Raw genomic sequence first — 56,721 nt, forward strand, 5'->3', positions numbered from 1 at the left:
CTGATGTGACAAAACCTGAGTCCTTGGTCGTTAAAGTGTTTGTTCGCACTTATATTTTAACTATTCGGACTCAGGTTTTTTTATTTAAAGTAAACTATGGGACAGCAGTGACCTTTGGGTGCGTTTTTTATGGGCTTTAAAACCTTTTCTATATATAGAACTGTGAACAAAACATAGGATAAGCTTTTAACTCAGATTCGATTAAGCAAGCCCCTACAATTCAGTACATTATATTCCTTAATCACAAAACTGGAATGTAACGCCACCACATGCTCAATTTTGCCAATCCGCTTTAAAAGAATTTCACTATAGTTTTCCATATCTTTTGCAACGACTTCAACAATAAAGTCAGCAGATTGGCCGGTCACCAAAAAGGCATTAATCACTTCAGGAATACTTTCCAGTTCTTCTAAAAACTTGGCGAACGTATCCGTGTCATGTTTATTTAAAGAAACCTGCAAAAGTACATGCAAGCTGAAACCCAACTTGGCATAGTTAATATCACGCTTTAAATGGGTCATGATATTGGCTTCAATCAGATGCTTGATCCGTCGATGCACTGAGCTCACAGAAAGGTTTATACGTTCCGAAAGTTCATTTAAGTTGACATCTTCATGACTCAATATTTCCAGAATCTGTTTATCGAAACGATCCAGTTCCATTTTATACTCTTTTCAATAATCTATAGATGCGTAAAATATTACGCTCTCTCTGTTATACAACAATTATTTATTTTTCACAAAATTTTAATATCCTGAAAATATTTTCCAAAAGCTGGTGAACACATAAGAGAAATTTTGCTGTCTACCTAGATTACCGCTGGTCATTTAAGTACAAAAAACGACCAATTGTAATTTTAATTATATATCGAATTTAACACTCATCTACTCAAGTGTCCTGCTCCGGATCACTGCTTATCTTTTATATCTACCTAGAAATTGATTAAAAATTAAATGCTCGAACAAAACAAAAGAATACAGTCATTTGATTTGCAATAAGATGCGCTATAGAGCACCTATCTTTAGATGTTCCTTTTAAACACCGCGCCAATCCACCCGTGCATTACGTTCGGTTTGATAGATGCGCAGCACATATTGTCCCAATGGTAATGTCATTAGATGCTCTTTATATTGACGAAATTCTTCAGATAAGGTTTCACCCTGCTCTTTTTCCCAGGGTGTACCCGGAATTTCCAGAATGGGGGCAAGCATTGAACAGACAGCAATATCAGCAAGACCTAGGCGTTCACCGACAAAATAACGTCCATGATTTTCAATCAATCTTTCATTTAAATTTTGGATGATACTGTCCATGTGAAGTCTAGATTCGGCCACCTTGTCTGCATTCAGTTGATAACCTTTAGAAAGCAAGGCTCTGATAATCGGTTTGGAATATTTTTCAAACTGGCGTAAATAGCCCTTTTCACCAATCAGAATATCTAAAGATTCTTCATTTTCTGTCAAAGTATGGGCCAGCCCCCAACGACGCACGTGTCTGCCCAGTTCGGTGGCAAGCCCATTGATTTCCAAAGCCAGTTGGCGCTGCTGGGGATCAGCACGCAATAAAGAATGTTCCGGATATACGTCATCCAGATATAAGGCAATTTCAGTCGAGTCGGCAATCCAAAAATCTTGATCACGTAAAATAGGTAAACGGTTTTGTCCAGTTTTTAATTGGGCAAATGCACGATGCACTCCTGGAATCAGATTATGCGCCACATAATCCAACTCTTTATGATCGAGCAACCAGCGCGCTTTTTCACAAAAATGAGATAAAGGAAACTGGTATAAAATTCGCATAAAAACTCCGCGTTTATTTTTTTAGTTCTGCCAAGCCAAAACCATCTAATTCAGTCGGATACTTTAGTCACCCTACCCCGGAATTACAATGCGCTTTTTATTCAAAATATTATCTTGATCCTGTCAGTCATACACTTTTTATTTTTATACATTTTTTTGTCTTGATTATCTTTAAAGTAGATATCTCCCCATCAAAATCCTCCAACAAATTTCTTAAAAAATAAAATCATGTTGTTTTTTAAACATTTAATATATCCAAAATAAATAAAAATCTAGCAGTTTTTATTTTAAACAGGATTTTTCATAAGCTTTGCAAAAGCAATTGCTTAATTTTGAATTCGATTACTTGTAGCGTTTTGATATCGATTTAAGGTGTCATTATGTCTCGTTTAATTTCTGAAAATGTTCATGTGATTGAAAACGATCTTGAAGCTATTCATGCTGCTTATCATGTCGCAGATTTTGCTTTGGAAGGTCGCAATGAACGTGATCAACAGCGCTTGTTGCCTTTTGCTGAAATTGATCTGTTCAGCCAGAAAGGCTTAGGTGGAATTCGTATCCCAAAACAGTTTGGGGGTGCATTCGTTTCCAATAAAACGCTTGCCCATGTATTCCGTATTTTGAATAAAGCCGATTCCAGTGTGGGACAAATTCCACAAAACCAGATTGCGCTGTTGAACATGATCCAGATTATGGGTACGGAGCAGCAAAAACAGTTTATTTATCAAGAAATTTTACAAGGTAAACGCCTGGCCAATGGTGGCCCGGAACGCCATACCAAAGATACCAAAACCCTGGCGACTACGCTCACGATTGAAAATGGCCGCTATTTTGCCGATGGCGAAAAATTCTATTCGACTGGCAGCAGTTTTGCCCACTGGCTCGCGATTAAAGCCATCCATCCGGAAGGTCATGTGGTACTGACCCTCGTCAATGCTCAGGCTGAAGGCGTGAATGTGATTGATAACTGGAACGGTTTTGGACAGCGTACCACTTCAAGTGGCACGGTTAGACTCGACCATGTGGAAGTTGATCCGCTGCTGATTTTTGATGAACGCCTGCTTTCCAGCCAGCCCAATTACCGCGGTGCGTATTCACAGTTATTACAGGTGGCCATTGATGTCGGCATTGCTGAAGCCGCCTTTGCCGATACACTAACGGCAGTACATAAAGCTCGTCCGGTTGTGGATGCACAAGTCGAAAAAGCCAGTTTTGAACATTACACCTTACAGGAAGTCGGCAAATCTTCAGTATTACTCGATGCAGCCATTTTACTGCTTGATGAAGCGGCTGAATATCTGGATGAACTGGATCGGCTGGAGTCGGTCACTGATGAACAGGCGGCAAAAGCCTCTATTTTGGTCGCTGAAGCGAAAATTTATGCCAATGATGCAGCCCTGCACATTTCAGAAAAACTACTGGAACTTGGCGGTAGCCGTTCCAGCCTGAGTCAGCACAACCTGGATCAGCACTGGCGCAATGCCCGTGTACATACCCTGCATGATCCGGTGCGATGGAAATTGCATGCGCTTGGGGATTATTACCTGAATCATAAACTCCCTGCCCGCCACGCCTGGATTTAAGGACACTGCTCATGACTTCATATCAAAATATTATTTCATTTAATTCCGAGCAACTGGCGCATGCACACATCATTCAGTCTGATGCAGAAGCGCTGGAAATTGCACATAATTTAGCAGAACAGTTCAAAGCTGGAGCCGTGCAGCGCGATGCCGAGCGTATTCTTCCATTTGAAGAAATCGAAGCCTATAGCCAGTCTGGACTTTGGGCCATTACCGTCCCAAAACAGTATGGCGGTGCAGAAGTATCCAGTTATACCGTCGCGCAAGTCATTGTACTAATGAGTGGTGTAGATGGTTCCATTGGACAGATTCCGCAAAACCATTTTTATGGACTGGAGATCCTGCGTAACAACGGCACCGAACAGCAAAAACAGAAACTCTATGCTGAAGTGTTAAAAGGCGCCCGCTTGGGCAATGCCCTGGCCGAGTTTAAAACCAAAACCGCTGCACAACGCCAGACCGCAATACGTAAAACCGATCAGGGCTATGTGATTAATGGCGAAAAGTTTTATTGCACCGGCAGTTTATTCGCGCATCGCATTCCAACACTGGTGGTCGATGAGCAGGATCAGCAGTTTCTGGCTTTTGTTCCGCGTAATAGCGAAGGTCTGACTTTAATCGATGACTGGAGTGGTTTTGGACAACGTACCACAGGTAGCGGCACAGTGAAATTCAACAATGTGCGGGTGCTGGCTGAAGATGTGGTGCCATTTGATATTGCCTATTCAGAACCCACCCTCTCGGGTCCGTTTGCACAATTGCTGCATGCCTCGATTGAAACCGGGATTGCCCGTGCCGCATTTGAAGAAACCTTAAAACGTGTGCGTCAGGCCCGTCCGTGGATTGACTCAGGTGTAGATCAAGCCACCGATGACCCACTGACCAAATTCGAACTGGGCCGAATTGTCGCCGATGTGCGCGCCTCTGAAGTGTTATTGAAACAGGCCGCCCGTTCAATTGATGCCGCCAGACCTGCACCAACCGCAGAAAATGTCGCCAAAGCATCCTTAGATGTGGCCAAGGTTCGGGCACACAGTACCGAAACAGCCTTAAAGGCATCCTCCAAACTGATTGAACTGGCCGGTAGCCGCGGCAGCCAACGTGAAGATGGCCTGGATCGCTTCTGGCGCAATGCCCGCGTACACACCCTGCATGATGCGTCACGCTGGAAATATTATTTCATTGCCAATTATTTATTGAATGGCATTCTGCCTCCACGTCGGGGGACATTGTAATGACAAAGAAGATAAATACTGCGAAAGCGAAAAAGATCTTACTGAATGCTTTTGACATGAACTGTGTCGGTCATATCAATCATGGCTTATGGACCCACCCGCGTGATGAGTCACACCGTTTCAATGAACTCGGTTACTGGACCAACTTGGCTCAAACCCTGGAAAAGGGACTGTTTGATGGCCTGTTTATTGCCGACATTACCGGGGTATATGATGTCTATCAAAACAATATCGACTTGACGTTAAAAGAATCGATTCAGTTGCCGAGTCATGACCCCAGTACCTTGGTTTCTGCCATGGCAGCAGTGACGCAAAACCTGGGATTTGGGGTGACGGTGAATTTAAGCTATGAATCGCCTTATCAGTTTGCGCGTCGTTTTGCCAGTCTGGATCATCTGACCAATGGCCGTATTGGCTGGAATATTGTCACCGGTTATCTGGACAGCGCACAGCGATTAATTGGTGAAAAAGGCCTTAAAGACCACGACCTGCGCTATGAACAGGCCGAAGAGTTTTTACAGCTTTGCTACAAGTTCTGGGAAGGCTCCTGGGAAAATGATGCAGTACTCAAAGATAAACAAAACCGTATCTTTACCGATCCGGCCAAAGTACATCAGGTCAATCATCAGGGCCAATTTTACCAAAGCCAGGGCGTGTTTCAGGTTTCCCCTTCGATCCAGCGTACGCCAGTACTGTTCCAGGCCGGTGCTTCACCGCGTGGAATGGCCTTTGCCACCCGGCATGCGGAAGGCATGTTTATTGGTGGAGATCAACCGGAAAAAATCAAAAAGCAGGTCGATCAGATTCGTCAGCAAGCCATCAATCAAGGACGCAATCCTGAAGATATTAAAATCTTTGTCGGCATTACAGTCGTTACCGCAGAAACGGATGAACTGGCGCAGCAAAAACTGGATGAATATCAAGCTTATGCCAGCCCTGAAGCCGGTCTGGCGCATTTTTCCAGTTCGGTCGGCATAGACCTGTCCAGATTTGCCGATGATGAGCCTATTCCTTACCAGCAAACCAACAGCATTGCTTCAGTTAACAACAAGTTTAAAGAACAGCGCATCAGCAAAAACGACTTAAAAGCCCAGCATGTATTAGGCGGCCGTTATCCGCTGATTGTCGGGAGTGGCGCCACTGTGGCGGAAAAACTGATTCAGCTGATTGATGAAACCGGCATTGATGGCTTCAACCTGACCCGTACCGTTGCGCCTGAATCGCACCATGATTTTATCCGTCTTGTGATTCCTGAATTGCAGCAGCGTGGTCGCTATAAGACTGAATATGAACCAGGCAGTTTAAGACACAAACTGTTTAATCAGGGAGACCAGCTTGCAGATTCGCATCCGGCACAACAATTTCGATGTCCAAGCTCCGCCTCAACTTCGAATTCCAACTTAAAGCAAAAACAATCCGCATAAATTTTGAGGTGCAACATGGCACAAACAGCAAAAACCAAACTGACCATTCTTGGGGTCATTATTGCCGCCGTCATTATTGGACTGGCGGTCTGGAACCAACAAAAGAAATCCGCTTCGGATGAACTGGTGATTGGCATCAGCCCATCCTTTGCCACGCCTTTACAGGTGGCAGCAGTCGAGGCCAAACAGCAAGGCCTGAACGTGAAACTGGTGGAATTTTCCGACTGGAACACGCCCAATATTACCCTGAATCACGGCGATATTGATGCCAATTTCTTTCAGCATCAACCTTTTTTGGATAATGCCAAAAAAGAAACTGACTTTAAGATCAAAGCCTTTGCCAAAGGTGCAGCCACGCATGTGGGTTTATATTCCAAGAAAATCAAAAGCTTTGATGAGTTAAAAGATGGCGCCAAAGTTGTGGTTCCAAACGACCCTGTCAACCAAGGTCGTGCTCTACTGTTATTGCAACAAGCCAAACTGATTACCCTGAAGAATCCTGAAAATCATTTATCGAACCTAAAAGACATCGCAAGCAATCCGAAAAAATTGCAGTTTGTTGAAGTGGAAGGCCCTCAAACCGCACGTGCCATTGATGACGTCGATCTGGCTTTTGGCTATCCGCATTACTTACGTTTAGCCAAAACAGCTGATCCTGAACAGGCGCTGTTATTTGACTCTAACAAGGACAATCGTTATGCCATCCTGTTTGCCGTGCGTGAGGATTACCAAGATAAAAACGACAAGCTGAAAAAATTTGTCGAGATCTATCAAAACTCGCCAAAAGTGAAACAGGCTCTGGATGCAGATTTCGGTGCCAAACTCTGGTTCCCGGGCTGGAAATAAGGGGTTAAATCATGTCTCAAGTTTCCAAACTGAACCTTAAAAAACTGCTGATAGGTCTCACTGTCCTTGTCATCATTGCAGGATTAATAACCTATCGTTATGTGCAAAACCCGCAACAGGATAATGTCCTGACGATTGGTATTAGTCCGCCTTATGCAGAACTATTACAGACAGTTGTAAAAGAAGTAGAGAAAGACGGCATTCATGTCAAACTGGTGGAGTTTTCAGACTGGCAGGCTCCCAATGTTGCGGTACAAAATGGCGATATTGATGCCAACTTTTTCCAGCAAAGCGTGTTTTTAAAGAATGCGATTCAACAGACCCGTTATGACCTGCATGCTTTCGGCATCGGCAGTGGCAGCCATGTCGGTTTGTATTCCAAGCAATATAAATCCTTAGAGGCCTTGCCACAAAATGCACGTGTGGTGATTCCCAGTGATCCTGTGAACTCGGCTCGTGCATTGATTTTGCTGCATCGTGCAGGCCTGATTCAAATCAGAGATATCCATAATGAGCTATCAACCCTGCAAGATATTGTGGCCAATCCAAAACAGCTTAAATTTTTAGAAGTGGAAGGTCCGCAAACGGCTCTGGCCTATGACGATGCCGATTTGATTTTTGGTTTTCCGCATTATTTAAATATGGCGAAAAAAGCCGATCCTCACAGTGCCCTGTTTTTAGACCCGGTGGACAAGAAATACGCCATTCTTTTTGTGACCCGAAAAGATTATGTCGATCACGATAAAAAGCTCGAAACCTTTGTCAAAGCTTTCCAGAACTCTGCAAAAGTAAAAACAATTTTAGACCGGGATTTTGGTACAGGCATGTGGTTTGAAGGCTGGAAATAAGGTGAATACTATGGTGAGTTTTGGTTCTCAGGTGGACTTTTCCGTCCCGCATATCAAGATCAGAAACCTGAACAAATATTATGAAGTACAGGGTAAATCGGTACATGCCTTGAAAAACATCAACCTGGATATTCCGGAAGGAAAAATCTTCGGGATTATCGGCAAAAGTGGTGCAGGCAAATCTTCCTTGCTGCGCACCTTAAATGGTCTGGAACAGATCAGTGAAGGACATATCCACATTCACCAGCAAGATCTGGCAGAACTGAAACATGCTGAACTGATCCGGCTGCGTCAGCGCATTGGCATGATCTTCCAGCATTTTAACTTGATGTCTGCGAAAACCGTCTGGGAAAATGTTGCCCTGCCGCTGAAAGTTGCAAACTATCCAAAACATGAAATTGAAACGCGGGTCAATGAAGTGTTGCAATTGGTCGGGTTGGGCAATAAAGCGCAGAATTATCCTTCGCAGTTGTCTGGCGGGCAGAAACAGCGCGTCGGCATTGCCCGCGCACTGGTGCATCATCCGGAAATTTTACTCTGTGACGAAGCCACCTCTGCCCTCGACCCGGAAAGTACTTCTGTGGTGCTGTCCCTGCTCAAGGAAATCAATCAAAAGCTCGGCATTACCATTGTGCTGATCACGCATGAAATGCAGGTCATTCGTGAAATTTGCGATCAGGTGGTGGTGATTGAACACGGTGAAATTGTCGAAGCAGGTGAAGTGTGGTCGGTCTTTTCTAATCCGCAGCAGCAGATTACTCAGGAATTGCTGAATCTGGAACAACTGGAATTGCCTTTTGCGCTAACGCCAGAGATTATTGCTGACAGCTCACATAGCATTTTAAAACTGCGCTATGCCTCCAGTGTTCAGCACGCCCCGGATTTAAAAGTGATTTTCGAGCAGTTCGATTATCCGGTTCATCTCTATCAGAGTCATATCGACAGCATCCAGAACCATCTGGTCGGCAGTTTTATTGTCGCTATCCCTGATCTGCATATAGATACCAAACTGCTCCAGCAGAAATTAAAACAGTACATCGCACAGATTGAGGTGATTGGCTATGCACGACCAGCTTATTGATTTATTACTGACTGGCACAATCGACACGCTATTGATGGTCGGCGTATCCGCCATTGTGGCTTTTCTGATTGGCTTGCCTATCGCGATCATTTTGGTCAGCACCTCCGAACATGGCATCTATCCATCCAAGCCTATTAATCAGGCTTTGGGCTGGGTGGTCAACATTACCCGTTCGGTACCGTTTTTAATTTTAATGGTGGCGCTCATTCCACTCACCCGCTGGATTGTTGGCACCAGTTATGGGGTCTGGGCCGCGGTGGTACCTTTAACCCTGGCAGCCACACCGTTCTTTGCCCGTATTGCAGAAGTCAGCTTACGCGAGGTCGATCAAGGTCTGATTGAAGCCGCCCAGGCGATTGGCTGTAACCGCAAGCAGATCATCTGGCATGTGCTGCTGCCTGAAGCCCTGCCCGGGATTGTGGCCGGTTTTACCGTGACCCTGGTGACCATGATCAACTCCTCGGCAATTGCCGGTGCCATTGGCGCAGGCGGTTTGGGCGATATTGCCTATCGTTATGGTTATCAGCGTTTTGACATGCCGATTATGCTTGCCGTAATTGTAGTGCTGGTGATTCTGGTCATGCTGGTGCAGGCCACGGGCGATACCCTTTCCCGTCAGCTGGATAAACGCAAAATTTAAATCCCTATCCATTTTAGGAGTTTTCAACAAAGCATCCAGCCATGACCTGACTTTGTCATGGCTTTCATGTAAAATCAGCGGCAATTTTTAAATAACACGTTGTGAGTCATTTCATGGGTTTTAATTGCGGTATTGTCGGCTTGCCGAACGTTGGTAAATCTACACTTTTCAATGCATTGACTAAAGCTGCTATTGCTGCAGAAAATTTCCCGTTCTGTACCATCGAACCAAACACCGGTATCGTGCCTGTACCTGATCCACGCTTGGACAAACTGGCTGAAATCGTCAATCCACAGCGCGTGCTTCCAACCACCATGGAATTTGTAGACATTGCCGGTCTGGTTGCCGGTGCTTCTAAAGGTGAAGGTCTGGGTAACCAGTTCCTGGCCAACATCCGTGAAACCGATGCCATTGCACACGTGGTACGTTGTTTTGAAGATGAAAACGTGATTCACGTCAACGGCAAAATTGACCCGCTGGATGATATTGCAACCATCAATACAGAACTTGCACTGGCTGACCTGGAAACTGTGACCAAAGCGGTTACGCGCCTGGCTAAATCTGCAAAAGGCGGCGACAAAGATGCACTTGCCACCAAAGCCGTTCTAGACAAAATCCTGCCTTTACTGGATGAAGGCAAACCTGCACGTGCAGCCAATCTGGATGATGATGAACGCAAACTGGTACGCGGTTTCGGTTTAATGACTTTAAAACCGACCATGTATATTGCCAACGTGGCTGAAGACGGTTTTGAAAACAACCCGCATCTGGAAGCCGTTAAAAAATTGGCCGCTGAAGAAAATGCGATTGTGGTTCCACTGTGCAACCAGATTGAAGCTGAAATTTCATTGCTTGAAGATGAAGACCGTGCTGAATTTTTAGAAGCAATGGGCATGGAAGAACCAGGTCTAAACATCGTAATCCGTGCCGGTTACAGCCTGCTTGGCTTACAGACTTACTTCACTGCGGGTGTACAGGAAGTTCGTGCCTGGACCGTGAAAGTCGGTGCGACTGCACCTCAAGCAGCCGGTGTAATTCACACGGATTTCGAAAAAGGCTTTATCCGCGCTGAATGTATTGCTTATGACGACTTTGTACAGTACAACGGCGAAGCTGGCGCGAAAGAAGCCGGTAAATGGCGTTTGGAAGGCAAGACTTACGTGGTTCAGGACGGTGACGTGCTACACTTCCGTTTTAACGTTTAAGCCATTCTGACCTTTCAAAACAGCTTAAAAAGCCAGCATCATGCTGTAATGCCAGTCAGTTAAGAAATTGACTGGCATTTTCTTTTTTAAAGTCATGATTATATTTGACATGTGGAAAATTCATCCGCAACTGTTTGAGGCATGACTACATTAAAAAATGATTGTTTCTGCGACAAATTTGCTAGTTGATGGTGGCTGACGAGTTTTGCGGATGACAAATGCCTTTGGTTACTTTGGGCGAAACCAAAGTAACAAATGAGCTGAAACAGTTTGATTTAAAACGGCAAGACTCCGCCGTGAATTACTTAAAAATTAAAAAGTCTATTTCTAAACTCCTTAACTGATCAGCATTAAGTATGATGCTGGCTTTTTTATGTCGAACTTTTTCAGTTCAGGCTTACCGTCTGGGCATCCATTGCAGCACGTTGCTTGCGTGCTTCTGCCAGCATGCGTTGCTCCAGCTCTTTTCGAAATCCAAACATAAACACCATTTCAGCCAATACAAATAAAGGACCGATTGCCAGGCCAATCACATCATCCATAAAAGCCGGTTTTTTCTTTTCATAAAAATGGCCTACAAACTGGAATACCCATCCCACCACAAAAATGCCAATACTTAAGCTTAACCAGACCGCCGTATCCAGCTGGGCAATCCTGTAAGCGAATGGATAAGCAAGCGCGTAGGTGAGCAACATGATCAGGCCAAAGATGCGGTCCAGGCTGAGATAATACAGCGTACTGGCAAGCAATAGCCCTAAAGCCAGCGTCAGCTCAACACCTGAAATGATCACACCGGCACGTGCAGTCAGGCAGATAATGGAAAACACAATCAATGGAATGCCAATAAAATGGGTATAAATATTTTTCTGGTCCAGATGGTATGCTGCATACTGGCTCAGCAGCTGTTCTAGTTTGGTCATGACCGTTTCCTTGTTAGACTTATATTTTCATTTCACTATATAAAAAAAAACCCGGACAAGTTGTCAGCTAGCCGACAACTGACATTAAAAAAGGAATAACAATGCTCGAACCGGTTTATATCGATCATTTACAGCAGAATGTATGGTTTGCACAATTGTCAGCCGAATTTAAGCAGTTCATTATCCAGCATGCCGTGCAGCAGCGTTTTGACAAGGAACAAGCGATCTTTCATGCCGGTGATTCATTTAATGGCATCTATGCCGTTTTAGAGGGTGCCGTTCGCCTGGGCTATATTGATATTCATGGCAAAGAATCGGTGGCTGCCATTGTTGAACCGATTATGTGGTTTGGTGAAATCTCGCTGGTCGATGCCCAGCCCCGTTCCCACGATGCCATTGCCACGCAAAAAAGCCTGATCCTGCATATTTCCAGTACCGCCCTGCAATCACTGCTGCAACAGCATCCGTTTTTTTGGTATCACATCGCGCAATTGACCAGTCAAAAGTTGCGCTTTGCTTTTCTGGAGCTGATTTCCATTCAAACGCAAAGCATCAGCCAGCGTTTGGCACAGCGTTTGATGTTTATTTTAAATGGCTATGGCAATCATTTAAGTATTGAAAAGAATGTCATTCATTTATCTCAGGAACAACTGGCCCAAATGCTGACCTGCTCCCGGCAGACCATCAATCAGGAACTGCAAGCTTTGGAACAGCAAAATATATTGCGCCTATCTTTTAAGAAAATTGAGATTTTGGATGTAGCGGAACTGCATCGCATCGCGCATGCCTTTCCCAATCTTTAAATCGGAACATGAAGGAAATTTTAAACCATGAAAATAATTCAGCGATGTATCGCGTTGCGGTATCAGCTGTGTTTCGGTCAAGCCTGACAGGTGAATGACTTACCGGATGACGCATTTATTTTATTTATCGTGTTTATGAACGTAATTGACACACATTGACATCATCAAACCCATTGGTGCATGGCGCAACTTCATGTTCATTGTCCAATGACGCCTGGATGGCCTGTAGCGGCTCTGCAGCTGTGGCAACACTACTTAAAGCACTCAAAACGACAGCCATACTTATTGATAAAAACACTTTATTTACCATCTTTATTACTCCTGATTCTTTTAAAGTTAAATAAATTTTGAATTTATTTAAATAATATGATGTAATAATCACATATTATTATAAACATTTTATCATTTTATGATAATTTAATATTTTTATCAGGTTATCACTTTATCTTCTTACTCATTCTTTAAAGCTATAAATAAGAACATGTTTAAATATTTAAAATATAAAAAAACGAGGCCATGGCCTCGTTTGCTTTGCATTTAAACGCCGATCTTTTTCGGGTCGGTATTGCCCAACTGCGGATGCTCAATCGCACCTTTACATTGCTGTTTATCACGTTCGTAATCGGCCTGCTTCTGCGCCACTGTACTTGATTGCTCCATCGTCTCACGTGCCCAGATTTCCAGACTGGTCAAGGCTTTACGACAGAGTGCATATTTACCTTCAGTCACCGAATCAGTCATTTTGACATTAATGCGCCAATCGGTGCTGAGCTTGCGTGCAGGTTTACGGACCTGTTCTTCTAATACATCCAGTTTTTTGGCATAGACCAAACCATCCACCTTGTTAATGAATGTCCAGGCTTCATGCGCATAAGTGGTGGCATCATTGGTCAGTTTGGGTGCGGGTTTAATTTCAGCTTTTTCTGTTTTTTCGCCATCATTTCCACAAGCCTGCAGCAAAACACTACTGCACAATAAAGAAATGATCAGCACTCCACGTGTCTTCGACATCAACATATCAGGCTCGCCTCGATAAACAATTCGGCACTATGCTAGTGAATTCGAGTACAATACTCAATCATCATTTGACCTGCTGTTCAACTCTCCCGCAAAGGTGTGTCGTGTCTGAGCACAAAACTCCTCCAGTTCAAGCTGCTGGCTTTTGGCAAGGTGCTAAAGACAGTCAAGCGATTATTTTTACTTATCTTCCCGTTTCCTTTGCTTTCGGGGTCTCGGCCAGCCAGTTTGATTTTAGCTCCTGGGAAGCGCTGTTTTTATCCTGCTCGATGTATGCCGGTGCCAGCCAGTTTCTGGTTGTCGCCTTACTGGGCAGTGGCACCTCCATCTGGATGACCGCCCTCACCGTGATTGCGCTGGATATTCGACATGTGCTTTACGGACCAGCCCTACAAAACCTGATTCAGGACAAGCTGAATTTGAAGAAAACCGCCGTCTGGGCCTGGGGTTTAACCGATGAAGTGTTTGCCTCGGGCATGATTAAACTGTCGCAACGCCGTCAGGAATGGTCTGAATCCTGGATGCTGGGCTTAAGCCTGTTTAGCTGGATGTCCTGGGCTTTAGGTTCTTTCCTGGGGGGATTGTTCGCCGACCAGGTCAGTGCCTTGCCGCAGTTTTTACAGGCCGCACTGGATTTCCTGCTGCCGGCTTTATTCCTGAGCTTCCTGCTGGCTGCCTTTGAAAAGAAACATACCTTTATTGTCACGGTCTGTTTAATTGTTTCCGCAATTGCCTGCTATTTCATTAATTTGTCTGCAGCCATTTTTATAGGGATTCTATCCGGCATTCTGGCCGGCTTATTTAAGCACTATGTTTTAAAACAGCATGATGATGCACTGGGAGAAGCCCATGAATCTTGAAATTATTCTGGTCGGGATTATTGTCGGGATTGCCAATTTTGCCTCACGTTTTGGTCCTTTTTATGTCATTCAAAAAAGTCGGCAAAATGCTCAAAAGCGTGGCTCGGTCTGGATCAGAATTGCTTTAGGCAGTATTGGCATTGCCGCTATCAGTTCCATGCTGGTGGTGGCGACACTTCCGCCACTCATGGAAAATCCGAATAAAAGCTTTGCCATGCTGGTCGGTTTTTTAACCTTAGCCGGGCTGTATTTTAAGTTCAAGAAGATTGTTCCGGCGACTTTGACCGCTGCGCTGGCCTATGGCGTGATTTATACCTATCTGCCAGTTTCATTTTAAAGCCTGTATACAAGTCCCTCTTTTATAAAGAGGGATTTAGGGAAATTTTTAAAGCACTTTATAAATAAAATTGTTGGACAATATCATTATTTTATGTGAATCCGGGCTTAATTCGGCAATCAGTTCTGCTATGCTAAAAGTCCATAAAATCAAGCATGGATGATTTACATGAGCGTGACTATTGGTACTCCCCTTCAAGCTTCTGCCTTTAAAGTTTTGCTCTTAGGCTCAGGAGAATTAGGTAAAGAAGTGGTGATTTCTCTGCAACGTTTAGGTGTAGAAGTTCATGCTGCTGACCGTTATGACCATGCGCCTGCCATGCAAGTTGCCCATTATGCCTATACCTTGAATATGGCAGATGCCGAAGAACTCAAGCAACTGATCCAGCAGGTTAAACCTGATTTAATTGTGCCTGAAATTGAAGCCATCGCAACTCAGGTTCTGGTGGAAATCGAACAACAGAATATTGCCACCGTCATTCCTTCTGCCAAAGCCGTCAACCTGACCATGAACCGTGAAGGCATTCGCCGTCTGGCTGCCGAAGAACTGGGCTTGCCGACTTCAGCTTACCGTTTTGCCGACTCGCTAGAATCATTCCGTGCAGCCTGTGATGACATTGGCTATCCCAACTTTGTCAAACCGGTAATGTCTTCTTCCGGTAAGGGACAATCACGCGTCAAGAACTTTGATGAAGTGGATGCGGCCTGGGAATATGCGCAAACCGGTGGCCGGGTCAATCAGGGTAAAGTGATTGTCGAATCGCAAATCGACTTCGACTTTGAAATTACCCTGCTCACGGTACGTGCCAAAAATGCGGAAACCGGTGAAATTGAAACGCAATACTGCGACCCGATCGGACACCGTCAGGACTCTGGCGATTATGTCGAAAGCTGGCAGCCTCAGGCCATGACAGCGGCGGCTTTAGAAGAAGCCAAACGCATTGCACATAAAGTCACAACAGCTTTAGGAGGCTGCGGTATTTTCGGCGTGGAACTGTTTGTCAAAGGCGATAAAGTATGGTTTAGTGAAGTCTCTCCACGTCCGCATGACACAGGGCTGGTCACCCTTGCATCGCAATTCCAGAGCGAATTTGAATTACATGCACGTGCCATTTTAGGCCTGCCGGTAAATACATCTCGTCATAGTGTTGCAGCCAGTGCTGTCATTTATGCAGGCGTTGATGACACCAATCTGTCTTTTTCTGGCTTAAATCTTGCTTTAGCCAATCCAGACACCGATTTACGCCTTTTTGGTAAACCCGAGGGTTTTAAACGCCGTCGTATGGGGGTTGCAACTGCACGTGCTGAAACAACAGATCAGGCGCGTCAACTTGCCCTAGAGACGGCGTCTCAAGTCAGTGTTCAACAAAACTAAACCTGCCACCTTATTAACGGACCACTGTTCATGATCAATACCTCTCCTCTGCTGAATTACGTTAAAAGTAACCATGACATCCAGGCAATCAATCAATGGCGCACCGATGTTGAAAATCAGCTTCAGGAAAGTTTTGAAAATGGACAGTCTATCCGGGAAATTATCCTGGCCCGCTCCCATTTGATTGATGAAGCCCTGGAGTTTCTCTGGAAACATGCTGAACTTGACCAGACCGATCTGGGCTTGTTTGCGGTAGGTGGTTATGGCCGCCGGGAAATGCTGCCTTATTCCGATGTCGATATCATGATTTTATCGGAACATGACATTACTGCCGAGCAGGAAAAACTGATTTCCACTTTTATCTCCTCGCTTTGGGATGTCGGCAATTTCAAACCCGGTATTAGCGTACGGACCATTTTGCAATGTGTTGAACAGGCCACCAATGATTTAACCGTCGCAACTGCGCTGATTGAATCGCGCTTAATTAGCGGCAACCGGCATCTGGCTAAATGGCCACGTCGTATTGTGTCGCAAACCTGGACCGATAAAACCTTTTTTGATGCTAAAATGGATGAGCAGGCAAAACGCTATGCGCAGCACAACAATACCGAAAGCAACCTGGAACCGGACATCAAGAATGCGCCGGGAGGCATCCGCGACATCAACCAGATTGGCTGGATTGCCAAACGTCACTTTCGGGTCAACCGGATTTATGACCTGGTGCATTTAGGCTTTATTTCAGAGTTCGAACTGGGTGTTCTAGAAGAAGCTGAAAGCTTTTTATGGGAAATCCGTCATCATCTGCACCGTCTGACCAAACGCGATGAAAACCGCTTATTGTTCGATTATCAGCGTGATATTGCGGCCTTGTTTGGCTATACCCGTGAAGAAGATAAATCGCCGAATTATCCGATTGAACAGTTCATGAAGCGCTATTACCGTAGCGCACAGCAGGTCTCTACCTTAAATGAAATGCTGCTGGCCTACTTTAATGAATCTGTGATTACCCCACGGTTGCCCAACTACGAGCGCAAAATTGAAGAAATTAACGAAAATTTCAAACTGGTCGATGGCAAACTGGCGGTACAGCATCATAAAATTTTCTCGGAACGTCCAAGTGCAATTTTAGAACTGTTCTATTTATTGGCGAACCGTCCTGAAATTGAAGGTATCCGTGCCCGTACTTTGCGTCTGCTCACCCTGGCAGCCAAACGCATCAATCAAGCCTATCGCGATAATCCCGAACATCAGGCCCTGTTTATGGCAATCATGCGTTCGCCGCATCGCCTGTATGACACGCTGGTGGCGATGAAACGTTATGGCGTACTCGGAAACTATATTCCGGCATTCGGGCAAATTATGGGCCTGATGCAATATGACCTGTTCCATATCTATACCGTAGATGCGCATACTTTATTATTGCTGCGCAATTTAAACCGCTTTAAAGAACCTGAATTTGCCAAAGATTTTCCGGTGGTCAGTTCGGTGTTCCAGCGTCTTCGCCGTCGCGACATTGTCTATCTGGCCGCCTTGTTCCATGACATTGCCAAAGGTCGTGGCGGTGACCATAGCGAACTGGGTGCAGAAGATGCGATTGCCTTCTGCCGTACCCACGGCTTTACCGAACGTGAATGTAACCTGGTGGCCTGGCTGATTCAAAACCACTTGCTGATGTCGATGACCGCACAGAAAAAAGATATTTCCGACCCGGACGTGGTACAAGATTTCGCTGAAAAACTCGGTGATATGGAACACCTGGACTATCTGTATACCTTAACCGTTGCCGATATTAACGCGACCAATCCAAAACTGTGGAATACCTGGCGTGCCTCCCTGATGCGTCAGCTTTATACCCACGCACGTGATGTGATTCGTACCGGTCTGGGACATCCGGTGGATTATCAGATGCTGATTGAAGACACCAAATTCGCTGCCAGCGAATTACTGGTCAATGACTTCTCCCTGGCGGATGTCGAAAAAGTCTGGCAAGAACTCGGCGATGAATACTTTATTAAGGAATCAGCCGATGAAATTGCCTGGCATACACGTGCCATCTTGCAACACGGCCATAATCCAGAGCCGTTGGTATTGATGCGTGCCCATCGCCAGTCGGCACAAGATGCCGTGCAGATCTTTATTTACACTCAGGATCAACCGAATTTATTCGCCACCACCGTCGCCATTCTGGACCGGATGAACCTAGATGTTCAGGATGCACGGATTATCACCGCATCAACCGCCTTTAGCCTGGACACCTATGTGGTGCTGGACCGTTTTGGGACTTTGCTGACTGACCCTGAACGTGAACAAACGGTCATTGAGGCCTTGGTCAAGGCGTTGAGCGAGTCAGATAAATATCCGGGCTTAATGCAACGCCGTATTCCACGCCATTTACGCCATTTCGATATTGAAAATACCGTGGATATCACCCTGAATGCAGCACTTCAGCAAAATATGGTGGAAATTGCAACGCTCGACCATCCGGGTTTACTTGCTAAAGTAGGTGGTTTATTTATGATGCAGGGTTTAGATATCCATTCTGCTAAAATTGCCACCCTGGGTGAGCGTGCAGAAGATATTTTCTTTGTCACCAAAAAAGATGGCAAGCCAATGACTGATTCAGAAGCTGAAACTTTTGCTGCCCAATTGAAGTCAGCTCTGGATGAAGCCTCAAGTCTAGTCTCTGGTCATCATTAACTTAAATTTACGCGGTATCGATTTCATGAACTCAAGTTTGTCATTATTGCATCCTTATCCTTTTGAAAAGTTAAATAAGCTTTTTCAGGGTATTCAACCTGCAGATTTACCACTCATTCCATTATCGATTGGTGAACCAAAGCATCCGGCACCGGAGTTTGTGAAGCAGGCCATTATTGACAACTTCCAGCATTTATCGACTTACCCGAACAGCAAAGGCTTACCTGAATTACGTCAAAGCATTGCCAACTGGCTCACCCGTCGCTTCAAGCTGAACAGCATTAGCGCTGAAAACCATGTTTTGCCTGTATCGGGAACACGTGAAGCGATCTTTTCTTTTGTTCAGGCTTTGGTCAACCGCGAAGATGCACCGTATGTGGTGATGCCGAATCCTTTCTATCAAATTTATGAAGGGGCAACTTTGCTTGCCGGTGCCAAACCTTACTTCATTAATTGCACAGAAGAAAACAATTATCTGGGTGATTTTGATGCAGTTCCCGCAGAAGTGTGGGAAAAAACGGCATTATTATTTGTCTGCACCCCGGGTAATCCGACTGGTGCAGTATTGTCCAAAGAACAATTTAAAAAACTGATTGCCCTTTCAGACCAGTACAATTTTGTGATTGCCTCAGATGAGTGCTATTCAGAACTCTGGTTTGATGAAGCCCCTGTCGGTTTACTGGAAATCTGCGCTGAACTGGGTCGTGACGACTACAAAAACTGTGTGGTGTTCCATTCACTGTCCAAGCGTTCAAACCTGCCGGGCATGCGTTCAGGTTTTGTTGCCGGTGATGCCTCTTTACTGAAACCTTATTTGCAATACCGTACCTATCACGGTGCTGCCATGCCGGTTCAGCATCAACTGGCCTCTATTGCGGCGTGGGATGATGAAGTGCATGTGGAAGAAAACCGTAAGCTGTACCGTGCCAAATTTGAACTGTTTCAAAATGAACTGGGGCATTTACTGCCACTGAAAAAACCGGATGCGGGTTTTTACTACTGGCTGAAAGTCGACAATGACGAAACTTTTGCCAAAATGCTGATGGAAAAAGCGCATATTAAAGTCCTGCCAGGCCGTTACCTTTCACGTGATACCGAGCAAGGCAACCCGGGTGAAAATCATGTCCGTATGGCATTGGTCGCCGATATCGCACAATGTGAACAAGCTATTCAGCGTTTGAAAGCCATTCTTTAATGGCCTGAATAAGCAATAAGATCAACCATTATCCACTGCTGCAACAGTGGATAATTTTTTGCACATGCATTTAAACGCAGCCTATAAAATGAGAGAGGGCGATTCATGAATCGCCCTATTTTATTTATTTTCTATTATTCCAGCTTAAGCTTACTGCGCTAAAGCTGCTTCAATTTCATTTTCCAGATCTTCAGGCTTGGTGGTCGGTGCAAAACGATTCAATACTTTGCCATCTTTGCCAATCAGGAATTTGGTAAAATTCCATTTAATGCCGTTGCCTAAAATTCCCTTGCTGTTATTGGTCAGATAGCGGAATAAAATGTGGGCTTCAGGTCCCTTGACATCCACTTTGGCAAACATCGGGAAATTCACCCCGTAATTTTTTTGGCAGAATGCACCAATCTGTTCATTGGACCCTGGATCTTGCCCGCCAAACTGGTTACAGGGAAATCCCAATACTTCAAATCCCTGATCTTTGTATTTTTCATACAATTTTTCAAGACCTGCAAACTGGGGCGTAAAACCGCATTTACTTGCGGTATTTACAATTAATAAAACCTTACCTTGATAATCGGCAAATGATTTATTTTTTCCATCTAACAACTCAGCCTCAAACTGATAAATGTTGGTCATGGATAGGTTTCCTCATCATTTTTTTCTTGTGTTTTTAATTCTAAAGAAGCTGAATTGACGCAATAGCGCAATCCTGTAGGTTGTGGACCATCTTCAAAAACATGGCCTAAATGTGCGCCACAATGATGGCAAACAATTTCGGTTCTGACCATCCCATGCGAAGAGTCCTGATGCTCTTCAATAACCGAGTTATTTACAGGACGATAAAAACTTGGCCAGCCACTGCCGCTGTCATATTTAGTTTCAGAAGAGAATAATTCTGTCCCACAGCAACGGCAAAGATAAGTCCCTGCTTGCTTTGTATTCCAGTACTTACCGGTAAATGCTGGCTCCGTCCCCTTTTGTCGCGTAATGCGAAATTCGTCTGGTGATAACTCTCTTTGCCATTCTCGGTCTGTTTTATTGAGTTTTCCCATCACTAACTCCTTTAAATCTTTGACATTCAATGTCATGCTTCAGTACTTCATATTTACGCTAGAGCAAAAAAAATATCTAGCTAAATTTCAATATAGATTGTGATATTTCAGTAATCTATTTTTTTTACACACTTACATAGTTGGATGGAAATATGTCCGTTTTAGGTAACACTACGCCACGCGAAATTAAAAAATCGTCTAAGCTCGAGCATGTATGCTACGACATTCGCGGACCTGTGTTACGAGCGGCCAACGAAATGGAAGAGGCCGGGCATAAGATTATCAAGCTGAACATCGGTAATCCCGCCCCGTTCGGTTTCGAAGCGCCGCAAGAAATTATTAATGATGTGGCTTTAAACCTGCCGAATGCTGTAGGTTATACCGATTCAAAAGGGATTTTCCCTGCACGTAAAGCCATCTGCCAGTATTACCAGCAAAAAGGCATTCTGAACATGCATGTCAATGACGTGTATATCGGTAATGGCGTGTCTGAACTGATCGTGATGGCCATGCAAGGCTTGCTGGACGACGGCGATGAAATGCTGGTGCCAATGCCTGACTATCCATTATGGACAGCTGCCGTAAACCTGTCTGGCGGTACTGCAATTCACTATAAATGTGATGAGGAAAACTTCTGGTATCCAGACATTGCGGATATGGAAAGTAAAATCACGCCCAATACCCGCGGTATTGTGATTATCAATCCAAACAACCCGACCGGTGCGGTATACCCTCGTCATGTATTGCAACAAATTGTTGACCTTGCGAAGAAATATGACCTGATTTTGTTTGCTGACGAAATTTACGACAAAATTATTTATGATGGCATCGAGCATGTTGCTGTCGCTGCGCTTGCCGGTGACCAGCTTTGTATTTCTTTTAATGGCTTGTCTAAAGCGTACCGTATCGCAGGTTACCGTTCAGGCTGGATGGCCATTACCGGTGATAAATCACGTGCTCTAGACTATATTGAAGGCTTGGACATGTTGGCCTCGATGCGCCTATGCGCCAACCATCAGGCACAATATGCGATTCAAACCGCTTTAGGCGGTTATCAGTCCATCAATGACCTGATCCGTCCGGGTGGCCGTTTATATGAGCAACGCAATATTGCCTGGGAAATGTTAAATGACATTCCGGGGGTCTCTTGCGTAAAACCGGAAGGTGCCATGTACTGTTTCCCTAAACTGGATCCGGAAATTTACCCAATTCAGGATGATGAAAAATTCATGCTCGACTTATTGCGTGCGGAAAAAGTGTTACTGGTTCAAGGAACGGGTTTCAACTGGCCGACTCCTGATCATTTCCGTGTGGTGTTCTTGCCTGCCGAAAATGAACTGCGTGAAGCGATTACCCGTTTAGGTCGTTTCCTGTCAAAAATGCGCTAATGTTCTAAGTTCTAAGATAAATAAAAAAACCGCGTTTGATCACGCGGTTTTTTTATGGCTGATGTGAGCGCCTGTTAGTCTTTCAGCGGATTGCCAAACTGTTTTAGATATTCAATGCCCAATTGCCGCGCCCCCTGATCATTAATATGATTGCTGTCTTTATTCCGATATAAGGGCACATCATTAATCATAATTTTACACGCCTGCTGATTGCAGATGACCCTGGTCGGGTCAATGATTTTCAGGTCAGGGTATTTCTGTTTGGCTTCTGCAACAATGCGATTAAATTGTAGTAGCTGTGCCTCATAATTCTTTCGGGAAACAGTACATGGCGCTTGGGTATGTAAAATTTCATTGCGAAGATTACAATCTGCCGGCACCCCATCTCTATCTAACCGAGGTACATCATTCAGCAGAATGACCTGATCACTGGACTGATAGGCAATCTCCAGGGCTTTCATAAAGCCGGTTTTAAATATTTCTGCATTGGAGTGATGTATACCATCTTCCAGTTTCACCTCATCACCAAAATACGGCACATAGGAACCGGCCAAAATAATGGTGGGATAATGTGTTTTTGAAAGATGGGCCGTAATCGCCTCATTTCTAAATGCAAACTTGTCGAGTTTTGTCCAGCGGTTAAAATTCGCTTCCGAACGCTGCACCCCGGGCAAGTAAAAAGTTGAACTTTGCGTGATGTCATAACCGCGCAAATTCGCATCTTTGGCCCATACATCCAGCATCGCGGTATAACCGTTGGCATGCGAATCGCCAATCAATAAAAAGTCGATATCGGCTTTCGGCTTGCCCAAGACACAGTCGTCCTGATCGGGTAAAGCTTTCGGATCCTCAATATCCATGCATTTATTTCGGATTACATGCGCATAAGAAAGCATGGCTTCCTGCTTGCTATAAACAGATTGCGGAAACCGGTCTGGAAAACCCTCATTGAAATTGACTGTCTTGGCAATGGCGATAAAACTCAGGGCTGGCACCAGAAAGCCGATAACAATCACTTTGTAATTCGCTGCCATCACAAAACGTTTGCTGGGTTTTTCAATAAGTTGATAGGTTAAAAATGCCAATATAATCGATAATAATACAATCACTACCTGATTCTCGGCATTCAATGGCCGCATATAGATGCCGAATAACACGATAATCGGCCAGTGCCATAAATATAAAGGATAAGAAATTCTTCCCATCCAGGTACTGAAACGATTACTTAACAATATATTGCTTGAGGGTGAAGACTGGCCTAGATAAATAATCAGCGCTGTCGCCAAACACGGGATCAGCGCCATTGCGCCAGGAAAAGGCGTCTGTTTATCAAAATACACAGCTGTGGCAAACAATATGACCAAACTGCCCCAAATCAGGCTTTGCAGTAATTTTTTTGGCAGTTTGAGCTGGGGCAGAAAGCCAATCAATGCACCAATCAGCAGCTCGAAAGCACGAACCGGCATACTGTAATAGGCCTTCGCTGCATTCTGAGTCAACTTGTGCTGGGCATACAGCAATAAGGCCAAAATGAATGCCGTGACTACAGCCCACATATATTTACGCGATACCTTTCCTGCAAATAGCAATAACAGTAAAGGCCAGAAAATATAGAACTGCTCTTCAACCCCCAGCGACCATAGGTGCAATAAAGGGATCCCTTCAGCATCCTGGCTAAAATAATCGCCCACTTCATTGCGCATATAGATATTTGCCATGAGCAAGGTCGCATACATGACACTGTCAAAATATTCGGTCAATTCACCAGGGAGCATCACCTGCCAGGCAATAATACTTACAACGCTGAGTACGGTAAAATAGGCCGGAGCTAAACGTACCACACGTTTCTTGTAAAATCGTGCGATGGAAAACCGTTTGGACTGAATATCATGCGTTAAAATAATAGTGATTAAATAACCTGAAATGACAAAAAAGACATCCACACCAATATATCCTCCTGAAAAGAAAGATAATCCGACATGGTTAAAAATCACCAATAAAACGGCAATGGCCCTTAAGCCATCAATATCAGCGCGATAGGAGAAATTCATAATTTCAAAAAAGTACGATGACGTAGCGGGATTGTAGACCTTTGCATTGAAAAAATTCAATTTTCAAAATAAAGGGTTATATGTCACACAATGCTATAAAAACAGTCTTAAACATTAAATCTCTTTCATAAATCAAAAAATGTTCAATATTAGATATTTTAAATCAGCACGGCCTCATCTGATTGATTTAATTTTTTGTACCTTTTCGTAGGCAATCTCTCTAGTTTTGAAAGGTCAAAATGAGGATCTCAAAATATATTTTGAGTCCGCAAGAAAAACCTTTTGTTTCCCATACACGACATCCTGAGCCAGCTTTAAGCACTGCTTTAAAATGCAGCGCAAGGGATGGGAAACGTGTGGCATCCATGCCACACTCATGAATCCAATATCGACTAAAATCTATTTTCAATTTCAGCTTTACGAGCAATTTTTAGTTTCTAGAATGATTTATGAAAGAATTCTATTACTTAATAACGCGTGCATGCATGTTTTTATAGTGTTTATTGGTTCTAATCCTGTTTATTCTGCGGCACTCATGCTATTTATAGGATGAATGAATAATAAATACTGTGAGTACATGGATGTCCTCAAACAATATCAAGCTTAGTCTGTTGTTATGCCTCAGTATGTGCTTGGGGATTGGTATTTTACGTTTCTCCTATACTGCGCTGTTACCCAGCACACGTGAAGCTTTTGCCTGGAGTACAGGCTTTGCCAGCCTTTTAGGCAGTGCCAATTTACTCGGCTATTTAATGGGTGCTTTTGCAGCCATGCGCCTGCCTCAAAACAAAAGCATGACCCTATACATTCAGATTGCCGCCATCGCCGGCATGTTCAGCTTGATGTGCTGTGCATTTTCCGGTTTTCCGCAAGCCTGGTATATTTTTTGGCGGGTGATTTCAGGAATCAGCGGTGGCCTGCTGATGATTTTATCTCCGAGTGTGGTGGCACAATGCTGTGAAATTCAGGACCGTTTTAAAATCAATTTTATTGGTTTTAGCGGAATTGGTCTTGGGGTTTTATTGGCAACCCTGTTCCTGCCTTATCTGGACCAGATTTCAATACAGACCGCCTGGCTGATTTTATGTGGTTTCGCGCTGATTATCTGTATTTGCTTAAGTGTCTTACTGCAACAATTTAAGCATCATCTGTCTGCACAACCAGTGCAGACTCAATCTAAAATTCCACTCAACACAATCTTTTATAGCTTGCTGGTCGTGTATGCCTGTAGTGCTTTTGCCTATATTCCGCATTCACTGTTCTGGATTGACTACCTGAGCCATGAACTGGGACTAAACCTGTTCTGGATTAACTTGAACTGGATTCTGTATGGCTTGGGCAGCGCTTTGGGGGCTTTTGCGGCCTATACACTGGCAAGAAAATTTGGCAATTTTTTCGCCCTGAAAATTCTCTACAGTCTGTATATTATGGCGATTTTTATTGCCACCTTAAACACCAGTCCGCTGCTGACTTTTGCCTCTTCCTTTTTTACCGGCATGCTCAATCCGGCAGTGGTTTTTTTGACCTCTTATACGATTTTACAACTCTATGGTCTGGCCTATAAAAAGCTCTGGAGTATTGCCACGCTGTGTTTTGCCTCTGTGCAGCTGATTGGCGGATTAAGTTTTAGTACCCTGCAACATTTCGGCGTGACTTATCATCAACAGTTTATCCTGGCTGCGGTGGTTTTATTATTGGGAACATTGCAACTGGCCTGGTATACCCGCCCGGCTAAATTCAAAACCAGCGAGCAGACATAACCGCTTTCTGCTCAGGAATCTGGAACCAGATAAGGATATGGATTGATAGCACCTTGCCCTTGCATATAAATTCCATAATGCAAATGTGGTGGGGTATTTTCAGCATTACCGGTATTTCCTACATAACCGATGACTTCGCCTGCTTCTACCCAATCACCTGCCTGAATCTGGGCTGCATAATCATCTAAATGGGCATAATAATGCCGGCTTAAATCCGGTCCCACAATCCAGACCACGTTTCCCCCCAAATGATTCGTACCTACCTGCAATACAATGCCTTGAGTAGTGCTTCGAACCGCCGTGCCACGCCTGGCAAAAATATCTACACCTTCATGCTTGCGCCCTTCGCTACGCGCAGCTCCCCAGGTGTCTTGTATTTGTCGGGGTTGAATATTTTCCACGGGTATGGCAAGCCGTGTGGGCAAGTCCGTTTTTTGTAATTGCATATATAAAATGGGATAACGCATGCCTGCTGCATCACCCGATGCTGGCGGCTGGCAGCCTGAAAGCAGCACGAATGCCATCATTAAACTCAGGCAGGAAATATTTTTGGACATGTTTCGATGCTGATGCATGAATTTCAGGAATGAAAATGATCTAATCCATTTCATCTTAAATTTTTAATTCCATTGAATGAAAGATCATTTCTGTAAATATAAAAAAACCTGCGACATACGCAGGTTTGTTCTTATACAGATTTAGGTCAAATGACTTATTCCATGTTGTTAATGACCGCCTGACCAAATTCCGAACAACGGAGCAAAGTCGCGTCCGGCATTAAGCGTTCAAAATCATAGGTCACGGTTTTATTGGCAATCGCACCTGAAATACCCTTGATGATCAGGTCAGCCGCTTCAGTCCAGCCCATATCACGCAGCATCATTTCAGCAGAAAGAATAATTGAACCCGGATTGACTTTGTCTTGACCGGCATATTTAGGTGCAGTCCCGTGAGTCGCCTCATACATCTGGATAGCTCCGCCAATATTGGCACCAGGCGCAATCCCGATCCCGCCCACTTCAGCAGCAAGCGCGTCAGAAATATAGTCACCGTTTAGGTTCAGCGTGGCAATTACCGAGTAATCGGCAGGACGCATCAGGATTTGTTGCAAGAACGCATCTGCAATGACATCTTTAATAATGATATCTTTGCCATTTTTAGGGTTTCTGATTTTAACCCATGGTCCACCATCCAGAAGTTCACCGCCAAAACGCTCAAGCGCAACTTCATAGCCCCATTCCTTGAAGGCACCTTCGGTGTACTTCATGATGTTGCCTTTGTGCACCAGGGTTACGCTAGGTTTGTCATTATCGATGGCAAACTGAATGGCTTTACGAACCAGACGCTGAGTCCCTTCTTTAGATACCGGTTTAATCCCGATCCCGCAATTATCTTCGAAACGGATTTTGGTCACACCCATTTCTTCTTTCAGGAATCGAATGATTTTTTTCGCTTCTGGAGAATCTGCTTTCCATTCAATACCCGCATAGATATCTTCAGAGTTTTCACGGAAAATCACCATGTCCGTCAGTTCAGGATGCTGAACCGGAGAAGGCACACCTTCAAACCAGCGCACTGGACGTACACATACGTACAGGTCTAATTCCTGGCGTAATGCAACGTTTAGGGAACGGATACCGCCGCCAACCGGCGTCGTTAAGGGACCTTTAATAGAAACCACAAATTCACGCAGGGCCTCAAAGGTTTCTTCCGGCATGTAGGTACCGTAGATTTTGTCTGCTTTTTCGCCGCAATAGACTTCCATCCACTCGATCGAACGTTTGCCAGCGTAAGCTTTCAGAACCGCAGCATCAACCACTGCTTTCATTGCCGGTGTAATGTCTACACCAATACCGTCGCCTTCAATAAAAGGAATAATAGGATTGTTTGGAACATTGAGTGACAAGTCTGCGTTTACGGTAATTTTGCTACCATCCGCAGGAACAACGATCTTCTGATAACCCATTGTATAGGTTCTCCCTTTGTATCTAGCGATATCTAAAAATAATTGCCGATTAGGCAATACTTTCGTCCTTTCTTAACGCATAATAGTTTAATTGAATTCCATTGTGTTTAAGATTTATACGGGAAATAACAATATTTCCCCATTGAATAAAACTTAACCTTTTTTAGTCTTATGTAATTAAAGAAGTCATTTCCTATGAAAATCGTCATTCTCAACAATTCTGAATACCAAACTCGCTATTAATCTGTATTAGTCTGCTATCACTACACTACAGCTTTAAATAATAATATTTTTATTCTGCAATAATCTTTTTTAATCTATTTTAATCTGCTATCAAAACGGGTAACTTAACGGGTAACTTATTTTCTCCGCAAGTTACCCGTCATGCTAACTGATGCCAAAGTTCGGACACTCAAGCCTAAAGAAAAGTCATACCGCATTCTGGATGCTGAACGCCTTTATATTGAGGTGCGACCAACAGGGAAAAAAATATGGCGTTTTAAATATATCCTACATGGGAAAGAAGGAACCATTAGTTTTGGCGAGTACCCTGCTGTTTCATTGGTTCAGGCACGTAAACTTAAAGATGAAGCTAAAGCAAAACTTGCTACAGGACTAAATCCATCGCAGGAAAAGAAAAAAGAACGCATGGAAAAGCAATTGAAGGTAAAAAATACCTTTAAGGCGATTGCTGAAGAATTTGTTGCTGAAAAAATGAAATACAAGTCTGAGGATTACATAAAGCGATTTATGACTTGCATGGAGAAGGATGTTTACAAGGAGATTGGTAATCTACCAATCAATGAAGTCACATCTGCTCATGTTCTTAATATTATGAAAAACACCGTGCAGCGCGTACAAAGCCAACCAAACTATGGTACTGGTGAAGCTGCGGCAAATTTGTGTCGTCGCTTTATTGGCCTGGTGATGCGTTACGCTATTGTGACATTAAGGACTGATAATGATCCAACTTATGCGGTTAAAGATGCTATTGAATCACCAGAGGTTGAGCACGCACGACCATTGGAGAGGCATGAAAAAACAGCTTTAATGGAAAAATTAAAAACGTATGGTGGAACCACAACAGTAAGAAATGCAATTCAAGCCATGCTCTACTCTATGCTTCGTACTGCCGAAATTAGGCGCATGGAATGGGGATTTGTAGACTTTGAGGAAAAGATAATCAAGTTCCCAAAGGCTTCCAGGAGGCTGAAGCAAGAACGCACAATGAAAAAAAATAGGGTTCATATTGTGCCAATGTCTTTCCAGTTACTTGAGCTAATGCAGCAACAGAAAGCGATTACTGGTGACCAAAAATATGTATTTGCTTCACCATATAAAAGAGACTGCATGCTTTCCAGAACAGCTATTAATAAGATGCTAACCTATGTGGGGTTGGGCCAGATTACAGCTCATGATTTTAGAGCAACCGCTTCTACAGATCTAAATGGCAAAGGGTATAAGTCAGATTGGATTGAAGCCCAGCTGGCACACGCCGATGATAACAAGACTAGGGCGTCATATAATCATGCTAAATATTTAGCAGACCGCAGAAAGATGATGCAAGACTGGGCTGATATGGTGGATGGGTGGAAATAACAATGAAAACACCAGAATACTTTCACATCGAACATTACATTAAATTTTCCAAGCCCTGGAATAAAAAATCAGGTTGGGCTGTGTGGCATGGTTGTTTTGATTGTGAGCATGGGTGTGGAAGTGAGTATTTGGTTTTGGGTGGGGTAAAAAGTTCCGGCTATATGGATTAACTAAGGTAATCCATATAGCTAACATCATGAACAAATAATAATTCGATTCTATATTTTACAATTACTTCTCAATATCAGATGTCTTTACAAAATAGCCATCCTCGTGAAGACTCATTGCATCACCATTGGAATTAATAACATTTAATTTTAATTTATGCTGTAAAAGCATATGCAATTTTTTCTGATCTACCAATCCATCTTTAATAGCATTAAGTAACAATGTGGTGAGTTTTTTCTCATTGTACCTTTTCACCCTCTTATCCCTTAATGCCGATGTAATTAATAAACTAACTTGTCCAAGCTTTTTAAAGTTTAGCTCAATCATATCTTGATGTAAGTCAGCATACGTACTAATTACAGTATCTCCCGGTGACTTCTTAAGCGTTAGACCTAACTGAGTTACGTTTGATTCATCAAAATAAACAATCTGTATTGTATTCAGCCTTTCTAACCTTGAATTCGTAATTAACGCTAAAATAGCTTTTTCTATCTCATCGTCACTAGTATTTTCAACTGTCCATAAAGACAACTCATCTTGAGAAGTGCGCAAACATGAAGTTAAAGCATCTGCTTTTATAGTAGGCAAGATTTCTTCATCTGTTTTTTTCTCTAGATCTTCCTCACTTGGCCATTTCGATTTACTTATTTTCCGAACACACACGCCCATTCTTTAATCGTTCCTCTCAAGAATTTTCTTCGTTATACATTTCAACCAACTCTAGTCTATATTCGTCAATCCATTGAGGGGCTAAGTGCGAATGGGTAAGAAGGCGATGAAAAACATCACTCATTACTTTCTCTTGAATTCTTAACACATACTCCTTTATTTCAGTATCCTTATGATTTAGAAGAATAAATAAGTTCGTAAGGAATTGACTATCTAAAAATTCATTAGCTACGTTTCCTAAAATCTTCACGATATTTAAAAGAAGTTTAGAATCATTATAAGAGTCAATAATCCATTGTCCCACATGATTAAGAGTTTGCACTTTTTCCATTTTTAAAAATTTTACAAACTCTTTTTCAATTGGGGATACGTATTCAATCGGAACATCCTCGAATCTAAGAAAATTATCAAATTTTTCTTTAAATATTTCAAAATCATTTGAAAAGCGCTTTTCAAAAGTATTCCTATTTTTTTTCTCAATGATAAAATAATCAGTAATACTTAGTGTATTTGAATAGTTGTTATTCTTAGATGCATTACTTAATAGTGTATTAGTATAATTATTATACACAATAGGATTATCAAATAATGGTGTGTAATCTTTACTAATTGAAGACGTATTTATACCTTTATCCTTTAAAAAGGCAGCATTCGAAATTTTGGATTCCAACATATATAAACCTAACCTTCTATTAAGATTTGGCCTGCGCCAGTAAGAAAATTTTCGATATCTATGATATTAAATCGCGGAGCATCTTTGTCAGCTAATGTATTGATGTCAAAACTATAATTTAAAATATTCTGAGGTGCTCCAGCTTCTTTAGATATGTAATCAACCGTTTTTACAAAATTAACTAGCTCAGAAATGCTACTTAATGTCTGCCTTAACACAACCCGAGTTCTATGTTCAATAATTTCACTAGTTAACTTATTTGCTTCTTTGTAAGCCTCAATATTTTCCTCTGAATCTTCTTCAGTTTGAATAAATCCAAGTCTAGAAACTTTACTAAAGTTAATTTTGTTTTCTATTTTTCTCAATATTCTAATAAATATGTCAAAAAAATTACTCAAAGGATCAGTAGCACTTATATTAGTTTCATAAACCAACATATCAGGACGAACTTGGAGAATTGTCTGCTGGTTAGCACTTACAAGTTCTAATGACTTAAGCAAAGTAATCTTTTGCCCAGCTTGTGCGAACTCAATTCGTTGCTCCGTTACTTCTTTTGGAAATAAATGGAATTCGTGAAATAGAGCGCTTATTTCCAATAAATTCATAGGTTCAGTAGAAAAAGGTGAAAAATTACCTGTAAGTACAATTTGAATATTTTTTAATTTGTTTTGCATTAAACCACCCCAGCAATATTAGTATTAATTATATTGATTCATTTTCATTAAATTCAATATTATTTTATGTTAATTAATGAATTAAATAAAAGATATACTCAATTAGGCACATGTTCAACACAAAATCACGTATGCATAAAAGCCCTCAAGTGAGGGCTTTGTCTTCTGGCCAACCTTCCCTTAATCTTTCGACATCAATTTCCTAGGATTATTTACAATACCATTCGTCAGAAAATTACATAATCTGCGTCATTTTATGTCGTACCATTGATTTTAAAGGTATTTTTGGATTTGTATGTAATGTGTCGAGTCTCTACAATCTTGATTAATGTAACAATAATCAAGGTGTAAAATGTCTGATACAAATTCTCATGGGGGCTTCAGGGTTGGCGCGGGAAGAAAAAAGTCCGAAGAGACAAAAGTTATCCGTGTGCCTGAGTCACGAATCCTAGATATCAAAGAATACTTAAAGTCATCCAAAAAAGAAATTGAAATTGTTGATATTCGTCAATTTGATCCTGTCACTAAAATGGAAATACCTTTAGTCACTGAACGTGTTCAGGCGGGCTTCCCCTCACCGGCTCAGGATTACGTCGACAAAAAACTAGATCTTAATGAATTCCTAATTAATAACGCCAATGCAACTTTTATTGTACGGGCGAACTCATTATCAATGCTTAATGCTGGAATTGATATCAATGACGCTTTAATTGTTGATCGAAGTATTGAAGCTCAACACAGAGATATTGTCATTGCGTGTGTAGATAACGAATTTACTGTTAAAAGATTGATAGTTGATGCTAAAGGATGTTGGTTGAAGGCTGAAAATGAAGGCTATTCAGACATACATCCAGAAGAAGGTCAGCAGTTTGAAATCTGGGGTGTGGTCACTAACGTGATTAAAAAATTCAGATGAAATCACAAGAAGAGATTTACGCGCTTATAGATGTAAATAATTGCTATGTAAGCTGTGAGCGCCTTTTCAACCCAAAACTTAAAGATGTACCTGTAATTGTGCTTTCCAATAATGACGGGTGTGCTGTGGCACGTTCACAGGAAGCAAAAGACCTCGGCATAAAAATGGGTGTTCCTCTTTTTCAGATTCGAGACATTGTTGAGAAGCATAATGTGCGGGTGCTTTCCAGCAACTATGCTTTGTATGCAGAAATGTCTCACCGCTTCCATTCAATTCTTGCTGAATATGTGGCACCTGGTGAGCAAGAAATCTATTCAATTGATGAGTGTTTTTTAAAACTAACAGCTTATGCCCAGAATTATGATCTGGTGGAATATGCTCAGGACATGCGACGACGAATCTTGAAGTGGATTGGCTTACCCGTCTGTGTTGGTATTGGACGAAGCAAGACTGAAGCAAAACTGGCTAATCACATGGCCAAGAAAGCTAAAAGGTTTAATGGAGTTTGTGACCTAGTTTCTATGGATCCAAAACATAGAGATTATTTTTCAAGCTTGATTGACGTTTCGGAAGTGTGGGGAGTCGGTCGCAAACATAGCAAGAAGTTAAATAGCATAGGGATTAATACTGTTTTTGATCTGGCTCAAGCAAATCCCCATAGAATTGGAAAGATGTTTTCGGTTGTGATGCAGAGGACAGTAATGGAGCTTCAAGGTGTCTCGTGTATTGAACTCGAATATGCACCAGCAACCAAAAAGCAGATTATCTCATCACGCTCATTTGGATCTCGTGTAACCGATATAGATTCTTTGTCCGAAGCAATGAGCGATTACCTACAGAATGCAGTAAAAAGATTGAGAGAAGAAAAATCATTGTGTGGATGTGTTATTGCGTTTGCTCAGTCTAATCCTTTTGATGCAAACAGGCCTTTTTACAATAAGTCTGTAACTATTGGATTTCCAGAGCCTACCGACTCTGCTGCAGTCATGAATAAAGCTGTAATGCGGCATATGGAAGAGTTGTTTTTGCCTGGAATTGAGTTTAAGAAATGTGGCGTAATTTTGACTGCAATCGAACCAAAATCAACATACATATATGACCTACTATCTGATCATACTCAAATTGAGAAAAATGAAAGACTTCAAGAAGCTTTGGAAAAAGTAAAAATTAAATTTGGTGATAAGAAACTAGCAATTGGACCATGTAAGATGCATGGTCGTGCTTGGGCGATGTCACGCCAAAACTTAACCCAGAATTACTTTAGTTGGGATGGTTTATTAACTGTAAACGATTAAAGAAAATTTTGTTTATAATTAAAAGGAAAGAAAAATGAAAACATGGCTCTACTTCTATATTGAGCACACGATAAGACATGGAGAATTTTTTAGGAAGGAACCCGGGTGGGCTTTGGGGCTAAAAAGTAATTTTGTGGTTTTGAGTGGGGTGTGTAGTTAGCCCTCACTTGGAGGGCTTATGAATCTTAATAAACGCATCAACCTTTGCAGCACACTCAGCACCGATTTCCAGGCTCTCAACATAACGAGTCAGCAACTCACCCATTGTATTGTTTTCTAGAGCCTTGTATTCATCACATGGGACCAGCAGACTTGCGGGAATTGGCGGCAATGCGGGCGGCTTCTGCGATATGCATGCCGTCATCGGTAAGCTTGCAATCAGTATAAATACGCTGGGTAATAACTTTTTGAGTTTCATGTTTTATATCCCTGAATTGGATTTTGATGTTTTGACGTTCGGCCTCAAGCTCTGTTTCGACAGTTGAAACTTTTGTTCTCCAAGCATTAATTGCACCCTGATAAGCACCATTTACTTTGTTGATCCGTTCCGCGCATTTAGCATCTGCGACTTTTAGCTTCCCAGATAAATGATTGGTATAAGCAATTTGGCCAAGCCATAAAAAAGAAAGGACCGCAATTGCGATCCAGTATTTGAATTTCCATAAGATTGTGAGTATTGGCATTTACTGCGCCCCCATACATTTTTGATAACGATCAACTTGCCGGGTCCATACTCCATAGCAATTGTTGGATCGGACTGAGCAATCGCGCTTGGCCACATATTTCCACTTCAACAATGACTGGCAAGCTTGCACGTATTTGCCCTGCTTTAGATTGCGAAGCATGGATGAGCCGTTCCAGTTGGCTTGGCCAAAGTTATAGGTAAAGTCTAAATAGGTGTCATATTCGACTTGAGATAACTTCACGCCCTGCAGCGATTTGCGGAATACAATCTCATCTTTAGATACATGCGCTTTTGCCCATTCTTGAGCCGTTTTGCGTGTGATTGGTGGATCAGACATTTTGATTGGCTGGCCGTTGGGTTTGACAGTTGAGCCAATACCCTGGGTGACTACCCCGCCGCCATCTTTATAAGGCTTTGCTGAATAGCCTTCTCGAATTTCTAAAGACGTAAAAAAAGCAGCCGAAGCTGCTAATAAAACGACTGATATTTTAGTCTTTGACATTACATTCACCATTCGCCTTTCTTAGTGCAATTTGATGCAATTCATCTGCACGTTTATTTTCCTGCCGCTTGTAATACCAGTTGATTAAAAAACTCATAAAACTCACCAGTAGACCAGCAATTGCGATAACCAAACCCAATGCTGTGACTGGATCTAACCCTAAAAACTTCCCGGATAATCCAGCTATTGAACCGCCAACTGCTGTTTTTGCTGATACCGAAGTAACTGCCGCACTTGCTTCGGCAATTGCTTGCCCTGTCGTTTCAGACATTTCGCCCCCCTAATTTTTGGCAATAAAAAAGCACCCGATTTGGTGCTATAAACTTGAATGATCATACTTTTGTTAAATCATGAGCCTTAAAGTTGCGAATATAGCCATTAAACTGACCGTCCGCAGTATTAACTAAATTTGTCCCAATAAGCATTGGTATCGAGTTAAAAGTGGCATCGGTATCTGTAAATGTATTAACCACATCATCTACTTTTAGAGTAAATACATTTCCATTTCTTGAAAATTCAACCGTATACCAAACATTATTATCAATAGTCTTGCTCGCTGTTATGTTGGCTGTTCCGCTCCGTGAGCGTGATATAAACACTTTATTGATAATTGATGCATCGCCACCGCCTACCCCACCAACACCAACAGCAAAACGCCTTAGTGATCCGTCCCACTGTGCATCTGATGTAATTGCCATAAAAACTGAATATTTAGGCACAGAAGATAAGCGTTTGAACTCAAATGTGATTTTAAAGTTTTGGTTAAAATTAAATACCTTATCAGCTAAAAGTGAAGACTGATATGAACCAAATAATATTCCATTCACATCGTCTTTTGTGATATTCATTTCTGTCCAGTTGAAGTCTAAACTTCCGCTATCCTGAATGACACCACCTACAACATTTATGTTGATTAGATATTTATTTGCGGTTGAAACCACTATTTCATTGCTAATTTTCTCTATGCCATTTCTTACAACACCAAATCGTACATAGTAGGTTTTTTCAGCTGCAGCTGTTAAATCCGTGTATGTAATACCAGTTATACCGACTGCAGTCGGGGCTGGCATCGCCCCAACATTCATAGGTATTTCAGATCTATAATAATTCACACTATGATAAAAACCATCTATGGCATAAGAAAAATCTATTTCTACACTCATATATGCCTCACTGTATATTGAATGTTATACGGTGCGCTAAAGAATTGAGATAACTCAACGGTATGTATAAATGGATTTAAACACTCATACCCATCGCGTAATGACTTTAAAGTTATTTCGATTGTGCGTGTATTTGCATCCATTGCTGAAGTTGCAAAGGTGTATGTGTTTATTGCGCCTAAACTTAAGTCTTGTGTGCGCAATTCAACTTCGTTTTCATCACGTTCAATTAAAATCAATTGATAAGTCACACCACTTTCTAAAGTCACACCGCTCTCATACCATCCGATAATCTCACCACCGGTTTGTTGGGTGCGATTTCGATCAACCCATGTGATAATTAAGTCCGTTTCAATTTCAATAGGCCAATATTCACCGTTAATTTTCACATTGGCTGGTGGGTAAGGTCGGATTGCGCGTGCATTGAATTCAACTACATGATTAAACGCATCACCAAAAGCCAAAACACCGCTTGGGGTAGTGGTTAGTACTTTTGCATTAACAATTTCACTTTGAACATAAAGTGTCTGATCCACTGCTACAAAATCATCAGCAAAATACAAAATTGAATTAGCAGTGTGAATTTGCGGCACCCCAAACGCTCCGCGCTTCACAATTAAAACTTTGGTTTCAGCATCATAGGATTGATAAACCATGATTTCATCATTGATAAAAATCTGACTACCAACTCGAACGGATGCGATATTTCCAACATTTTTAACTACAAATGAGCTGCTTATACGATCAATCGTTTGATCTAAATAAGCTGTTTCACAGTAGTTCACTGTTGCCACACGCTCAAAACCACTACCAACATCAGCATACAAAGCAGCATTTAGTGAGTTATTTTGAGGTTTTTCGGCAATAGCGCATAAGTAGCCAGCCTCCGGGTTATCGGCAAGTTCGATACCCACTTCACGCTCTCCAAGCGCTTGAACTGCTTCAAAGTATGGCAATTCAAAAACTTTGGCATTACATGGTTTTGGTACTTCAGGTTGGGTATTAACTGGGTCATCTGCAACAATGGTTGTATTCATCATTCCGGTGGACGGAACAACCTCAACCCACTCAATGGAAACTTCATTAGAGGTTGGACCGCCAAGTTTAATGTTCATGATGCGGACCAAAATAGGTTCAGCCCAGCGCCTAGACCACGGCAACCGAATCAAGTCATAGCGATTCAATTTCCGCGCTTCACGCCATCCTGTTGTGAATGAGCCCTTTAAAACACCCGTAGAGAGTATTTTAAGTTTCCAGTTCGCAACAACTTCAGCATTTCGCATATTCATGAAATATGGAAAATCGACTGTTTCAGCATTGACTCGGCCCAGAGTCTGAATCAAGCCGCTTTCAGAAATTGAAAAGGATGAATTCTTAATATTTTGCTGATCATAGAAATTTACATTGACCTGATTGATCACTTCATCAGCATTGGTAATTTCATACTGCATGCTGCCTTTTTTGATTTTGTTTTCGGGTATGGTGTGAATTTCATCTTCTTCAAACCAGTCATCACGAAACAAAACCATTTCATGAAGACCAGTTTGGCGATTTACACGAATACCTGCTTCAATGTGATAACAAATTTCATTAATCGCATCTAAGCAGTTTTTTTCTGTAAATACGCGTGAAATACCCAGGCCCTCATCATAAATTCGGTCTGCAGCCTTCATGAAGTTCACATCATTTACAGATGCTTCCGGCTTATTCATCGCTGTGTCATCAGTGAGAATTTCGCGAATTTTATGAATCGGGTTTATGTCGCCGGATAAAATCCCATCGCTCGGAAATGGTCCGTAAAAATAATTCCACATAATTCCCGCATCAAGGTCCTTAAACAAGTGTCCTGGATCCTCAACACATCCACTTGCATCCACCTGAAGTCCAAATTTGTCGGTATTAGTTAGATCAAACCAAGCCTCAATAAGATAATCTTTTGTTGTTTCGGTACCATCATAAAAAGTTACTGATATCTCCCCAATTAAATCAGAGCCTTCAACCGGATAGATATTCCATGTTTGTGCGGAAACAAAAACCCTTCCGGTTACTTTAACCTTACCTTTGGAGTTTATCTGGGAAACATATTTTGCAGATGCAGTGGTATAAGGAAAATCACTATTAAATGGCGGGTATTGTCTGTAATTTGCATTCACACCCCTCATATCCTTATATGTGTTAGGGTCTGGGTGAATCGTCCAGTTTAGATCTTCTGAAAAGCTTGATACCTGATACCCATCTAGATATGCATGACGTCCACATGCGCCTGTATATTGCAGGTTTGGCTCACTACCAGTGTCATATATGGTGACCTCCGATTTCGCATCATACCACTGCGGTCGACCATCATTTCGAACATGAATTCGCTTCGGCCAAAGCAACATCTCTTTCATGTAGCCTGAGTTGCCGACGTAAAAATCTTTAAATGCTAGATAAGACTGAAATGGGTATGCGGAGGCTTGTAAGCCCTTGGACTCCATATATTCTTGATAAAATGGCACAACTTTTTGATCGTCAGTGCCATAGCGTGCATGTACTACGCCAGCAACACCGCCTTCATTTTCACCATATAAATAGGGTTCATTAATAATTCCTTGAGACAAGGCCGACTTATTTTTTTCAACTAGTGGATTTATCCAGCCACGTTTATCAAAATTAATTCCTAAAACTTTTTCAATCGGATTACCAATGAACAAAAGGAAATTTGTGAAATATTGATACCCAATAACCTGTCCGCTACTTCCGCCCATTTTTCCACCGCCTCTACAATCTTCAAAGCCATTGCATCGTTTGTTGATTTAACAATCTCAAGATCAATTCCGTTTTCAAGAAAGTCCTGCCAATCCCAACCTTGAGACAAAAAAAATGCCCGCGATCCGCGAGCACACATTTTTGCTTTCCGTATATCAGACATATAAATTTTCACTTTCCACCTTTCGATTTGATTGGTGTTGTGGACTGTCCCCAAAGGTGCGTAATATTTCCATACATATGTGGACTGCCAGCAATATCGCTAAATGAGGTGCCCTCATCTGCAATAGTCCCGTCTAACTGATTAGCAGACTGGCGGTTTTTCTTCTGCATTTTTCGCATTGAAACGTAGGTATAGATAGCGGTTGCGGCCATTAGCGCAAGCATCGCCCAAATTACCCATGGTGCAATAACCATAAATCCCCCTATTTAATCAGCTGTGTCATCACCGGATTTTCACTCGGCATATATGGATGCCCTGCAAACCGAGCAGCGTTATCAAATTTCTCATGACACATTTTGTGTGACTGGTCGCACCCGGGTGCCAGCTGGATCACATCACCAACTTTCACACCAACATGCTCACGATATAAAGTTACTGAATTTGCGGTATTGCCAACAACAAACGTAGAAACACCGAGTTTTTTAAACAGGCCCCGGTTGAGATAACCTGCAGCGTAAGTCTTGGTTTCCATCACCGGATCACCATCCGCATAAGTTGGTTGTCCATTTCCATCTAAGACAGGTTGCCCTAACTCATCCAGAACAGGCACCTGCTCAAAGACCAGATTGCCTTCAGAATCCTTCACCTGGGTGGGATTTACCGTGAATGCGATTGTCAGACCATTGATTGCTGTCACAGTCACATCGAATGCCCAGTCTTCAAATTTCAATCCACACCAGCGGTCATAGATAGAATTCGGACAAGTCTTTTGAAATTTCCGTGTCAGGATAGTTCGGTTTAAATATGATTCACCGGTTGAACACACCAGCATCATAGTGTCTTCTGAATCATTAAATTTCGGCTGAGTCACGCGCCCCATAAACAAAACTAGTGTTTCATTCTGTTCAAGTTCAAGGATGGTGAGATAAACAGACTCAAAATAAATTTTGTTTAAGAAGATACTGGTGAAGTTATCGCCAACTTCATTCTTAAAGTTACCTTGTGGAAAGGTGACTTCAATCTCACATTTATCAATGTCTGCATCTTCAATGGCATCCCGATCTAAGCCAGGTACTTTCTTATAGGTGATGCCGTTGTGCGTAACATCTTTGCGATGGTTGGTGAAGTACCAGGCTTTATCCCCGTGCTTGAATTGATAAAGCTCTACACGAATATCCATTAGCTTTCTAACTCCAGAATTGGCACTGTAACCTGGCTAATACCCGCACCTAAAAATTGAAACTCGATCTGGTCGGCATCGAAGCGGTAAAGACCCATATAACAAATCGTTTGAATATCATTGCGCTGAACATTGATGGCTGGTGAAACGGTTAATGAACCACCAGTTCGTGCAGTGATTTCATGCGCTGTCCAGGTGCCATCCTTGCGCTTCACCGCAATGTAATTCCGGCCCGCTTCAATCAGGTATTTGGTATTGGTGCTTAAGCTGGTGGTGATATTGCCGGTGTTTAAAATGTTGAGATGTTGCTCATATAGCGGCAACCAGAATGGACGATAACGGCCGCCACGCCGAAACAGGAACCGGCGAAATTCCTGGAACTCATCCCAACTTCGAATCAGTGATTTAAACGGCTTGGACTGCTTGGCTTTGGCATGATGGGTAAATGACTGAAAGCCACCAATGCTGTTATCCACCACGTTTTGATGCTGGCTCATGGTGATTTCGATAGAGTCGCCATCCAGCAGCAAAGGCTTAAAGTAAATATCCTGGTCTTTGTACCGGTCCGGAACATCGCCAGAATGTTCTGGCAAATCCTCTGCCAGTACACGAAAAACCATAGACGCATTGGACCAGAAGCCGCCGGCATTGATTGAAGCATCGCCATCAATAATGCAGATCCGCAATGGCATCATCACTGCATTGGTTGCCGTGATATTTGCTGCTAACCGGAAGCCATCCTGGTATTCAGTGATTAATGGCTGAATAACCTCATCGGTTTCCGGGTCCCGGATTTCTTCCTGGATGATGATGTAACGGCCACGCTCTACAATCTCAACAACCTGACCACCTTCCTTGCTCTCAATAAAAGCAAAACCGACTCTAAGGTCGGCTATGGTGCTGGTTGTATCGAGAATGATGTAGTCATCATCCACCATATCTGGAATGACTCTTTTGACCTGTCGTAGCGGAATACCCCACTGTTTTCGCAGATTGGCAGACAGCATATGAAACATATCGCCCATGGCTTTGCGCATCTGAGTGTAGTTAAAGCTTAGGATTTGCCGAGGCGTATCACGCAGTGGATAGCGCTCTTCAGTACCATCATCCGCCTCATGAACCTCAGTCATCCACTCTAGGCGCTCAGTTGAACTCAATAGAGGGCAATTTGTTAATACGTGGACTTCGCCAAATTGTTCAGTTTGTATTTTCATTTTGTCCTCAAATTTCAGGCATTAAAAAACCGCCTCATTGGGCGGCTTGAATTCTTTATATGTTATGGATCAGGCGGGCATAGCATCCAATGTGTTAGTGGTGCATCATCCTCCCCGCTCCATTCAACACCAACACTAGGCTGTGTAACAACTAAGATTTTTTTAGCGACAATATCCCATTCGGCCTGAAAAATACCATCTTCAGACCAAACTAGAATTCTCTTGTCTTTTGGTGCGGATTCTATTGGTTGCCACATTTCTTATTCTCACAATATTTTTCACATTATAGGGTAAAACCCACCGAAGTGGGCCATTAAACTTTGCTGCGATTACGTTTCATATGGTATAGAAAGGCTTTTTCACCATCAGGTCCATACAGCATATCTTTAGCCTCATCCTCATCTTTAACAAAAAGCACTCGTAACTGGTTATCAATGACTTGAGGTGTCTGGGATTGTGCCTTTACGCTCGCCTGAGCCACCTTCTCGGCCTGAATTGTTCCACCGTTGTTGATGGCATTCATTGTACCCATTCCGACCCGATGAGTATCCGCAACCAATCCACCTGCTGAGTAACCCCGACGGATAGATTTTCGTAAATCTTCAAAGCCTTGTGGGCCACCAAGAGCTTTAATTTCCTCTTGGGTTAGAACGCCTTCACCCTTATGGACAATGCCGGCAGGATCATACTTACCACCGTGGCCGGTATAACCACCATTGGCATATCCTTCACCACCAGGGCCGGCAATTGCTTGCCCAGCAATGATTCCTGCGGATGCATAACCGGATGCTCGAACTGCCATAGCTAATGCAGCGCCATAAATACCACCTTGTGCAAGCGCCTTAGTTGCACCTTCCTCTGTATTAATAATAGCTTGAGCGAATGCAATAGCTTTATTTATTGCAAAGAAGGTTTTATAAGTCTTGGTGTTTTCTTCCTTAACCTGCGAAACAATATCCATCATTTGCCCAAAAGAAGATCCGACCATTGATGTCATTTGTCCATAAATAGACAGCTGATGCTCCAGGTCCAACTTTCTGGCATCTTGTGCTTTAAAATCATACTCATCTTGTAACTGCTGTTTTGCCTCAAGGAACTGGCGCTCAGCCTCAAGAATCGCTTCATGATTGTCTGCGTTTAACTCCTTTATCTTCTCGAAATTAGAAAGCATTTTTGCTTGTTCTTTTTCAAACTCCTCATCCAGTTTTTGAGTATTGGATTTTGCAATTGGTGCATAGCTAACAGATTGAAGGAATTGGCTGCTTGTATCATTTGGATCAGAGAAGTTTTTACCAATACCACCACGAATCACATCAGTATTAAGAGCATTTAACCTACGTCTACGCTCTTCTAAATCAGTTGCTGTGGTTTTTATGATCTCATTGCGTTCAAGTCTATAGCGCTCTTGCATGGCTTGAATTTCAGTCATCATGGCTTGTTCAGCTTGAAAGATGCGCTGTTCTTTAGCCAGTCTAACTAAAGCGATTTCTTGATCGCGCTGATCTTTAAAACCTTTCTCGAAAATCTTTTTTTGATCTTTAGAAAATTTACCTTCAGCTGTTAAGCGCAAAACGTTAGTTTCATAAGTGTATTGAAGTTTTCTTTCTTCAGTCCACTTATAGCCTTCTGCCTCGTACTCCTGTTGAAGTTTTGCAAGTTTTTCTTGAGCTTCATACCGCTCCTTGATTTTAGGAATTAAAGCTTGTTGACCTAAAATGGCGGCTTGGTTGATTTCCTCGTCACGGGCCTTATTGCGAGAGATAGCTTCAGTATCATATTTAGATTGTAGTTGCTCAATTCGATCAAGAAGATCTTTACGTGCCTTATATGCCTCATCATCATACTTAGCCAAATCCTTGATTGAACTGAGCGCATTTTCTGGATTACCTCCTAGGATTTTATTTAGGAAGTTGTAGTAATTGTCTTGGCGAGCTAAGTTTTTTGAAGCTTTATCCGATCCAATATTCTTACCATTGTAGTCCCAAGCAATCGCATTTTTACCAAATACTTTCTCTAGATCTCGATAATTTGAGTTATCTCCCAGCAATGCATTTTTAGATGATTTATATCTCTTTTCAGTCAATATCTCCTGGATAAGAAATTTTGCCTGAGCATTGAGAGCTTCTTGAGTTTGTTCAATATTGCCCTTTTGATCTAAAACACCTTGCCCTTGTAGATATTGGGTCAATGATTTTGAACGAGTACCTTGCCAAGAAATCATGCCTGTATTGATTTTTCCATTAGCATTGTCAGAATGACTTCCAAATAAATTTTTATTTAGGAAATCTCCCTCCCGACCTACTTGAGCAGTCAAAACACGCGCTTTCACATCATCAACACCAGCATTCCTAAAAGCCTGGTAAACTTTCAGCATGTTTTTAATTTGCTCATTACTACCAGCCATAATCACTGCTTGTTTTGCAGCTAATTTGGCTTGCTTTTCAGCTTCACTGGTTTGATCTCTTTTTGCCTTGGTTATCTCATCCTCTTTATCCTTAACCGCATCAAGAGCTTTTTGAGCTCGCACAATCTGATTGATTTCTTCAGTGGTGACTATTGCGGTGGTGCCACTTGGAGCTACAGCTTGTTTAGCTTTTTGAAGCTCTTGAATTTTTTCAATAACTTCTTTGCTAAAACCTAGATTGAGATAGGCAAGATTTTCATTTGCTGACAACACATCAGTTGACAAGCTATTAAAGAAATCCTTCTGGGCTTTTGCTGCTCTTTGTGCAGACGTTTCATTTTTATCAAGCGCCTGAGTATTTTCATCTACACCCACAGCAGATGTTTGAGCCTTTTTGCCAGCTAGCTCAACCTCGATGCCAAATAAGCTTAATTTGGATTTGGTATTGATTGCCTCTTTTGCATTTTTGATAAATTCAGTGGTATTTAGTTTTAGTGCCTCATATACATCTTTTTTAATGCGAAGCTCATTAAATCGCCGAATAGCATCATTCATGCTTATAGTGCCATTGCGAGCATCCTGAACAACCTGAGCAACCTCTTTATTCCCTTTATAAAGTTGCTGAATGGCATTTAATTGCATGTTAATTTTGCTGCTTGATTCAGACAAGGCTTTATTTTGCCGCTCAAATGATGCTGTCATGTCATCAACAGCTTTGTCTTTTTCAAGACCTTTAAGTGCAATAAGCTCTTCTTTTGCTTTTTTGGCAACATTTGCCTGATCTTCAAGTTTTTTATTTGCTTCGGCGGCACGATTACTGAAATACATATAACCCGCAGCCAGAGCAGCTACACCAATTGTAAGCGCACCAGTCCACCCACCAACCAGGCCTAAAATTGCAGCACCACGTGAACGAGAGGCATTAAGTGCATTTTCAGCCGCTATTTGTTCAACTGTTGCAACTTTGGTTTGCTTTTGGGCAATTGCTAAAGCAACTTCAGCCTGAGTTAAGCGCATGGTTGCTGCTGCACGTGCTTGGCGTGTGGTTGCGCTATTTAATTCTTGTCGCGCCAGACCAACTTCTGTTATAGCTAGGGCTGTCACTTGTCGAGTGCGTTGTACCTCAATTGCTGCTAATTGAACTTGTGATTGAAGTGCTGCTGTATCCGCTGCACGACGCTGTGCAGATGCCGCAATAGATCCTTGAATAGCAACAGTTTGAGCTACGATTGTTTTTGTGAGGAATGCAACTCCGCCAACAATGGTTATATTGGCGATAGTATCTAGATTGTTTGCTAGAAATTGTATGCTGCTAGATAGGGCCACTGCTGCGCCTGAGGCCTTACCAGCTTCTCCAGTAAACTTAGTTGCCTGATTGCTTAGCATAGTAATTGATTGGCCAATTGTTATATCGGTTTTGGCATATAAGGCATCAACACTTTCACCAGCTTTTAAGAGTGCCTTGGTAATAACCTCGCCTGTTAATTTCCCGTCGAGCATCATTTGACGCAGCTCACCGCGTGCAACACCTAAGCCTTTCGCCATCGCATTAAGTAGGCCGCCAGCACCATCAACCAGGCTGTTATATTCTTCGGCGCGTAAAATATTCCCATCAAGCGCTTGACCATATTGGAATAGTGCTGCAGCTGCCGCCTCAGAACTTGATCCGCTTAAAGATACTGCCTTTGAAGTGATTTCGGTTAGCCGTGCTGTTTGTGCTTGGGTTAAATTCAAGGTTTTTGCATTTGACATGTACTTGGAATACACATCATTCACAGCACCCCATGAAGATGCAGATTTTTGAGCAATAGCAAAAGTATCTCGCATTGCTTGATTGAGTTCTTCTTGGGATTTAGTGACAAGCTTTAGCTTGTTGTTGATGCCCGTGTAAGTGTCCATTTTATTAATGGCTGCACCTACTGTCACAATACCAGCCATGTATCCAGCTAGTTGGCGAGTCGCTACAGACATTGAATCCATTGATTTGGTAGCGAAATCACCTTTCTTCTCAATGCTTTCCAATTCATTCGCTAAAGCATGTGCATTTCGTTCAGCATTTCGTGAATCAATAACAATTCGCAATACAGATTCTTGAGCCATTTCACTTTCCTGTAGGCATAAAAAAAGCGCCTCTAGGAGCGCAGACAATAAAAAACCGACCTTTTATTGGGTCGGTTTTATTTGGTCACTTCAATCAACTTGGAGACAGCAAGCAGTATTGGTGCTGCCTGCCATATAAGTATTGGCACTGAGAATAGTAAAATAAATGCCAATATTGTTTGCCATAACCCGTATTTTTCAATAGACACTTTTATAAGCTCCGCTATTGGTTTAAGATATTCGGACATAGATTATGTATATCTCCTTCCCTCAAGGTTGATATAAAAACCCCGGTGCGCTAACACTGGGGTTTTTGCTTTTCAAATATTATTTAGATTTAAAGCAGAGTTCATCCTGCGGTTTTTTCCAAATAAAAAGCCCATGATTACAAGTCACGGCCTTTTTTGCTTTTTTGGGTATTAAAAAACCCACCGAAGTGGGTTTTATTTATCGAAAAATAATTACCAGTTTTGAGAATTACTATTTGTAATTGATTTTTTATAATCTTGAATTATTTCCTTTAATCCACCCTCAACCAATGGTTTATGCTTATCCTGCCATATTGGAAGATTGTCACCACCATTAAATTTCACACCACCAGATATACTTGGTGGCATATATATTCCAAGATCATTAAAGCTCATTCTTGATTTATTATCTTTTACATCAATTGTTAAGGTAAAGTTGATATTGCTATTCGCATAAGCTGAGCACTCAATATAACCTTTGCATGGGAATGGCATATTTCCCTTGCCTATAATTGTTCCAGATTCAGCATTCGAATATTGAATAACGCTATTTGATGATTTAAAACTTTTTGCAATCCATTGTCTTGATTGATCATAAATCTGGTCTTTTGTCTTCCCTGGTATATCTACAATTTCACTATAGCTTTTCATTGGATTATTATAGGATCTTTGTTGTTCAGCGCTTACACACCCCACTAAACTAAAACCAACCACCCCAATAATCAATAATCTTTTCATATGAATACCCTCTTATAAGTAACCACAAGATACTAATTCCGGTACAAAAAAACCACCTTTCGGTGGCTTTCTCTTAGAAGTTGTATCGAATGCCGGCTTTGTAGGTTACGCCATCATAGTCGCCAATAGTGTAATTATAATGATCAATTCCGCCATTCCATGAACATGTGCCACTACCTACGCTATTACTTTGAGTTCCATTTTTGCAAGTGGTTGAGGACGAAACATCCCAAGACCATTTATAACCAACACCACCATAAATTGATAAACTTGGCACGAATGTATATCCGATTTCCAAGCCAATAGGCAGAGTCCAATAGCTTGAAGTGTCAAAACCTTCAACATCAAGGATACTAACACCAGTACCAATAGTCCCCAATGCATAAAACCCATTGGCATCAATAAGATTTAAATGCCCGCCAAATGAGAACTCGTAAGCCTCTCCATTGTATTTACTGTTTTCCTGGTATTCAATTTTTCCCCAAAGGCCATTTTTATGTGGTGATGAAGAAAACCCCACTCCAAAACCATTAAGATCCTCATCAATGCTATTTGTGAATTTACCTTTTTGGGCAGAATATTCCAGCATCAACGAACTATTAAGCGCATCTTGATTCTTGTATCGTGCAGGCTGTAGCGGCTTGTAATATGTTTCTGCAACTGGTGTTTCATCGCTATTTAGTGGTACTGGAGTACCCTGCTGAATAAGCAAAGGCTTATCTGCTGCAGAAAAAGTAGAAATACCCCCAGCAACCAAAGCTAAAATCAATTTTTTCATTATCTTACCCCGTTAATAATGAGGATAAGATACTAATTCTCTGAACAAAAAGAAACCGCCACATGGGCGGTTCTTTATTATTTAATTACTAATCAGGAATATCCACAGTGTCATGAAAAGCAACAATTTTATAAACTACAGGCTTATCTTTTATGGTTTCAACATAGACATCTACGAGGTAAGCAGTATCAAATATATGTGGTTGTTTGTGAATCATTCGATACTTAAGTTCTTCAGTATCGTAAATGACTTTAACCTCTCTATCCGAAATGCTTTCAATTACTGCCTTGTCACCTTTCTTATTATCATTTCTAGCTTGCGACCAATATAGTACCACCTGTTTATGAAGACCAATTACTGGCTCTTTCATTTTCTCAAGCTCTTTATGCGCCCTATTTTGGATAGCATTCGCACCTTCGCTATTGAGGTGGATATGAATTTCCCCTCGATTATTTGATGCATCTATCTGCATAACTGAGCCATTATCATTGGCAATTGGCTCAACAAACTTGGAAATTCTTTTTAAACCGTCCTTATCTAGGTCTTGTGGTTTACCCCCTTTTCCAAGTAGGTAATCAAAGCTAACCTTAATGTGGTTTGCAAAATCCAATACCGTATTACTGTGCTCCATAAAGGGCATCAAGGTTGGCGCTATAGCAACCAGCTCGGTAATTATTGACCCAGTACGAATTTCTTTTACATACAACTTTATGTCATCGGATGATAAATGAATGTCTGTCTTGTTAATAAAATTAGAATACTCGTTACCTAAATTCAGCATGCTTTGAGCATAATCAATTAGATCGATTGGCCTGGTATTGTTTATGCGGACTTGTAACATAGCATCCTCAATATGTGCATCTAATTCTATTGTACCCACCGCTTAACCCCTAATTTTAAATTTATATATATTTAACGACATGTTGTGTCGCATATTTTTAAATCATTATAGGTAAGTATATGAATAAAAAAATTAATTGTAAAAAGAAACCACCCTAAGCTGGTTTCTTGCTCATCCTTTTATGCGCCTTATCAATAAATCTATTATCAATTTCCATAATGCATTCAAAGAAGATATGTAGTTCGCATGGCAGCTCAAACATTTCCATATAGTTGAGCAAAGCTGAAGTATCCAAGGATAAGGGAACGCTTTGCTCGTACCGGCGAGACCTGGCAATTGTATTGTAGGCTGCCAATATGGCATTGGCGGTGTAGCTGTATTCAGGTGGCTCTGGGGTCTTCAAACCCATAGCTTCACGCTGCTTTACTTGGTGCTCGGTGAGTCCTGCATATCGCTCTGAGTATTCGTAGAGTTTGATAACTTTCCCAGAGTGTCGACCATCTCCTTATTGGCTTCAATCTGGATTTTGTTTGCCTGATCTTTGACAAACATCCAAATGATTGGACCAATATCACCCATATTTAAAAGCTTGGTGGCATTCTCTGGTGAATACCCAACCTCAACTTCCTTGTCATTCTCTACAAATGTGATGCCCTTCCAGTCTGCAATCAAATGGCATGCTGCAGCTTCTAAAAGTAATTCGTGATAGAGCTTATCTTCACCACCTGCAAGTGCCACATTATAGCCTTTGGATGCAATCTGGTTTTGAGCGCGCTCTGAAGCCACAAGATATGGTTTATATTCATCACCGCGAATTTTAAATTCCGCCAATACATTACCATCGGCATCTTTGTATTCTTTCCATACAGCGATATCTTTACTTTTTTGAATTGCTACTTTTAAGGCCATATCCATCTCCAAAAATTAAACCGCCAGAAGGCGGATATATGTTTACTGATAAATTTACTGAAATAAAAAAGAGTTAGACTTTAAATCTAACCCTCAAGTTTTAATTCTGGCTGAGCTTCTTTAATTAGATCATCCAGTTCTTTTAGCAGTGCTGGCTTGATTTGTTTTCCGTTTACCGATAAGAATCGACCTGCCTCAGACAAGCATTGTGTGATTAGCTCAACTTGTGCTGAAAGTTTACCAATGCGTACCTGTAGCCCATCTTTAAGCTGACGAGCCAAATCTTCTTGCTCGATGTAGTATTTACGGATCTCATGGCCTTTTTCATTGCGTTCCATCATTCCAAGGTGTTTGGTCATATCTACAGAAATGAAGTATTCAGTCGTTGGTCGACCACCTTTTAGGTTTTCGTCTTTTTTGACGAAAACTATGTAATCGAAATTTTCCTCAAATTTACACTGACTAATTCGTCGCTTAATCCAATGTGAGAACTCTGCCTTCACTTCAAGCATCTTATGCAAATCACGAGCATTCACGCCGAGCTGAACTTTTCCATTCAACTCAACTTCAATAAATGGTGTTTGATTTTCATTGGTTACCATCATGTTCATAAGATTTCCTCTTATATGGCCATGTTCAAAAAAAGAAACTGGCAGGCACGATGAACATGAAAACGTGCTTTTCGAACCGTCGCCCTAGCCAGTGGTTTGCCCAAATTGCGGGCATTAAAAAAGCCGACTTGTTAAGGTCGGCTTCGCTTTGAAAAATATAGATTTTTGTCAATATGTTGGTAAATCGTTTTGAGTTGTATAAATGGCTTATACAACTCAAAGTGATCTAAAAAAGCAGATATAAAAAAGCACCCAGAAAGGTGCTTTGGTTTTTAAGATGACTATCGTTATGCTACTAATGTGCGAGTGATAACCGGTGAAGTTTTGATGTGGGCAAATGACACATCGAGCATGATGTCATCCTCACCACCACCATCCGGGTGCCCAGCTTCAGATACTTCCAGTTGTGGGAAGTTGAATGCGTATTTGTTACCGTCCGGATCTTCAATTGCGAATTCAAGTGGCATGGTTGCACGTGATTTCACATATGGAATGTATGTGGCAGATTGACTTGTGAACATGAACTGAGTGTTCATCGTAATATCAATCATCTTATCGTTATAGCCTTGGGCTGACAGCTTGCCTGATCCAATACAACGATAAGGCGCCAGGTTATTCGTGACTGATAGTTCAACTGATTGAACACATGCCGTACCCACAGTATTTTGACCATTCACAGTCATGGTATTTACATTTAATGCAGACACCAGAACGTTATCATCAACAGGCTGTGGACTAGAAACAGGATTAACCGCAACCGACTCAAAGTCTGTTCCAACCAAGCCGAATTTTGATGTAATTTTGCCAGTGGTTGCGATACTAAGGCCAAACTCGCCAATACGAATACCCTTGTAAACGTGGATTTTGTTGAGGTCGCTAAACACTTTTACAAATGTGAATGTTTTGGTTGTGTCGCCACCAAATTGAAGTGTGGATTTTTCGGCATCAACCCCATCGACTACCCAGGCATTCATAGCCACAGCACTAATGAAGTCATCAAATGTGCCAATCGACAACTCAACCTCTAGTGATCCGGTAATTTCCGATTCATCAGCGGTTGAGCCTTGACGGAATCGAGAATCCAAAACGCTATTTGATGTGGATGTTGTGACATTTTCAGTCAAACCATCTGTGACACGACGAACTGTTTTCCAGACTGGTACTGCTGACAGTACTCCTGGTGTTTCTTCTGCTGCGTAATACAGCTTAATTGCACTGCCCTTAGACATGGCTTGCTCCTATTTTTAGGCAATAAAAAACCGCCATGTAGGCGGTTGAGGTTTATGTTTTGGTTTTAATTGACACTGAATTCAGCCCGGATGATCTTTCCATAAAAGTTATCATCCTTAAGGTCTTGTGGTGGATGAACCAAATAAACTTCAAGATGGCCAGATTGAAAGTTTTCAATGTGCTGTGTCCAGGCTTCACATAAATTCGCCATATCCAAAGTGCCTTTATCTTTAGGTGTGAAGCACTGGATTGAGATAATACCGAAATTACGCTTGCATGGTTCATTTCCAATACCAACTATTCGGCCATCAGCATATTGAACGAAAACTTTGCACCATGGTTTGTCTGTAGGCGGCACAAATTGCTGACCATTCAATAAAGGCTGATTCTCAATTCGAACCGTAGTATCTGGATAGGTGAATTGCCCAATCTTTGTGTAGATTGCAGTTTCTACTTGTGGGAGTGTCATCATTTGTATTTGCTCACAACTGATTGGAACGATAATGCGTAAACACCATTAGGTGCTTGCTGACTCCACCCATTTTCTAAACGTGTTCCATATGGACTTAACGTCTGGATATAAACAAGCCCGCCTATTTTCGCTGTAGACGCAACCTTTAAGCCTTCCGCTAGGGTTGTGCTACCTGACAGGTCAAAGCCTTTCTCATACGTGTTTTGCGGTGAATCGAGTGTGACTTTATGGGATGCTCTAAACTCACCATCCATAACTGGAGAACGAACTATAACCTGTTGTAGTGTATCGCCTACAATCTTCTTAAGGTGATCATCAGCATTCCTCAGAACATCGATTGCAAAATTAGTCGGTTTGTTTGTCCAGGACATAAATTCCACCCGTTAAAAAACCCACCGAGGTGGGTCATTGTTTAACTAAATATCGGAAGGCTATTTTGAAATTCAGGAAATTCTTTCAGAACCATATCTCTTATACTATTTACAATAATTTCTTCATCATCTTCATGGTTTGCTATATCAAGATAGTATTTCTGATTATTGTGTACATGATAAATTATCCACTCACCTGTAACGCGCCTTTCTTTAAATCTGTCTGATAGCTGCTTTGTCACAACTAGGCTTGAAATTTCACGAGACTTTTTCTCAGCACTGATATCCTTTAAGAGAATCTGGTTGATCTCATCCATATTTTCCTCATATTTGCGCTCAAATTCTACTTCAAGATTGATGGCCATACTTTTCAACCCTGTCGGCAAATAGTGCTTGTGCCATAAGCCCCTTATTTTCCCGCGCCTAAATTCAGACTCTGGCTTGGTTGAGCTTATCTGATTTGTTTTATTTTCTAAAATCTCAATCTCATGCAGTATTCTCATTACCGCATCATCGGATATCATTGCCTTGATTAGCTTCATAATAAAAAGCAGTGAAAATCGACCACCCGTTACCTCTTGAAAATCTCTTTCTTCCAAGACCTGAAAAAGAATATGAATTCTCTCATCTATTTCTTGATTACTGTCTTTTATACTCTGGTAAATTTCTTCTATGTTATTCATAAGCGCCCCTAGTCTTAAGGGGGATATTACTAGACTTTCCTTAACTGGCAAGTCCAAATGCTATCCGTTGGATCAGCCCCAATATTCACTACCTTAAACCGGCCTTTACTGGTGGACCAAACATCACCAATCTGTGGCACCTGAGTCACTTCATTCTGTAGCACAATAGCCTTTGAATCAGTCATCTGATAATCCGTAGGCTTGACCATGTCCTTTAAATACGATCCAAACAGCACACCACGTCCGGTATAGGCCTCCACAATAATAGTCGGATAAGTCTGCGTCACGAAATCAAATTCACCTGACTGGATTTCCTTGGAGCATGTGAAAGTATCGACAGCATCACCAAGATTTTTATCAAATGCCTTGGCCAATTTAGATTGGATTTTATTTTTGATCACTACATTCACTCCGCTCATAAAGCTCGAATAAGTCTTGAGCTAGTGCTTGAATTGAATAAGCTTCAAACTCGACACTTGGGCTTTCTTCACCCATTTTTTCTTTTAGCTCTTGCCAGATATGCACGGCCTCATGAAGTAGAAGACCGTGTATTTGGATTAAGTCCCACCAGTCGCAATCTTTAATCTGAACAATTGCATGGTCATCATTAAAGTTTACCCGGGCATCTGCACCACCTTCTAAAAAATCAAATGGTGCTTTTACAGTATCAAATAGAATATCGAGTTGATCTTGGTTTCTGACCAAGGTGTAACGCATGTGCTCAAATGGTGTGGTGAACCACTCCGGCACATAGTTGTTATTGATCATGCCCGATACACCTCAAATCCAAAGCCTTTGGGTTTTAGATCAAGCGAATTAATCAAGGCTTTAGCGATTTGCTCATACTCTGAAATTTCGCGACTGCCTTCAGCAAATGTTTCACTGACCTGTACCGTATCGGCCTTTACACTTTCACTGGTTGTCTGCCGGGCAATACCAGAATAAATCACACCTGCCTGAATGCCTTTGATAATTTCACAGGCTGCTTGCTTAAGCAGGTCATCAACCACATCCGGGATAAAACCAACTTCATTTTTCATCCAGGTGTTTGCAAGTAAAACGAGGCGAGCTTTATCGCCAGCTGGTGCAAAGTCTGCCCCTAAAATTTGCTCAACTTCTTCAAGGGTAATAAAGCTCATGGGTTATTCCTTTGGTTGTTCTGCTTTTGTTTCAGCTGCTTTTGCAGCTTTCGCTTCGGAAGCAGCCTGTTTTTTGAGTTTGGCTTCAAGGTCTTTTACTTGAGCCTTTAGAGATTCATTTTCAGCCTGAACCTTTTCACATTCTGCTTTTGCATCATCAATAACCTTTTGTATATCAGGAGTAACACCTACCTGTACATTTGCGGTAATGATATTGGCTTTAGTACGCGCAATCAGATCAAGATATGCTTGAGGGACATCACCAGCTACCTCTGAACACGCTTCCAATGTGTCGGCTTCGTGATATGCACTTGCCTTACGTAAGGTATAACCTTGAGCTTGCAGTTCTGCCACATTTTCAGGCGAAAAGTCATTCGTGAAATACAATCGCTTATTTGATTCTTGTTTCATGTTTTCTATTTCCAATCAGGCAAAGAAAAGCCCCTTTCGGGGCAGTTCAATTAGGCAGATTTGATTAATACACCAGCGGTATCTTTTACGCTTGAAGCGATTAAATCCCAGTTGGTTGGTGTGCCAATAGCCGCATCAGTAGGCGACTTACCGCCTGCTGCTGTATCCCATGCGTAACCTTTAACACCGGCACCGAACGTCCATTCAGCCTGGTAAGTGTATTTGATGTTTTCACCGCCAGTACTTGGCACAAGCTCAGCATTGAAGTCGTTGTTGTCATTTACAACAACCGCACCCTCAACCAGACCAAGCGTATTGTAAAAAGCAGTACCTGCGTTATCACCAACCAATGCAGGAGCATCAGTCACCACAAATACACGACCAAACGGATCTCGCACAACGTTTACACCATCATAACGGAATAGGTTTTCAGAGTTGGCCAGCGCATTATCAAAAAGATTATGCATTGTGGTGGAATGGACAATCCAGGCACGAATTGCGCTTGAGCGGTCGCCAAGTTTCGCAGCACCTTTGTTGAGCAATCGGAATGATGCAGCATCAGTACCATTGCCGTGCACCGCATTCACATTGCCTGAAATCGCAGAAGATGCGCCCAAAATACCAGCATTCAGCATATCTGCTAGACGTGCTTTCGCCAGCTGCTCACCAATGGTCAAGGCTGCAAGCTCTGGATTTTGAAGAATCCAGGAATACTGCTGCTTTTCATACTCGATTGGCGGTGTACCTGCTGCAACCTTTACAGCCACGTCGAGCATTTGCTCCAAGCGTTTTGCCGCCACAGTTCCGGTGCCGTATGCATTACGACGACGGACAATACCAGCGATTGCTTTGAATGATGCTTCAATATTGAAGTCACCACCAAAAGGCTCATTAATTAATTGAATGGCGCCTTGAGAGGCTTCATTAAATTTTTCAATGTCCTGTGCCACAGTTTCAGTCATTGCAGCATAGGTTTGCTTATTAAAAACCTGTAAATCAAAAGGCATGAGCCTCTCCTTAAATTAATTTATGCTTGTTCGCCCACTTGCTTCATGTAAGCAATTTTTTCTTCTTTGGTTTTACATTCAGCCAAAGATTTAGGGCCTGATTTATTTCCACCATTCCCCTGGAACCCACCGCCACCAGCTTGAGAACCTTTTAAAATTGAATCCTTGTGTTGGTATCCACCAACCAAGGTTTCTAGGGCTTCATCAAAGTCTGCGATTTCACCCGGGCGAGTGCGTGAATAGATTTTTTGGCCATCGGCGCCAACTGCCACGACCTTGCCGTTTTCGATCTGGAAGTTCTTTCCAAACGTGGCTTGAATCATGTCTACCGGCACAGCGATGTTGTCTTGAATGAACTTAGAACGAGCAAAACCACCGCCAATCAATTCACTATGTAATTGCTGCTGAACAGAATCACGTTCTTGTGTAAGTTTTTGGAGTTGTGGCTCATAGGTCTGTTTTAGTGCTTCGGTAATTTCAGCCTTCACCTTGTCTACCTCACCTGCATCCACAAGTTTTTTAGCATCAAGGTTTTGAACAATGTTTAACGCTTCTTTTACTTTCACTGGGTCAAGCCCTTCAAAAGCCTTGGCCTGCGCTTCAAATTGCTCTTTGGCTTCACGGTGAGTTTTAGCCTCACCATTTAGGCGGGTAATGGTTGCCACTGTATGCGGTGCATCGTGTGGCACTTCCGAACCATCCTCATGCACGTACACTGGTTTACCTTCTTGAATTACTGCATAAGTTTGACCATTTACTTCAATCGTTTTAAGTTTCATAAGTCATCCGACCCTATTTCTAAAATGAGCATCCGCTCGTTACGCTGTCCACATCCGCTTTCAGCAGGCAATAAAAAAGCACCCGGTTGGGTGCTCTTGCTTTCGATAAAGATTTGATCTTCCGCTATTGAAGAATCATTTCTATGTATACATTCTCTTTTTTAGGTAACTTCTTGTTGAAGATGCAATATATAAATTCCACTTCACTCTCGTCAAATTCATTCGCCTGATAACCACTAATCTCAAATTTATCTCGATGATAGGTATAGATTA

The 56,721-nt window shown here is 42.1% G+C and carries 61 protein-coding genes (1 of these 61 only partly in view); 20 read left to right on the top strand and 41 right to left on the bottom strand.

Annotation, left to right across the window (positions count from 1 at the left end; translation table 11 throughout):
- Positions 1-191 precede the first annotated feature (191 nt).
- Both ACPUEY_RS04930 and ACPUEY_RS04935 read right to left on the bottom strand, forming a co-directional pair.
- Entirely contained in the window at positions 192-662 is a 471-nt protein-coding gene (locus tag ACPUEY_RS04930) for an Lrp/AsnC family transcriptional regulator (protein WP_425121330.1), read from the bottom strand.
- Between the two features lie 372 nt (positions 663-1,034).
- On the bottom strand, positions 1,035-1,799 hold the full coding sequence (locus ACPUEY_RS04935; protein ID WP_425121331.1) for a glutathione S-transferase family protein: 765 nt from the start codon (positions 1,797-1,799) through the stop codon (positions 1,035-1,037).
- Between the two features lie 380 nt (positions 1,800-2,179).
- Between ACPUEY_RS04935 and ACPUEY_RS04940 the strand changes: the two genes are divergently transcribed.
- From ACPUEY_RS04940 to ychF, 8 genes are all read left to right on the top strand, one after another.
- A complete protein-coding gene (locus ACPUEY_RS04940) occupies positions 2,180-3,382 on the top strand; it encodes an SfnB family sulfur acquisition oxidoreductase (RefSeq protein ID WP_425121332.1) in 1,203 nt (400 codons plus the stop codon).
- A gap of 11 nt (positions 3,383-3,393) precedes the next feature.
- Complete coding sequence (locus ACPUEY_RS04945) at positions 3,394-4,617, top strand: SfnB family sulfur acquisition oxidoreductase (RefSeq protein ID WP_425121333.1); 1,224 nt, start codon at positions 3,394-3,396, stop codon at positions 4,615-4,617.
- Complete coding sequence (locus ACPUEY_RS04950) at positions 4,617-6,041, top strand: LLM class flavin-dependent oxidoreductase (protein ID WP_425121334.1); 1,425 nt, start codon at positions 4,617-4,619, stop codon at positions 6,039-6,041. Before ACPUEY_RS04945 ends, ACPUEY_RS04950 begins: the two co-directional genes overlap by 1 nt.
- A gap of 15 nt (positions 6,042-6,056) precedes the next feature.
- A complete protein-coding gene (locus ACPUEY_RS04955) occupies positions 6,057-6,887 on the top strand; it encodes a MetQ/NlpA family ABC transporter substrate-binding protein (RefSeq protein WP_425121335.1) in 831 nt (276 codons plus the stop codon).
- A gap of 11 nt (positions 6,888-6,898) precedes the next feature.
- Positions 6,899-7,735 (top strand): MetQ/NlpA family ABC transporter substrate-binding protein, encoded by an 837-nt coding sequence (locus ACPUEY_RS04960; RefSeq protein WP_425121336.1) that lies wholly within the window; start codon positions 6,899-6,901, stop codon positions 7,733-7,735.
- A 10-nt stretch (positions 7,736-7,745) separates the two neighbouring features.
- Positions 7,746-8,816 carry a methionine ABC transporter ATP-binding protein gene (locus ACPUEY_RS04965; RefSeq protein WP_131274338.1) on the top strand — a complete coding sequence of 357 codons (1,071 nt, stop codon included), beginning with the start codon at positions 7,746-7,748 and terminating at the stop codon, positions 8,814-8,816.
- Positions 8,797-9,456, top strand: a complete 660-nt coding sequence (locus ACPUEY_RS04970; RefSeq protein ID WP_131274313.1) for a methionine ABC transporter permease — start codon at positions 8,797-8,799, stop codon at positions 9,454-9,456. The genes ACPUEY_RS04965 and ACPUEY_RS04970 overlap by 20 nt, the downstream gene beginning before the upstream one ends.
- 113 nt (positions 9,457-9,569) lie before the next feature.
- Positions 9,570-10,661, top strand: coding sequence for a redox-regulated ATPase YchF (gene ychF, locus ACPUEY_RS04975; RefSeq protein WP_092819286.1), 1,092 nt, complete (start codon positions 9,570-9,572; stop codon positions 10,659-10,661).
- A 386-nt stretch (positions 10,662-11,047) separates the two neighbouring features.
- On the opposite strand, the gene ACPUEY_RS04980 is transcribed toward ychF, so the two are convergent.
- A complete protein-coding gene (locus ACPUEY_RS04980) occupies positions 11,048-11,581 on the bottom strand; it encodes a DUF962 domain-containing protein (protein ID WP_425121337.1) in 534 nt (177 codons plus the stop codon).
- 101 nt (positions 11,582-11,682) lie between these two features.
- Between ACPUEY_RS04980 and ACPUEY_RS04985 the strand changes: the two genes are divergently transcribed.
- Positions 11,683-12,384, top strand: coding sequence for a Crp/Fnr family transcriptional regulator (locus ACPUEY_RS04985; RefSeq protein WP_425121338.1), 702 nt, complete (start codon positions 11,683-11,685; stop codon positions 12,382-12,384).
- A 133-nt stretch (positions 12,385-12,517) separates the two neighbouring features.
- Here the strand turns inward: ACPUEY_RS04985 and ACPUEY_RS04990 are convergent, their stop codons facing one another.
- Both ACPUEY_RS04990 and ACPUEY_RS04995 read right to left on the bottom strand, forming a co-directional pair.
- Positions 12,518-12,652: a hypothetical protein gene (locus ACPUEY_RS04990; protein ID WP_265733820.1), complete on the bottom strand. Its 135-nt coding sequence runs from the start codon at positions 12,650-12,652 to the stop codon at positions 12,518-12,520.
- A 269-nt stretch (positions 12,653-12,921) separates the two neighbouring features.
- Positions 12,922-13,401, bottom strand: a complete 480-nt coding sequence (locus ACPUEY_RS04995) for a hypothetical protein (protein ID WP_425121339.1) — start codon at positions 13,399-13,401, stop codon at positions 12,922-12,924.
- A gap of 104 nt (positions 13,402-13,505) precedes the next feature.
- On the opposite strand from ACPUEY_RS04995, the gene ACPUEY_RS05000 reads away from it, so the two are divergent.
- The 5 genes from ACPUEY_RS05000 to dapC all read left to right on the top strand — a co-directional run bounded on the left by ACPUEY_RS05000 (position 13,506) and on the right by dapC (position 19,864).
- Complete coding sequence (locus tag ACPUEY_RS05000; RefSeq protein WP_425121340.1) at positions 13,506-14,261, top strand: AzlC family ABC transporter permease; 756 nt, start codon at positions 13,506-13,508, stop codon at positions 14,259-14,261.
- On the top strand, positions 14,251-14,598 hold the full coding sequence (gene ygaH, locus ACPUEY_RS05005; protein WP_092819281.1) for an L-valine transporter subunit YgaH: 348 nt from the start codon (positions 14,251-14,253) through the stop codon (positions 14,596-14,598). Before ACPUEY_RS05000 ends, ygaH begins: the two co-directional genes overlap by 11 nt.
- A 159-nt stretch (positions 14,599-14,757) precedes the next feature.
- A complete protein-coding gene (gene purT / locus ACPUEY_RS05010; RefSeq protein WP_171259669.1) occupies positions 14,758-15,972 on the top strand; it encodes a formate-dependent phosphoribosylglycinamide formyltransferase in 1,215 nt (404 codons plus the stop codon).
- 30 nt (positions 15,973-16,002) lie between these two features.
- On the top strand, positions 16,003-18,669 hold the full coding sequence (glnD, locus tag ACPUEY_RS05015) for a [protein-PII] uridylyltransferase (RefSeq protein ID WP_425121341.1): 2,667 nt from the start codon (positions 16,003-16,005) through the stop codon (positions 18,667-18,669).
- Between the two features lie 25 nt (positions 18,670-18,694).
- Positions 18,695-19,864 carry a succinyldiaminopimelate transaminase gene (gene dapC, locus ACPUEY_RS05020; RefSeq protein ID WP_425121342.1) on the top strand — a complete coding sequence of 390 codons (1,170 nt, stop codon included), beginning with the start codon at positions 18,695-18,697 and terminating at the stop codon, positions 19,862-19,864.
- Positions 19,865-20,014: 150 nt separating this feature from the next.
- On the opposite strand, the gene ACPUEY_RS05025 is transcribed toward dapC, so the two are convergent.
- Together ACPUEY_RS05025 and msrB are read right to left on the bottom strand one after the other, a co-directional pair.
- A complete protein-coding gene (locus ACPUEY_RS05025; protein ID WP_092819277.1) occupies positions 20,015-20,497 on the bottom strand; it encodes a glutathione peroxidase in 483 nt (160 codons plus the stop codon).
- On the bottom strand, positions 20,494-20,913 hold the full coding sequence (gene msrB / locus ACPUEY_RS05030; RefSeq protein WP_092819276.1) for a peptide-methionine (R)-S-oxide reductase MsrB: 420 nt from the start codon (positions 20,911-20,913) through the stop codon (positions 20,494-20,496). The genes ACPUEY_RS05025 and msrB overlap by 4 nt, the downstream gene beginning before the upstream one ends.
- Positions 20,914-21,065: 152 nt before the next feature.
- Between msrB and ACPUEY_RS05035 the strand changes: the two genes are divergently transcribed.
- Positions 21,066-22,301 carry a pyridoxal phosphate-dependent aminotransferase gene (locus tag ACPUEY_RS05035; protein WP_131274321.1) on the top strand — a complete coding sequence of 412 codons (1,236 nt, stop codon included), beginning with the start codon at positions 21,066-21,068 and terminating at the stop codon, positions 22,299-22,301.
- A gap of 74 nt (positions 22,302-22,375) precedes the next feature.
- Here ACPUEY_RS05035 and ACPUEY_RS05040 read toward each other — a convergent pair whose 3' ends face one another.
- The gene (locus tag ACPUEY_RS05040) at positions 22,376-24,352 is read right to left on the bottom strand and encodes an acyltransferase family protein (RefSeq protein ID WP_425121343.1); all 1,977 of its coding nucleotides are present in this window, start codon (positions 24,350-24,352) and stop codon (positions 22,376-22,378) included.
- A 220-nt stretch (positions 24,353-24,572) separates the two neighbouring features.
- The gene (locus ACPUEY_RS05045; protein ID WP_425121344.1) at positions 24,573-24,719 is read right to left on the bottom strand and encodes a hypothetical protein; all 147 of its coding nucleotides are present in this window, start codon (positions 24,717-24,719) and stop codon (positions 24,573-24,575) included.
- A gap of 214 nt (positions 24,720-24,933) precedes the next feature.
- Here ACPUEY_RS05045 and ACPUEY_RS05050 point away from each other — a divergent pair, with 214 nt between their 5' ends.
- Positions 24,934-26,112: a YbfB/YjiJ family MFS transporter gene (locus ACPUEY_RS05050; protein ID WP_425121345.1), complete on the top strand. Its 1,179-nt coding sequence runs from the start codon at positions 24,934-24,936 to the stop codon at positions 26,110-26,112.
- An 11-nt stretch (positions 26,113-26,123) separates the two neighbouring features.
- Here ACPUEY_RS05050 and ACPUEY_RS05055 read toward each other — a convergent pair whose 3' ends face one another.
- The gene (locus tag ACPUEY_RS05055) at positions 26,124-26,669 is read right to left on the bottom strand and encodes a M23 family metallopeptidase (RefSeq protein WP_425121347.1); all 546 of its coding nucleotides are present in this window, start codon (positions 26,667-26,669) and stop codon (positions 26,124-26,126) included.
- Positions 26,670-26,824: 155 nt separating this feature from the next.
- Positions 26,825-28,078, bottom strand: coding sequence for an NADP-dependent isocitrate dehydrogenase (gene icd, locus ACPUEY_RS05060; protein ID WP_131274324.1), 1,254 nt, complete (start codon positions 28,076-28,078; stop codon positions 26,825-26,827).
- 384 nt (positions 28,079-28,462) lie between these two features.
- On the opposite strand from icd, the gene ACPUEY_RS05065 reads away from it, so the two are divergent.
- Positions 28,463-29,677, top strand: coding sequence for a tyrosine-type recombinase/integrase (locus tag ACPUEY_RS05065; RefSeq protein WP_425121348.1), 1,215 nt, complete (start codon positions 28,463-28,465; stop codon positions 29,675-29,677).
- A gap of 2 nt (positions 29,678-29,679) precedes the next feature.
- Positions 29,680-29,847, top strand: a complete 168-nt coding sequence (locus ACPUEY_RS05070; RefSeq protein ID WP_425121349.1) for a hypothetical protein — start codon at positions 29,680-29,682, stop codon at positions 29,845-29,847.
- Between the two features lie 61 nt (positions 29,848-29,908).
- On the opposite strand, the gene ACPUEY_RS05075 is transcribed toward ACPUEY_RS05070, so the two are convergent.
- From ACPUEY_RS05075 to ACPUEY_RS05085, 3 genes are read right to left on the bottom strand one after another with little or no spacing between them, the layout of a single operon-like run.
- Positions 29,909-30,514: a hypothetical protein gene (locus tag ACPUEY_RS05075; protein WP_425121350.1), complete on the bottom strand. Its 606-nt coding sequence runs from the start codon at positions 30,512-30,514 to the stop codon at positions 29,909-29,911.
- Positions 30,515-30,530: 16 nt separating this feature from the next.
- Positions 30,531-31,187 carry a hypothetical protein gene (locus ACPUEY_RS05080; RefSeq protein ID WP_425121351.1) on the bottom strand — a complete coding sequence of 219 codons (657 nt, stop codon included), beginning with the start codon at positions 31,185-31,187 and terminating at the stop codon, positions 30,531-30,533.
- A gap of 8 nt (positions 31,188-31,195) precedes the next feature.
- Positions 31,196-31,861, bottom strand: coding sequence for a hypothetical protein (locus ACPUEY_RS05085; protein ID WP_425121352.1), 666 nt, complete (start codon positions 31,859-31,861; stop codon positions 31,196-31,198).
- 352 nt (positions 31,862-32,213) lie between these two features.
- Here ACPUEY_RS05085 and ACPUEY_RS05090 point away from each other — a divergent pair, with 352 nt between their 5' ends.
- Together ACPUEY_RS05090 and ACPUEY_RS05095 are read left to right on the top strand one after the other, a co-directional pair.
- Positions 32,214-32,777: a LexA family protein gene (locus ACPUEY_RS05090; RefSeq protein ID WP_131274327.1), complete on the top strand. Its 564-nt coding sequence runs from the start codon at positions 32,214-32,216 to the stop codon at positions 32,775-32,777.
- Positions 32,774-34,072, top strand: coding sequence for a Y-family DNA polymerase (locus ACPUEY_RS05095; protein WP_425121354.1), 1,299 nt, complete (start codon positions 32,774-32,776; stop codon positions 34,070-34,072). Before ACPUEY_RS05090 ends, ACPUEY_RS05095 begins: the two co-directional genes overlap by 4 nt.
- Positions 34,073-34,235: 163 nt before the next feature.
- On the opposite strand, the gene lysC is transcribed toward ACPUEY_RS05095, so the two are convergent.
- From lysC to ACPUEY_RS05230, 27 genes are all read right to left on the bottom strand, one after another.
- Positions 34,236-34,436: an Rz1-like lysis system protein LysC gene (lysC, locus tag ACPUEY_RS05100; RefSeq protein ID WP_425121355.1), complete on the bottom strand. Its 201-nt coding sequence runs from the start codon at positions 34,434-34,436 to the stop codon at positions 34,236-34,238.
- A complete protein-coding gene (locus tag ACPUEY_RS05105) occupies positions 34,366-34,755 on the bottom strand; it encodes a hypothetical protein (RefSeq protein WP_425121356.1) in 390 nt (129 codons plus the stop codon). The genes lysC and ACPUEY_RS05105 overlap by 71 nt, the downstream gene beginning before the upstream one ends.
- On the bottom strand, positions 34,756-35,259 hold the full coding sequence (locus ACPUEY_RS05110; RefSeq protein ID WP_425121357.1) for a lysozyme: 504 nt from the start codon (positions 35,257-35,259) through the stop codon (positions 34,756-34,758).
- The gene (locus ACPUEY_RS05115) at positions 35,246-35,530 is read right to left on the bottom strand and encodes a hypothetical protein (RefSeq protein ID WP_425121358.1); all 285 of its coding nucleotides are present in this window, start codon (positions 35,528-35,530) and stop codon (positions 35,246-35,248) included. The genes ACPUEY_RS05110 and ACPUEY_RS05115 overlap by 14 nt, the downstream gene beginning before the upstream one ends.
- Positions 35,531-35,591: 61 nt before the next feature.
- On the bottom strand, positions 35,592-36,422 hold the full coding sequence (locus tag ACPUEY_RS05120) for a hypothetical protein (RefSeq protein ID WP_425121359.1): 831 nt from the start codon (positions 36,420-36,422) through the stop codon (positions 35,592-35,594).
- A complete protein-coding gene (locus ACPUEY_RS05125) occupies positions 36,419-39,169 on the bottom strand; it encodes a hypothetical protein (RefSeq protein ID WP_425121360.1) in 2,751 nt (916 codons plus the stop codon). Before ACPUEY_RS05125 ends, ACPUEY_RS05120 begins: the two co-directional genes overlap by 4 nt.
- 172 nt (positions 39,170-39,341) lie before the next feature.
- Positions 39,342-39,587, bottom strand: a complete 246-nt coding sequence (locus ACPUEY_RS05130) for a hypothetical protein (RefSeq protein ID WP_425121361.1) — start codon at positions 39,585-39,587, stop codon at positions 39,342-39,344.
- Between the two features lie 8 nt (positions 39,588-39,595).
- A complete protein-coding gene (locus tag ACPUEY_RS05135; RefSeq protein WP_425121362.1) occupies positions 39,596-40,513 on the bottom strand; it encodes a phage BR0599 family protein in 918 nt (305 codons plus the stop codon).
- The gene (locus ACPUEY_RS05140) at positions 40,513-41,727 is read right to left on the bottom strand and encodes a hypothetical protein (protein WP_425121363.1); all 1,215 of its coding nucleotides are present in this window, start codon (positions 41,725-41,727) and stop codon (positions 40,513-40,515) included. The genes ACPUEY_RS05135 and ACPUEY_RS05140 overlap by 1 nt, the downstream gene beginning before the upstream one ends.
- Positions 41,728-41,789: 62 nt before the next feature.
- Positions 41,790-41,984 carry a hypothetical protein gene (locus tag ACPUEY_RS05145; RefSeq protein WP_281199274.1) on the bottom strand — a complete coding sequence of 65 codons (195 nt, stop codon included), beginning with the start codon at positions 41,982-41,984 and terminating at the stop codon, positions 41,790-41,792.
- Positions 41,985-42,040: 56 nt separating this feature from the next.
- A complete protein-coding gene (locus tag ACPUEY_RS05150; protein WP_425121364.1) occupies positions 42,041-46,231 on the bottom strand; it encodes a tape measure protein in 4,191 nt (1,396 codons plus the stop codon).
- Positions 46,232-46,692: 461 nt separating this feature from the next.
- Positions 46,693-47,217 (bottom strand): DUF4468 domain-containing protein, encoded by a 525-nt coding sequence (locus ACPUEY_RS05155; protein WP_425121365.1) that lies wholly within the window; start codon positions 47,215-47,217, stop codon positions 46,693-46,695.
- Between the two features lie 73 nt (positions 47,218-47,290).
- Positions 47,291-47,995 carry a hypothetical protein gene (locus ACPUEY_RS05160; protein ID WP_425121366.1) on the bottom strand — a complete coding sequence of 235 codons (705 nt, stop codon included), beginning with the start codon at positions 47,993-47,995 and terminating at the stop codon, positions 47,291-47,293.
- 88 nt (positions 47,996-48,083) lie between these two features.
- The gene (locus ACPUEY_RS05165; RefSeq protein WP_425121368.1) at positions 48,084-48,875 is read right to left on the bottom strand and encodes a hypothetical protein; all 792 of its coding nucleotides are present in this window, start codon (positions 48,873-48,875) and stop codon (positions 48,084-48,086) included.
- Between the two features lie 384 nt (positions 48,876-49,259).
- Positions 49,260-49,745: a hypothetical protein gene (locus ACPUEY_RS05170; protein ID WP_425121370.1), complete on the bottom strand. Its 486-nt coding sequence runs from the start codon at positions 49,743-49,745 to the stop codon at positions 49,260-49,262.
- 86 nt (positions 49,746-49,831) lie between these two features.
- On the bottom strand, positions 49,832-50,356 hold the full coding sequence (locus ACPUEY_RS05175; protein ID WP_425121371.1) for an antA/AntB antirepressor family protein: 525 nt from the start codon (positions 50,354-50,356) through the stop codon (positions 49,832-49,834).
- Positions 50,357-50,643: 287 nt separating this feature from the next.
- The gene (locus tag ACPUEY_RS05180; protein WP_425121372.1) at positions 50,644-51,585 is read right to left on the bottom strand and encodes a phage tail tube protein; all 942 of its coding nucleotides are present in this window, start codon (positions 51,583-51,585) and stop codon (positions 50,644-50,646) included.
- 65 nt (positions 51,586-51,650) lie between these two features.
- The gene (locus ACPUEY_RS05185) at positions 51,651-52,055 is read right to left on the bottom strand and encodes a hypothetical protein (RefSeq protein WP_425121374.1); all 405 of its coding nucleotides are present in this window, start codon (positions 52,053-52,055) and stop codon (positions 51,651-51,653) included.
- Positions 52,055-52,429 carry a hypothetical protein gene (locus ACPUEY_RS05190; protein ID WP_425121375.1) on the bottom strand — a complete coding sequence of 125 codons (375 nt, stop codon included), beginning with the start codon at positions 52,427-52,429 and terminating at the stop codon, positions 52,055-52,057. Before ACPUEY_RS05190 ends, ACPUEY_RS05185 begins: the two co-directional genes overlap by 1 nt.
- Positions 52,430-52,470: 41 nt before the next feature.
- A complete protein-coding gene (locus ACPUEY_RS05195) occupies positions 52,471-53,112 on the bottom strand; it encodes a hypothetical protein (RefSeq protein WP_425121376.1) in 642 nt (213 codons plus the stop codon).
- Between the two features lie 29 nt (positions 53,113-53,141).
- Positions 53,142-53,510 carry a glutamate 5-kinase gene (locus tag ACPUEY_RS05200; RefSeq protein WP_425121424.1) on the bottom strand — a complete coding sequence of 123 codons (369 nt, stop codon included), beginning with the start codon at positions 53,508-53,510 and terminating at the stop codon, positions 53,142-53,144.
- Positions 53,500-53,880, bottom strand: coding sequence for a hypothetical protein (locus tag ACPUEY_RS05205; protein ID WP_425121377.1), 381 nt, complete (start codon positions 53,878-53,880; stop codon positions 53,500-53,502). The genes ACPUEY_RS05200 and ACPUEY_RS05205 overlap by 11 nt, the downstream gene beginning before the upstream one ends.
- Positions 53,877-54,251, bottom strand: coding sequence for a hypothetical protein (locus tag ACPUEY_RS05210; RefSeq protein WP_425121378.1), 375 nt, complete (start codon positions 54,249-54,251; stop codon positions 53,877-53,879). The genes ACPUEY_RS05205 and ACPUEY_RS05210 overlap by 4 nt, the downstream gene beginning before the upstream one ends.
- A gap of 3 nt (positions 54,252-54,254) precedes the next feature.
- A complete protein-coding gene (locus ACPUEY_RS05215) occupies positions 54,255-54,662 on the bottom strand; it encodes a hypothetical protein (protein WP_425121379.1) in 408 nt (135 codons plus the stop codon).
- Positions 54,663-54,712: 50 nt separating this feature from the next.
- Positions 54,713-55,669 carry a major capsid protein gene (locus tag ACPUEY_RS05220; RefSeq protein ID WP_425121380.1) on the bottom strand — a complete coding sequence of 319 codons (957 nt, stop codon included), beginning with the start codon at positions 55,667-55,669 and terminating at the stop codon, positions 54,713-54,715.
- Positions 55,670-55,689: 20 nt separating this feature from the next.
- Positions 55,690-56,448, bottom strand: a complete 759-nt coding sequence (locus tag ACPUEY_RS05225; protein ID WP_425121381.1) for a DUF6651 domain-containing protein — start codon at positions 56,446-56,448, stop codon at positions 55,690-55,692.
- Between the two features lie 124 nt (positions 56,449-56,572).
- Positions 56,573-56,721, bottom strand: the 3' end of a protein-coding gene (locus tag ACPUEY_RS05230; protein WP_425121382.1) for a hypothetical protein. It continues 430 nt past the right edge of the window; only the last 149 of its 579 coding nucleotides appear in the window; the start codon falls outside the window, past its right edge — the gene reads right to left on this strand; it ends in the stop codon at positions 56,573-56,575.

It is taken from the genome of Acinetobacter sp. G11 (assembly GCF_049808495.1).
In the GTDB taxonomy this organism is placed as follows: Bacteria; Pseudomonadota; Gammaproteobacteria; order Pseudomonadales; family Moraxellaceae; genus Acinetobacter; species Acinetobacter kookii.

Excerpts from the sequence above, each read along its gene's own strand:
- ACPUEY_RS05195 (WP_425121376.1), bottom strand. The coding sequence starts at position 53,112 with ATGAATAACATAGAAGAAATTTACCAGAGTATAAAAGACAGTAATCAA.
- ACPUEY_RS04950 (WP_425121334.1), top strand. The coding sequence starts at position 4,617 with ATGACAAAGAAGATAAATACTGCGAAAGCGAAAAAGATCTTACTGAAT.
- ACPUEY_RS05040 (WP_425121343.1), bottom strand. The coding sequence starts at position 24,352 with ATGAATTTCTCCTATCGCGCTGATATTGATGGCTTAAGGGCCATTGCC.
- ACPUEY_RS04935 (WP_425121331.1), bottom strand. The coding sequence starts at position 1,799 with ATGCGAATTTTATACCAGTTTCCTTTATCTCATTTTTGTGAAAAAGCG.
- dapC (WP_425121342.1), top strand. The coding sequence starts at position 18,695 with ATGAACTCAAGTTTGTCATTATTGCATCCTTATCCTTTTGAAAAGTTA.
- ACPUEY_RS04970 (WP_131274313.1), top strand. The coding sequence starts at position 8,797 with ATGCACGACCAGCTTATTGATTTATTACTGACTGGCACAATCGACACG.
- ACPUEY_RS05075 (WP_425121350.1), bottom strand. The coding sequence starts at position 30,514 with ATGGGCGTGTGTGTTCGGAAAATAAGTAAATCGAAATGGCCAAGTGAG.
- icd (WP_131274324.1), bottom strand. The coding sequence starts at position 28,078 with ATGGGTTATCAGAAGATCGTTGTTCCTGCGGATGGTAGCAAAATTACC.
- ygaH (WP_092819281.1), top strand. The coding sequence starts at position 14,251 with ATGAATCTTGAAATTATTCTGGTCGGGATTATTGTCGGGATTGCCAAT.
- ACPUEY_RS05205 (WP_425121377.1), bottom strand. The coding sequence starts at position 53,880 with ATGATCAATAACAACTATGTGCCGGAGTGGTTCACCACACCATTTGAG.
- ACPUEY_RS05135 (WP_425121362.1), bottom strand. The coding sequence starts at position 40,513 with ATGGATATTCGTGTAGAGCTTTATCAATTCAAGCACGGGGATAAAGCC.
- ACPUEY_RS05090 (WP_131274327.1), top strand. The coding sequence starts at position 32,214 with ATGTCTGATACAAATTCTCATGGGGGCTTCAGGGTTGGCGCGGGAAGA.
- ACPUEY_RS05080 (WP_425121351.1), bottom strand. The coding sequence starts at position 31,187 with ATGTTGGAATCCAAAATTTCGAATGCTGCCTTTTTAAAGGATAAAGGT.
- ACPUEY_RS05095 (WP_425121354.1), top strand. The coding sequence starts at position 32,774 with ATGAAATCACAAGAAGAGATTTACGCGCTTATAGATGTAAATAATTGC.
- ACPUEY_RS05085 (WP_425121352.1), bottom strand. The coding sequence starts at position 31,861 with ATGCAAAACAAATTAAAAAATATTCAAATTGTACTTACAGGTAATTTT.
- ACPUEY_RS04980 (WP_425121337.1), bottom strand. The coding sequence starts at position 11,581 with ATGACCAAACTAGAACAGCTGCTGAGCCAGTATGCAGCATACCATCTG.
- ACPUEY_RS05185 (WP_425121374.1), bottom strand. The coding sequence starts at position 52,055 with ATGACACTCCCACAAGTAGAAACTGCAATCTACACAAAGATTGGGCAA.
- ACPUEY_RS05180 (WP_425121372.1), bottom strand. The coding sequence starts at position 51,585 with ATGTCTAAGGGCAGTGCAATTAAGCTGTATTACGCAGCAGAAGAAACA.
- ACPUEY_RS05110 (WP_425121357.1), bottom strand. The coding sequence starts at position 35,259 with ATGTCAAAGACTAAAATATCAGTCGTTTTATTAGCAGCTTCGGCTGCT.
- ACPUEY_RS05225 (WP_425121381.1), bottom strand. The coding sequence starts at position 56,448 with ATGAAACTTAAAACGATTGAAGTAAATGGTCAAACTTATGCAGTAATT.
- ACPUEY_RS05035 (WP_131274321.1), top strand. The coding sequence starts at position 21,066 with ATGTCCGTTTTAGGTAACACTACGCCACGCGAAATTAAAAAATCGTCT.
- ACPUEY_RS05065 (WP_425121348.1), top strand. The coding sequence starts at position 28,463 with ATGCTAACTGATGCCAAAGTTCGGACACTCAAGCCTAAAGAAAAGTCA.
- ACPUEY_RS04940 (WP_425121332.1), top strand. The coding sequence starts at position 2,180 with ATGTCTCGTTTAATTTCTGAAAATGTTCATGTGATTGAAAACGATCTT.
- ACPUEY_RS04965 (WP_131274338.1), top strand. The coding sequence starts at position 7,746 with ATGGTGAGTTTTGGTTCTCAGGTGGACTTTTCCGTCCCGCATATCAAG.
- ACPUEY_RS05045 (WP_425121344.1), bottom strand. The coding sequence starts at position 24,719 with ATGGATGCCACACGTTTCCCATCCCTTGCGCTGCATTTTAAAGCAGTG.
- ACPUEY_RS05050 (WP_425121345.1), top strand. The coding sequence starts at position 24,934 with ATGTCCTCAAACAATATCAAGCTTAGTCTGTTGTTATGCCTCAGTATG.
- ACPUEY_RS04930 (WP_425121330.1), bottom strand. The coding sequence starts at position 662 with ATGGAACTGGATCGTTTCGATAAACAGATTCTGGAAATATTGAGTCAT.
- ACPUEY_RS05130 (WP_425121361.1), bottom strand. The coding sequence starts at position 39,587 with ATGGTTATTGCACCATGGGTAATTTGGGCGATGCTTGCGCTAATGGCC.
- ACPUEY_RS05115 (WP_425121358.1), bottom strand. The coding sequence starts at position 35,530 with ATGTCTGAAACGACAGGGCAAGCAATTGCCGAAGCAAGTGCGGCAGTT.
- ACPUEY_RS05175 (WP_425121371.1), bottom strand. The coding sequence starts at position 50,356 with ATGAACATGATGGTAACCAATGAAAATCAAACACCATTTATTGAAGTT.
- ACPUEY_RS05150 (WP_425121364.1), bottom strand. The coding sequence starts at position 46,231 with ATGGCTCAAGAATCTGTATTGCGAATTGTTATTGATTCACGAAATGCT.
- ACPUEY_RS05220 (WP_425121380.1), bottom strand. The coding sequence starts at position 55,669 with ATGCCTTTTGATTTACAGGTTTTTAATAAGCAAACCTATGCTGCAATG.
- ACPUEY_RS04945 (WP_425121333.1), top strand. The coding sequence starts at position 3,394 with ATGACTTCATATCAAAATATTATTTCATTTAATTCCGAGCAACTGGCG.
- ACPUEY_RS05190 (WP_425121375.1), bottom strand. The coding sequence starts at position 52,429 with ATGTCCTGGACAAACAAACCGACTAATTTTGCAATCGATGTTCTGAGG.
- ACPUEY_RS05025 (WP_092819277.1), bottom strand. The coding sequence starts at position 20,497 with ATGACCAACATTTATCAGTTTGAGGCTGAGTTGTTAGATGGAAAAAAT.
- purT (WP_171259669.1), top strand. The coding sequence starts at position 14,758 with ATGATTTACATGAGCGTGACTATTGGTACTCCCCTTCAAGCTTCTGCC.
- ACPUEY_RS05140 (WP_425121363.1), bottom strand. The coding sequence starts at position 41,727 with ATGAAAATACAAACTGAACAATTTGGCGAAGTCCACGTATTAACAAAT.
- ACPUEY_RS05170 (WP_425121370.1), bottom strand. The coding sequence starts at position 49,745 with ATGGCCTTAAAAGTAGCAATTCAAAAAAGTAAAGATATCGCTGTATGG.
- ACPUEY_RS05125 (WP_425121360.1), bottom strand. The coding sequence starts at position 39,169 with ATGGGCGGAAGTAGCGGACAGGTTATTGGGTATCAATATTTCACAAAT.
- ACPUEY_RS05145 (WP_281199274.1), bottom strand. The coding sequence starts at position 41,984 with ATGTGGCAACCAATAGAATCCGCACCAAAAGACAAGAGAATTCTAGTT.
- ACPUEY_RS05210 (WP_425121378.1), bottom strand. The coding sequence starts at position 54,251 with ATGAGCTTTATTACCCTTGAAGAAGTTGAGCAAATTTTAGGGGCAGAC.
- ACPUEY_RS05160 (WP_425121366.1), bottom strand. The coding sequence starts at position 47,995 with ATGAAAAAATTGATTTTAGCTTTGGTTGCTGGGGGTATTTCTACTTTT.
- ACPUEY_RS05155 (WP_425121365.1), bottom strand. The coding sequence starts at position 47,217 with ATGAAAAGATTATTGATTATTGGGGTGGTTGGTTTTAGTTTAGTGGGG.
- ACPUEY_RS05215 (WP_425121379.1), bottom strand. The coding sequence starts at position 54,662 with ATGAAACAAGAATCAAATAAGCGATTGTATTTCACGAATGACTTTTCG.
- ACPUEY_RS04985 (WP_425121338.1), top strand. The coding sequence starts at position 11,683 with ATGCTCGAACCGGTTTATATCGATCATTTACAGCAGAATGTATGGTTT.
- ACPUEY_RS05105 (WP_425121356.1), bottom strand. The coding sequence starts at position 34,755 with ATGCCAATACTCACAATCTTATGGAAATTCAAATACTGGATCGCAATT.
- ACPUEY_RS05120 (WP_425121359.1), bottom strand. The coding sequence starts at position 36,422 with ATGAGTGTAGAAATAGATTTTTCTTATGCCATAGATGGTTTTTATCAT.
- ACPUEY_RS04960 (WP_425121336.1), top strand. The coding sequence starts at position 6,899 with ATGTCTCAAGTTTCCAAACTGAACCTTAAAAAACTGCTGATAGGTCTC.
- ACPUEY_RS04955 (WP_425121335.1), top strand. The coding sequence starts at position 6,057 with ATGGCACAAACAGCAAAAACCAAACTGACCATTCTTGGGGTCATTATT.
- glnD (WP_425121341.1), top strand. The coding sequence starts at position 16,003 with ATGATCAATACCTCTCCTCTGCTGAATTACGTTAAAAGTAACCATGAC.
- ACPUEY_RS04995 (WP_425121339.1), bottom strand. The coding sequence starts at position 13,401 with ATGTTGATGTCGAAGACACGTGGAGTGCTGATCATTTCTTTATTGTGC.
- msrB (WP_092819276.1), bottom strand. The coding sequence starts at position 20,913 with ATGGGAAAACTCAATAAAACAGACCGAGAATGGCAAAGAGAGTTATCA.
- ychF (WP_092819286.1), top strand. The coding sequence starts at position 9,570 with ATGGGTTTTAATTGCGGTATTGTCGGCTTGCCGAACGTTGGTAAATCT.
- ACPUEY_RS05055 (WP_425121347.1), bottom strand. The coding sequence starts at position 26,669 with ATGTCCAAAAATATTTCCTGCCTGAGTTTAATGATGGCATTCGTGCTG.
- ACPUEY_RS05070 (WP_425121349.1), top strand. The coding sequence starts at position 29,680 with ATGAAAACACCAGAATACTTTCACATCGAACATTACATTAAATTTTCC.
- lysC (WP_425121355.1), bottom strand. The coding sequence starts at position 34,436 with ATGACGGCATGCATATCGCAGAAGCCGCCCGCATTGCCGCCAATTCCC.